We start from the raw sequence: 57,671 nt of genomic DNA, 5'->3' as shown, positions 1-57,671 counted from the left end.
AACTGTAGTTAAATACTATGCAGCAACCGTGTTGTTTTTTGTAACGAAACAGTAATTATACGTTGTATACAACTCGAGTAAAATGCAAAAAAGCTGCTCCTAAAATTTAGGAGCAGCTTTAATATCTTAAAAAATAAAGTAATTATTTTGCCTTATTTGCTTCTGCTATATATTTTTCTAAAGCCATTGTCATGCTCGGAGTTCCCGGAGCAGGAGCCATAATATCTACACGCAGGCCATGTTCAAGGGCTTCTTTTTGTGTAGTAGTTCCAAATACCGCAATACGGGTGTTGTTTTGCTGAAAATCAGGAAAATTTTTAAACAAGGATTTTATTCCCGTTGGGCTAAAAAATGCAAGTACATCATAGTACACATCTTTAAGGTCGCTAAGGTCGCTCATTACCGTGCGGTAAAAAGTACCCTGTGTCCATGCCACTTTAAGGTTATTAAGCACCTGCGGCACATCATCGTTCAATTGCTCAGACGATGGCAACAAAAACTTTTCATCTTTGTATTTTTTTATCAGCGGAGAAAGATCTGCAAAGTCTTTTTGACCAACATATATCTTCCTTTTTCTGTACACCACATACTTTTGAAGGTAAAAAGCAATAGCCTCACTCTGGCAAAAATACTTAAGGGTTTCCGGCACTTTGTAACGCATTTCTTCGGCTACGCGAAAAAAATGGTCAATAGAGTTCTTGCTGGTAAGTATAATGGCAGTAAAATTATTAAGGTCTATTTTTTGTGCCCTTACATCTTTAGCGCTTACACCCTCTACGTGAATAAATGGACGAAAATCTACTTTTACTTTTAGCTTGTGCTGAATCTCAAAGTATGGTGAATTTTCTACTTTGGGTTCCGGTTGCGAAACCAAAATCGTTTTCACTTTCATATTAAAAAAGTTGTTTAACTAACTGTTCGTAAACCAATAATACATGAAATAATAGGGTGCTATTTCAAGAGCGCAAAGATACAAAATAAAATAGAACAATTTACCGAGTATCAATTTTTGATAAATCCTCAACGAAACAAGGTATGAAATAAACGTTGCCGCCAAAATAACTCCTAAAATTAAATATAATAACAGCCTGCCGGGAGCTACATTATAAAAGAGAACCAAATTTACAGGCAGGAGCAACAACCCTATATAGGCACGATAGTTTACTTTATGCAAATTAAACTGCTCGTTAAACTCTTCTATATTAAAGGCCGTGGCAATTATCTTCTCGGTTAGAAATTTAGACAGTATAAAAAAGGTTACTACAGTAAAAATACGTACATAGCTAATGCCTCCTTCTTCTACAAGACCAAAGTCTTTGTATTTAAGAACGTACTGTAGTAAAAAACTATATGAAACAACCTGTATAAAAAAGAACGAAATAGTAAACCAGCTTTGCAGGTTAGAGCTGTCTTTATAAATTTTTGTGTATTTATCGCTAACACCCAGCTTTATAAACTCGGCAAAACGTGCCTCAAAGGCTGTGCGGTTTATTGCCACAAGAGCAAAACAAGCCACAAAAAGCCATGTAGCCCAGTCGTTTGCACCGGTAATACGTTCGTTCAGCAGCATTTCTTTCATTCTGCAAAATTAATATTTTTAAATATGTAATGGTTAATTATACATTAATTATGTTTTATGCGTTTAAAATACACTACTTTTGCACCAAAATTTGCCCCACCCATGAATGAAGGTATTGTAATAATTCCTACATATAACGAGATCGAAAATATAGAGACTATTATAAGGGCTGTTTTTTTACTTAAAACCCCATTAGACCTGCTTATTGTAGACGATAATTCGCCCGATGGCACTGCACAAAAAGTGCGCGAACTCCAGGTAGAATTTGGCGACAGGCTTAACCTTGAAGTAAGGGCAGGCAAAGCAGGACTTGGCACAGCTTACGTGCATGGGTTTAACTGGGCAATTAGCCGGAAATATGAATATATTTTTGAGATGGATGCCGATTTTTCGCATAACCCCAACGATCTTGAAAAACTGCTTGAGGCCTGCAAAAAAGGCGCCGATATGGCTATTGGATCAAGATATAGCAACGGAGTGAATGTAGTAAACTGGCCCCTGAGCAGGGTGCTGCTTTCTTATTTTGCATCGGTATATGTAACCATGATTACCGGAATGAAAATTAAAGATGCTACCGCAGGATTTGTATGCTACAAACGTAAAGTTCTTGAAAGCATCAATTTGGGGAGGATAAAATTTGTAGGCTATGCTTTTCAGATAGAAATGAAATACCGCACCTACTGCAATGGATTTAACATAGTAGAAGTGCCTATTATTTTTACAGACCGCACCAAAGGCGAATCTAAAATGAGCAATGCTATTATTAAAGAAGCTATTTTTGGGGTAATAAGCCTGAAGATAAAACGAATGCTAAACCGACTATAACAACATAATGAACAGGATACTGATAAAGAATGCCAAAATTGTTAACGAAGGTAAAATTTTTGAAGGCGATCTTTTTATTGAAGATAAATTTATTAAGGAAATAGGCGAAAAAATAAGCCCTAAGACCGGCGACTGCGTTATTATTGATGCCGAAGGCAGTTTCCTTATTCCCGGTGCTATTGACGACCAGGTGCATTTTCGTGAGCCGGGCCTTACACACAAAGGCACTATAGAGACTGAGAGCCGCGCTGCCGTGGCCGGGGGCATTACATCGTTTATTGAACAGCCCAACACTGTGCCAAACGCAATAACACAGGAACTGCTGGAAGACAAATACCAAAGAGCCGCTGAGACTTCGTATGCCAACTACTCATTCATGATGGGAGGCACTAACGACAACCTTGAAGAGGTACTTAAAACCAACCCTAAGAATGTTGCCGGTATAAAATTATTTCTTGGATCGTCTACGGGCAACATGTTGGTAGACAACCCCGAGGTTATAGAAAAAATATTCAGCAGTACAAAGATGCTCATAGCAGTGCATTGCGAGGATGAGGCTACCATAAAACACAACCTTGCAGAATACAAGGAGAAATATGGTGACGATATTCCTGTAAAATTCCACCCGCTCATCCGCAGTGCCGAAGCTTGCTATATATCGTCATCGCGCGCTATAGAGCTGGCCAAAAAAACCGGAGCAAGACTGCATGTTTTTCATGTGTCTACGGCTAAAGAAACCGATCTTTTTACCAATAAAATTCCACTCGAAGATAAACAGATAACCGCCGAGGTATGTGTACACCACCTTTGGTTTACTGATGCTGATTACGACAAAAAGGGGGCTCTCATTAAATGGAACCCGGCTGTAAAAACGGCTGCCGATAAAGATGCTTTATGGAAAGCCCTTCTTGACGACCGTATTGATGTTATAGCAACAGACCATGCCCCGCACACACTTGAGGAAAAGAAAAACCCTTACACCTCATCACCATCAGGTGGGCCATTGGTTCAGCATGCTGTTGTGGCTATGTTTGAAGCCTATCATCAAAAGAAAATATCGGTAGAAAAGATAGTAGAGAAAATGGCTCACAACCCGGCTAAGATCTTTAAAATAGAAAAACGTGGTTTTATACGCGAAGGATATTATGCCGATTTAGTGATTGTAAACCCTGGGTTGCCATGGAATGTTAAAAAAGAGAATATTCTTTATAAATGCGGATGGTCTCCGTTTGAAGGTGTTAACTTTAAATCGAGAATTAGCCATACCTTTGTAAACGGCCAGCTGGTATACAACAACTTTAAAGTTAAAAACATACGCTGTGGCGAACGCCTGTTGTTTGACAGGGAATAACTGTTTGCAGAAAGGAAGAAAATTGTATTTATAATATGAAAAAATTGGTATTTATATTGTTTGCAGTACTGGCCGTGGCCTGTAACGAAAACACTGCCCCTAAACCCGACAAACTACTGGACAAAAACGAAATGGTAGACATACTGTATGACATTACATTATTACAGTCCATAAAGTCATACCAGCCGGCAACTTTAGACAGCAATAATGTAAATACCCACAACTATATTTACAGAAAATACAATATAGACAGCCTAACCTTTGCGCAAAACCACCTGTATTATGCTTCTGATATAGAAGGCTATGAAAAAATACAGAAAAAGGTTACCGACAGGATAAACAAAAATAAAGAAGCGCTGGCTCCTCCTGCAAAAGATTCTCTTGCCAAAAAGGGAAATCCCACCACGCCTAAACCTTAGTTTTAAATGAACTGCAAAGCTGTTTAATAAAAGCAGTAGTATCACTAAAACTAAAGTTTATAGCTGTTTTAAGTTTACTGCTATCATACACCTCTGTGCTGTGCGCAGATTTTGCCATGCTGCGCGTAAGCATTCGCTTATGACGCAAAAACTTACTCAACAACCAGTCGGCACGCCACGCAAGCCGGGTTAAAAGAGGTGTGGCATAAATATAAGGCCTTGTTTTTCCTAAACCATTTGCAACAATATCAAGCAGGGTTTTATAAGTAATATTTTCAGCTACGACAGTATAGCGCTCTCCTGTATTGCTGCTTTGCATTAACTGTATCATTACAGCAACCACATCGGTTACTGCCACAACGGCACAATTGCCCAACGTGTAAAAATATTGGCCGCGTTGCACGGCACGCAAAATAGCACCACTGCCCTGCTGCCAAAAACCGTAGCCAAAAATCACTCCGGGGTTTACTACTACAACATTAAGCCCTTCCTGCCACGCACGCCACACTTCCATTTCTGCACCATACTTGCTGATAGCATAATCACTGTGGCTTTTTTCAGGGTTCCACTCAGTTTCCTCTGTAATAGTACCGCCGTGTGCTGTTGCATCTCCTAAAGCCGCTATTGAACTTACATGGCAAAACTTTTGTACCCCAAAAGCCAATGCACAGTTAACCATATTAGCAGTACCTTCAATATTGGTTTTTCTCAGTATCTCTTCGTCAGACGGATCAAAAGACACAACTGCCGCACAATGATACACATATTCTACACCTTCAAAAGCAATTTCGAGCGAGGGTATATCAAGCACATCGCCCTGCACCCATTCTATAGTATCATACAATGCTTCTTTGCCATAATGAGCAAACAGCTTCTTTGTTTTTTTTCGTGAATTATCAGTGCGGTAAATCGCGCGTAATGGTACTTTACTTTCTGCAAGAGACAGCAATAAATGTGCACCTACAAGTCCTGTTCCTCCGGTAACTAATATCATAAACACAAATGTAATAAAATAAAGCCAACCCTTCTAAGAGCACGCCCTATAGCATTGTAATGTGCCAAAATTTCACTTCCTGTACTACTAAAGTGACAAAATAACATTATGAGTACGCAACTAAAGATTGGCGTTCTTTTTGATATAAGGTTAGTATCAAATCAAAAAAATAAAAGAAGAAATGTTAGGATATTATATACTTATAGGAATTATTGCCTTGGTAAGTTTTGCCGTAAGTGCAAAGCTCAAGAGCAAATTTGAACATTACTCGCACGTGCACCTTCGCAATGGCTTGAGCGGTGCCGAAATTGCACAAAAAATGCTTCAGGACAATGGTATTTATGATGTTCGGGTTATATCTACCCCCGGCAGGCTGACTGACCACTACAACCCGTCAGACAAAACGGTAAACCTTAGCGAAGCAGTATACAACCAACGCAATGCCGCTGCGGCTGCGGTAGCCGCGCACGAAGTTGGCCACGCAGTACAGCACGCCACAGCATACAGCATGCTAAAAATGCGTTCGGCTTTGGTACCTGTGGTTAATGCTACATCCGGCCTGTCACAATGGCTTGTTATTGGCGGACTTATTTTAGGGGCTGCCTCCGGCTTAGGGTGGGGTTACTACATAGCCATAATAGGTTTAGTCTTTATGGCATTTGCCACACTGTTTAGCTTTATAACGCTCCCGGTAGAATATGATGCCAGCAATCGTGCCCTTGCATGGCTACGCAGCAAAAATATGGTTACACAACAGGAATATGCCGGTGCAGAGGATTCGCTTAAATGGGCGGCACGCACCTATGTAGTGGCAGCTATTGGTGCAGTAGCCAGTTTATTATACTGGGCGCTTCAGGTGTTTGGAGGCCGTTCCAGAGACTAAGGTCTCTGTCTATATATAGAAGGAAAAAACCGCTTTGGCAATGCCAGGCGGTTTTTTTGTTGTTTCTTAAATCCAAAATCGTAGCTCTTAAATCTCATAACTGTATCTGTCGTTCTATCTGCTGGTCTAAAGATATAAACGTTTCAGTACGGCTCACACCGCTAATGGGCTGTATTTTATTATTGAGCAATTGCATCAGATGCTCATTATCCCTGCAAATTATTTTTATAAGTATGCTCCAGTTACCCGTTGTATAATGACACTCCAGTACTTCTGGTATTTTTTTAAGTTCTTTTACAGCTTCCGGGTTACTTGATGCTTTATCAAGGTATATGCCCACAAAAGCCATGGTGCTATAGCCCAATACACGTGTATTTACAATAAACTTAGAGCCGGATATTACACCTGCAGTTTCCAGTTTTCGCAAACGTTGGTGTATGGCAGCCCCCGATATTCCAATTTTAGAAGCTATTTGCAAAATAGGTTTTCGGGCATCTTCCATGAGGTAGCGCAGTATTTCCTTGTCTATACCGTCTATTTCTATTTGAAGCGAATTTACTTTCATAGCTTACATATTGTAACTCAAATATACGTTTTTGATATCTTTAAGACACGAATTTCACTAATTTGTACAAATTTTATTTTCGCTATATATAATTCCTTAATTTGTGTTAGTTAGTGAAATTCGTGGCTAAACTATGTCTAACTCGCCACGTTTTGCGGATTATAGCCCATATAGGGAACATGCTTTTCATTAAACACTACATTAAACGCCTCGAGTTCTTTAAGTATAGGCAGGTACACCTCACGACTTACAGGCATTTGCACCCCAGGGGTGGTAATTTCTCCATTCAGTATTTTAAGCGCGGCAATAGCCACAGGCAGGCCAACGGTTTTAGCCATGGCAGTGTAGGTTTGGTCGTCGCCAATGCACACCATGGTGGCATCTATCTGCTTTTTTTCACCGTTAAGCTCATACCCCACCTTATGATACATTACTATCATATCCTTATCTTCGGGGCTAAGCGTCCATTTGTCCGACAGTATTTTTTCCAGTATCTGGGCAGGCGTGGCATTGCGCAGGCCAACAATTTTATTTGGGTTAAACAGGTCGAGTTCCAATAATTTATCCCATTGTATATCGTCCTGGTCTATCTTTAAAATATGCCTTAGCTTTAGCTCTACCGAATCTGTTGGATGATATGGAAGGAACGAGTTGGTAAATTCGCGATAGCTCATCTTTTCGCTGTTTTCCATTACATAGGTGTCATCGGTCATACCAAGAGTAACAAACATATTCCACGATTTGGAAAAGCCCACCCTGCGCAGCGTTCCCCTGTATAGCGTAAGCACATCATCAAGACCATAAACACTGCGATACTTTAAAGAATCACGATTGGCATAGCCTTCAAAACGGCCGTAGCCCTCAACGTGCATAAACTCAGTTCGCCTGAAAAGTTTGTTATACGGAATGTATTTATAGTTGCCCTCCTGTATAAATTTAGCGGTGCCGCCCTGTCCGGCAAGCACCACATTACGGGGGTTCCATGTAAACTTATAGTTCCACAGGTTGTTATCGCTCTCAGGAGCCACAAGGCCACCGCAAAACGATTCAAACAAAACCACCTTACCTCCTTTGTCCCTAATTTCGTCTATAATTTTCATAGCACTCATGTGGTCTATGCCTGGGTCGAGCCCTACCTCATTCATAAAAACAAGATTATTGCCCTTAACAACATCATCCAGTTCCTGTAGGGCAGGACTAATGTATGATGCCGTAACCATGTGCTTTTTAAACAAAATACAGTCTTTGGCCACTTCGTAGTGCAGGTGTGCAGGCAGCATAGATATTACAATATCGGCACGCTCAATTTCTTCATGGCGCTGGGCTTCGTTAAAAATATCAAAGGCTATGGCACGGGCATGTTGGTGGCCTTTTACTTTTTTTTCTGCAAGTTCTGCCGAAAGGTCGCCTATGGTAATGTGCAGGTTTTCCTGCTCCGACTTATTTAATAAATACTGAATTAATGACGAGGCTGAGCGGCCTGCGCCAATGATGAGTATATTTCTCATTTTAGTGCAAGAGTTGTTGTTTGTGTAACACGAAAGTAGTAAAATGTTATATTTATCAAAGCATTTTGGACGTTAATTGTTTATTACTCTTTAAATTTACATTCGTTAAATTTAAACTTCAATGGACAGAAAAATTATCGCAACAGCAGCAATACTTGGCGTTACAGCAATAGCACTTGGAGCATTTGGTGCTCACGGATTAAAGAAACTTATATCGCCTGAGGCAGTGCTAACTTTTGAGACCGGGGTAAAATATCAAATATATCATGCCCTGTTCCTGCTTTTTGTGGGAGGTACAAACCTTGTGGCTGAAAAAACTAAAAAAACAATTCTTGGACTTACAGTTGCAGGAGTCTTTTGTTTTTCTGTTTCTATTTATTTCCTGTCTTGCAATGCGCTTTTTTCTTTCGATTTCAAGAAATTCGGCATCATAACACCAATTGGAGGATTGCTATTAATGAGTGCTTGGACTGTTTTGTTTTTGAATATAATTAAACGAAAAGCGTAAAAAAATTGCAATGTGTTAGGTTTGGGTTGATATTTTGTATATTTGCACCAGAGTATTAACCCAACTTAACCCAAAATTTATGGATAATTACGCTCTTTTTACGAAATCGATTTCGTTGGAAATGCCCGATATTAAAGGCGCTTCCGTACATTACCAGTTGCCCCCCGATGAACTTCATCGCATTACAATTGCAAAGGGGCAGGGAGCAGAAACTTCTACCGGTGCGCTTGCCATAAACACCGGACAGTTTACAGGCAGGTGTCCTGAAGACCGTTTTATTGTAAAAGATGCCATTACTGCCGATAAAGTGTGGTGGGGAAAAGTAAATATTGCGTTTGACAGCGATAAGTTTGATGCTTTGTATAATAAAGTTACTCAATACCTGAGCGGGAAAGAAATATTTGTACGCGATGGCTATGTATGTGCCGATGCCAACTACAGGCTAAATGTAAGAGCAGTTACAGAATATGCATCGAGCAACCTGTTTTGCTACAACATGTTTTTGCGCCCCGATGAAAGCGAACTTGACGGCTTTATGCCCGACTGGCAGGTAGTTTGTGCACCGGGCTTTAAAGCAGACCCTCAAACAGACGGCACCCGTTGTGCCAACTTTGCCATACTGAATTTTACCCGTAAAATTGTACTGATTGGCGGCACTGGCTATACCGGAGAAATTAAAAAAGGCATATTCTCTGCTTTGAATTTCCTAATGCCAGTGTATAACAATACACTGCCCATGCATTGCAGTGCCAATGTGGGTAAAGATGGCGACACAGCAATTTTCTTTGGGCTTTCGGGTACGGGCAAGACAACGCTCTCTGCCGATCCTGACAGGAAACTGATTGGCGATGACGAACACGGCTGGACACACGAAAACACCGTGTTTAACTTTGAGGGCGGATGTTATGCTAAAGCCATTAACCTTACCGATGAAAATGAACCCGATATTTACAGAGCCATAAAAAAAGGCGCGCTGCTGGAAAATGTAGTGTTTAAATATGGTGGCTATGAGGTAGATTATACCAACGTGTCTATAACACCAAACACGCGTGTAAGCTATCCGCTGCATTACATAAACAATATACAGCCCGGCTCTATAGGCTATAACCCCAAAAATATATTTTTCCTGAGTGCCGATTCATTTGGCATATTGCCTCCAATTTCTAAACTTACACCTGGGCAGGCGGCTTATTATTTTATATCGGGGTACACAGCCAAAGTTGCCGGAACAGAAGAAGGTGTAAAAGAACCACAGCCTAATTTCTCGGCTTGTTTTGGGGCGCCATTCATGCCACTGCATCCTGCCGTTTATGCCGAGATGCTGATAAACAAAATGCAGGAAGCTGGTGTAAACGTGTGGCTTATAAACACCGGATGGACAGGTGGCGGTTATGGCACCGGACAGCGCATGAAATTAAAATATACACGCGCCATGATAACCGCTGCACTTAACGGCGATTTAGATGCTGTTGATTATAGTACCGATCCTGTTTTTGGACTTGCCGTTCCGCAAAGCTGCCCTAATGTGCCAAATGAGGTTTTAAACCCAAGGGATACATGGGAAAGTAAAAAGGCGTATGATAAAAAAGCTCTTGAACTGGCAGGCGAGTTTAAAAAGAATTTTACCAAATTTGAATCGTTTGCCAACAACGATATTATAGCCGGAGGCCCTCTGGCATAATGTGTTAATTTTTAGAATAGATGTTTTTTTGGATAGGCTGCCCTTTATAGGGCAGCTTTTTTTGTGGAATTGGGTAGAAATTTTTTAAAAATGTATTAATTTCCAACACAGTAAAAATATGTATATTTGAATATGCTTTCAGAAAACCAGATTCAGACAATTATTGAGGTTCTTAAACCGTATAATCCTATGCGTATAGGGTTATTTGGTTCTTATGCGCGTAATGAAGAAAGCAGCGACAGTGATATAGACATCTTATACACTTTCTATAATCCACTGACGCTTTTTAAAGTGGTTAAAATTCAGAATGAATTAGAGGAAAAACTTCAACGCAGTGTAGATTTTGTATCTGAAAAAGCTGTGCATCCAATGTTACGCGAGAGCATATATAACGATTTGAAGATAATTTATGGCAATTGATAGAAACCTTCTTTTTCTTACCCACATTATTGAGTGCATAGATAAACTTGAAATAATTACCAAAGACCTTTACTATGGGGATTACATTAAAGACTGGTTAAAACAGGATGCAATTATAAGAAATGTAGAAGTAATTGGCGAGGCGATAAGTAATATTGATGATGATCTAAAATCTAAATATCCGGAAGTTCCGTGGAAAGAAGCTAAAGGGATGAGAAATGTGCTGATTCATGAATATTTTAAAATTGACTATGATGAAGTGTGGGGTACATTACAGGAAGACATACCTGCATTAAAACGCATGATTGAAAAAATTATAAAAGATATAAAATAATAAACCCGGCTTAATTTGCCGGGTTTATTATTACTTAACAGTTATCACAAAATTTTTCTTTTTGCCAAACTGTACTAAAATGTACTTGCCCAACACGAGGTCTTTGTCAGACAAACGGTAAGCATCCGTAATCTTTTCTTTATTAACAGCAACCGCATTGGCTGTAAGTGCCTTTCTGGTTTCTCCCCTTGACGGGAATATCTTTGTAACATCCGAAAGCACTTCTACTATATCCTGACCACTGTTTAATTGCTCCGGCGTGATTTCGGCATAAAAGAACTCCCCAAAAATATCGGTAAAGAAATCATCACTAATAGCATTTAACTGCTCATAGTTGTAGTTAGAAAATACAAACTCACTGCGTTTAATAGCCTCTTCAAGGTCTTCGGCACTATGCACAAAAGTAGTAACCTCGGCAGCAAGCCTTTTTTGAAGTACCCTTAAGTGTGGGGCCGTTTTATGCTCTTCTATAATAGCCTCTACTTCTTCCTGTGTAAGGAATGTAAATATCTTAATATATTTTTCGGCATCAACATCGGTAGTGTTCACCCAAAACTGGTAAAATTTATATACCGATGTTTTATCGGCAGTAAGCCATACATTGCCACCTTCAGATTTCCCGAATTTAGAACCGTCTGCCTTAGTAATAAGCGGGCATGTCATAGCAAAAGCCTTGTTCTCGCCCTCATCGTTCATGCGGCGCACAAGCTCTGTACCTGTAGTAATGTTGCCCCACTGATCGCTGCCGCCAAGCTGTAGCAAACAGTTATATTGTTTGTGTAAATGATAGAAGTCGTAGCCCTGAATTAACTGGTAAGTAAACTCTGTAAACGACATACCATTGCCTGCCTCGCCGCTAAGACGCTTTTTAACCGAGTCTTTAGCCATCATGTAATTAACCGTAATACGCTTGCCCACATCGCGCACAAAACCTATAAATGAAAACTCTTTCATCCAATCGTAATTGTTTACAAGTATAGGGGCATTGGCCTCTGTCGAATTAAAATCAAGAAAACGCGAAAGCAGTGCTTTAATACCGTTCACATTTTTGTTTAGTGTAGCTTCGTCCAGCAGGTTGCGTTCATCGCTTTTGCCCGATGGGTCGCCTATCATACCTGTTGCGCCACCCACAAGGGCAATTGGCCTGTGACCGTGATTGTGCAGGTGCTTTAAAATTATAATGGGCACAAGGCTGCCAATGTGCAGAGAGTCGGATGTCGGGTCGAAGCCAATATAAGCCGTGGTCATTTCTTTAAGAAGTTGATCCTCGGTTCCGGGCATAATATCGTGTACCATGCCACGCCATTGCAATTCGGCTACAAAATTTTTCATGTTCTATTTTTAATACGATTGCAAAAATACAATTTGTATTGGCATTCTTTATCAAAAATATAATACAAAATGTTGATATGTTTTCTTACAGTAAAGACGAATTGCTTGCATACAAACACTCCCAATAAAAAATAAACCGGAGGTTTTTTAAAAAACCTCCGGTTCAAATTCATATAGTATCACCTTTATCCCACAAGATTAATGATCTTGCCCGGAACAATAACCACTTTTTTAGGTTGATTGCCATTTAGGTGTTGCAGCGTGCGTTCGTCGGCCATAACGGCAGCCTGAATTTGCTCTACGGTTAGATCCATAGGCAGCTCTATTTTAAAGCGCATCTTGCCATTGAATGATACCGGGTATTCTTTACTGCTTTCAACCAAGTATTCTGCATGGAATTTAGGGAATGGTATGGTAGAAATACTCGTTTGATGCCCTAATTGTTTCCACAACTCCTCTGCAATGTGTGGCGCATAAGGCGAAACAAGCACTGCAAGCGGCTCCAGTATGCTGCGCTCATGGCAGTTGGCAGCCGTAAGCTCATTAACCGCAATCATAAAACTGCTGACTGAGGTATTGAATGAGAAGTTCTCTATATCATCCTGCGTTTTCTTAATGGTGCGGTGCAGTATTTTAAGTGCCTCCGGTGTGGCAGGATTAGACGTTACAATAAGCCCGTTATCATCAAAATACAGCCTCCATAATTTTTTAAGGAAACCGCTAACACCAGTTATACCTGCAGTATTCCACGGCTTGGCCTGCTCTAATGGGCCTAAGAACATTTCGTAAAGCCTTAAGGTATCAGCCCCGTATTGCTCGCAAATATCATCGGGTGTTACCACGTTGTATTTAGACTTGGACATTTTTTCTACTTCACGGCCTACAATGTATTTGCCGTTTTCGTTTAGAATAAATTCTACATCTTTATAATCTTGATTTAAAGGATGATTTTTGAAGTCATCGATACTTAATTCGTCTGATCCATTTACTAAGTTCACATCTGCATGGATAGGAACAATTGTTTGCCAATATTTTTCGAATTCAATTTCTTTAATACTCTCGCCCTTATTTTTGTAATGATTTTGTATTACATTCTCTGAATAACTAATTAATTCTTTGTTAAGAAGATATCCTCCCGATTCAGATTTATTTATGTGCTCTTTTGAAACTAAAAAAACATTTTTAAACTCGTGTCTAATTTTCTCCCCTAACTCTGAAGTGACTACTAATGTCCCATTAATATTGTACCTATACACAAACGCACTCGTTCCCAATATCATCCCCTGGTTAATCAGCTTTTTAAAAGGCTCCTCCTGGTTTATAAAACCTTTATCTTTTAAAAACTTATTCCAAAAACGGCTGTACAACAAGTGCCCAGTGGCGTGTTCGCTACCGCCTATGTACAGGTCTACGTTTTGCCAGTAAGCTTCGGCTTCTTTGCTTACAAATGCATCGTTATTGTGCGGATCCATATAGCGCAACCAGTACCATGAGCTGCCTGCCCAACCCGGCATGGTGTTCAGCTCCAGTGGGAACACTGTTTCCTCATCTATAAGGTCGTTGGGTACCACCTTATTTTCAGTTATGCTCCACGCCCACTCGCGGCTGTTGCCTAATGGTGGCTGTCCGTCTTCGGTTGGCAGGTATTTTTCTACCTCAGGCAGGTGTATTGGCAAATGCTGCACGTCTATCAGTTGTGGCAGTCCGTTTACATAATATACCGGGAACGGTTCGCCCCAATACCTCTGGCGGCTGAAAACGGCATCGCGCAGGCGGTAATTGGTCTTGCCTTTGCCCTGCCCTATGCCCTCTAAAGCGCTGATTACTTTTTTAGTTGCCTCTTTATAATTATCTCCGTTAAGGAAATCAGAGTTGATAAGCTTTACGCCATCTTTACTGCCGTAAGCCTCTTCTGAAATATCCTGTCCGTCGAATATGTTCTTTATTTGGATGCCAAAGTGCCTTGCAAAATCAAAGTCCCTTTGGTCGCCCGCAGGCACTGCCATAACCGCTCCTGTACCGTAGCCGGCAAGCACATAGTCACCTATCCACACCGGGATTGGTTCCTTAGTAAACGGATGCTCTGCATATGCCCCTGTAAATACCCCTGAAATGGTTTTAACATCGGCCATACGCTCGCGCTCACTGCGTTTAGATGTTGCCTCTATATACGCATCCACCAAAGGCTTTTGTGTCGCTGTGGTTATTTTAGCCACCAACTCATGCTCCGGTGCCAATGTCATAAACGTTACCCCGAAAATGGTATCAGGGCGCGTGGTAAACACTTCTATATAATTATCTTGAGCGTGTTCTTCAAAGCCTTCGGTAATGTCGTCAAAAAACTGGGTAAGGCCAAGGCCTTCAAGGATTGAAGGGTTGCCGTTAGAATTAAGTGTGATACCTGCCTCTTCAGGCCTCACCCCCAGCCCCTCTCCAGAAGAGAGGGGGGCAGCTTCACTCGGAATCTGTCCACTCAAATCCTCCTCCTTATAGGATTTACGGTTAGAAAGGGCAATCCTTATATTGGTTAATACGCTTTCTAAATTATTTAAAACCTCATCATTGGTAAAGCGAAGTACTTTAAAAAGATATTTTTGTTCTAATTCTAAAGTACGTTCCTCATCAAGTTCTATCTGTTCTGCCTGATTATGGTAACCGCCATCCACTTCTACAATCAATCGCTTTTCAAGAGCTACGAAATCGGCAATATATTTACCAATAGCATGCTGCCTCCTGAATTTATAACCTAAGTTTTTGTTACGTAAAGCTTCCCACAATAGGATCTCGGCTTCTGTGGCTTCTTTCCTGTTTGCTTTACCATGCTCAACAAGCGTCCCCACAATAGTTTTATCGGCAGTTTGATATCCGGGAGTGAAGCTCGCCCCCCTCTCCAGAAGAGAGGGGCTGGGGGTGAGGCCTGAAGCTAAAACCCTAAACTTCACCGATGCCCCTACTGATTTACCTACCCAGTTCCTTTGGCTTTCTTTAAGCGATTCGGTCCAGTCTATGGTTTCAAGTCCCTGCAATAAACGCTCGGCATAGGCCGATATGCGCATGCTCCACTGGGTCATTTTTTTACGGACAACCGGGTAGCCGCCACGTTCAGATACTCCGTTTACAATTTCGTCGTTGGCAAGAACAGTACCCAATGCCGCACACCAGTTTACCTCAGTTTCGGCAAGGTATGTAAGCCTGTATTGAAGCAATATTCTTTCCTGTTGCTCTTTGCTGTACCCATTCCATTCGGTGGCAGTAAATACGGCAATATTATCATCGCTAACCGCATTAACCTCAGCGTTCCCTTTTAATGCAAAAATTGCGGTAAGGGTAGCAATATCCTCTGCTCTGTCGGTATCTTTATTGTACCACGATTTAAACAGTTCGGTAAATATCCACTGGGTCCATTTATAATATTCGGGGCTGCTGGTGCGCACTTCCCTGTCCCAATCAAACGAAAAGCCAATTTTATCCAGCTGCTCGCGGTAGCGGTTTATATTGGTTTGGGTAGTAATGGCAGGGTGCTGTCCTGTTTGTATAGCATACTGCTCTGCCGGAAGGCCAAAGCTGTCATATCCCTGCGGGTGCAGCACGTTAAAACCCTGATGGCGTTTGTATCGGGCATAGATATCGCTGGCAATATAGCCCAGTGGGTGGCCTACGTGCAGTCCTGCACCACTTGGGTACGGAAACATATCCAATACATAATACTTAGGTTTCTCTGATTTATTATCGGCCTGAAAAGTGCCGTTCTCAGCCCAGTATTTTTGCCATTCCTTTTCTATTCGTTTGTGGTCGTATCTCATTTTAAGTCGAAAGTTGTAACGTTGAAAGTTTTAAAGTCTTAACAAGAAACAAATTTACGCTTATTGTACGAATGTCAAAACTTTGCCCGTTATAAACTATGCAAACACGAATAGTTTATTTATTTTTACACCTAAATTAAAAACACGTATGGCATCATCTTTTGAGAAATTCCAGAAACGACGCGTAATATCTTCTTATTTTTCGGTCGTTCTGTGTATTTTTATAGTGCTTACCCTGCTTGGGGCACTGGGGCTGTTTGTTATTAATACCGATAAAATTTCGGGCTACGTTAAGGAGAACATCCCAATGACGGTGTATTTTAAACGCGATGCTTCCGACAGCATTACAAAAGCTTTCGGCACACGCCTTGCCAATTCCGGCTATGTTAAAGACCACAAGTTCGTATCTAAGGAAGATGCCGTAAAGAACAACCCCGACCTGATGGAGGACAGCGCACTGATGCTGGATGAAAACCCATTAATGGACTCTTATGACATTCACCTTAACAGCGAATATGTTCAGGCCGACAGTATTAAAAAGATAGAGGTAGAACTACGATCTGATCTTGCTGTTGGCGATATTAGCTATGATAATGTGCTGGTAGACCTTGCTAACGAAAATATTAAAAAAATAACCTTCTGGATATTAGTCATTAGCGGCGTACTGGCGTTTATTGCCATGCTGCTTATTAACAGCGCGTTGAGGCTATCAATATTTTCTCACCGATTTACCATAAAAACCATGCAGATGGTGGGGGCTACAAAATCGTTTATCCGCAGGCCGTTTGTATGGAAAGGCATTAAACTGGGGCTGTATGGCGCACTTCTTTCTATTGGTGCACTTATCTATCTTGTATATTGGCTTGACGGGGTTTTCCCTATGCTGGAAATATGGAAAGACTGGATTCCTACAGCCATAGTGTTGGGCGGTGTACTGGCTTTCGGGATCATAATTGCGCTCATAAGCACCTTTTTTGCTACACAACGCTTTTTGAATTTGAGAACAGACGATCTTTATTAGATTTGAGTATTGAGATATTAAATTTTAGACCGGAGACAATAGATAATAGAACAAAGAAATAAGATAAACCTAAAATTTAGATTTAAAACCTTCAGATAGCAGATAAGCCAACCTGAAACTTTAAACCTTAAACTTTAAACTAAACCGAAATGGAAAACAACTCTTTAAAAACACAGTTCCTTTTTGAAAAGGTAAACTACAAAATACTACTTATTGGCATTGCAGTTATAGCTCTTGGCTTTATACTTATGTCGGGCGGCGGAAGTGATGACCCGAATGTTTTTAGCGATGCTATTTTTAATTTCCAGAGAATACGCCTTGCCCCTACTGTGGTGCTTATTGGCTTTGGCGTTACCATCTATGCCATACTTAAAAATCCGGGAACTGTTGTAACAACAGAGACTTTCCCTGAAGATAAAGAAATTAAGAACTTTAAAAACAAAAAATAGTACATGGAGTTTTACCAGGCCATCATTATTGCCATTATAGAAGGATTAACAGAATACCTTCCTGTTTCGAGCACCGCCCACATGATCTTTACCAGCTCATACTACGGCATACAGGACGACCCGTTTGTAAAACTTTTTCAGGTATCTATACAGTTTGGAGCCATACTTGCAGTAGTAGCCCTTTACTGGAAAAAATTCTTCGATTTTACTAAGCTTAATTTTTTTCTTAAACTGGCCTGTGCCGTTGTTCCCGCACTTGTTTTAGGCAAACTTTTAGACGACCCTATAGATGAAATGCTGGGTAGCCCGATACCTATTGCCATTGTACTTATTATTGGCGGTGTACTTTTACTATTCATAGAAAATCTTTTTACAAAACCCGAAGTTTTTAAAGAAGAAGACATTACCATTAAAAAGGCCGTAACCATTGGCTTTTGGCAATGCCTTGCCATGATGCCGGGCACAAGCCGTTCGGCTGCATCTATAATAGGCGGTATGCAACAAAAACTTACAAGAGAGGCCGCTGCCGAATTCTCTTTTTTCCTGGCAGTGCCTACAATGCTTGCCGTTACCGTATATTCGGTGTTTCTTAAAGAATATGGCACAGCCGAAATTAAAGGTTATAAACTGCTTATGGAAGCCGACAACCTTAAATTGTTCCTTATTGGAAATGTAATTGCATTTGTTGTGGCTATTATTGCCATCAAAGGCTTTATAGGTATTATTAAAAAATACGGTTTTAAGCCTTGGGGCTGGTACCGAATTGTAGCCGGAACTATATTACTGGCTTATTTTTACAACAAACAATAGTATTTTGGCACACTCTCCCGAAGCTTTTACCGAAGGGCAAATTGTATTATTAGATAAACCGCTAACATGGAGTTCTTTCCAGGCGGTTAATAAGGTTAAATGGAGCCTTAAAAAGCACCTTGGCCTAAAAAAAATAAAAGTAGGCCACGCAGGTACACTCGATCCTTTGGCTACCGGACTGCTTATTGTATGTACTGGTAAATTTACCAAGCGTATAAGCGAGTTACAGGGAATGCCTAAAGAATACACAGGTACTTTTTATCTGGGTGCCACAACCCCTTCTTACGATTTAGAGACCGGGGTGAATGCTACATTCCCCACAGAACATATTACCGAAGAACTGATACAGGCTACACTGCCGCAGTTTTTAGGTGAGATAGACCAAAAACCTCCTGTGTTCAGTGCTATAAAAAAAGACGGAAAACGCCTGTATGAACACGCACGTAAAGGCGAAGAAGTAGAGATCGCAGCCCGTAAAACCACTATTTACGAATTTGAACTTACCCGAATTGCCCTTCCAGAAATAGACTTTAGAGTGATATGCAGTAAGGGAACTTACATCAGGTCATTGGCAAATGATTTTGGAGAGGCATTGCAAAGCGGTGCCCATTTAACGGCATTGCGACGCACCAAAATTGGAGAATTTACCGTTGATAATGCCATAACACCCGATGATTTTGAAAAGAGCATTACTCCGCAGTCTTTGCCTGATACTACTGCTTAGTGGTCTTAAGGCATCTTGCCAGGACACTACCGTTTTTATAACTAAAGACGAAGAACCTGAAAAACAAAAAGGATCCGGCTTTTTTGAGGAATTTGGTAAATTCTCTATGTTCACTCTATCATTACCATTAAGGGTTAACCCTGAACATGGTCAAAATGACAACAATTCCGGCAATTCTAATTGGTTTCTTCCCGACGGCCTTAGCGCCCACGGAGGTTTTGGCACCCATGTAGCCGAATCGTTTATATTTAGTACTAATACCGGAATAGACTGGCATATTGCAACAAAACTTGTTTCAGTTCCTGTTTACGGCAGTATTGTGCTTACCCCTTCACTTTCTGATAAAACAAGCCTGTTGCTACAGGCCGGTTTGGGCTATACTTTTGCCATAGGACGGGGTGATGTATCAGGTTTATACCAAAAATACCGCATAGGCCTAACAAGCGAAAATGCTGCCGGCATTTTTGCAGAAGTAAACTTTTATGGGTATGCCTGGAAAGATGCTCCGCAAATGGGCTCTATAAACCTTGGCATTTGCCTGCTAATTTTTGATTAAGTCATGAAGCATTTGTACCTTTTTATTCTCTGTATTACAACAATAGTCTTTGCACAAAACAAGATGCAGCTTCAGGACGGCGACCTTATTTTTCAGGATATGGATTGTGGGCCTTTGTGCGATGCCATTGAAGCCGTAACCGAAGGCTACAACGGCAATGATTTTAGCCATATGGGCATGGTATGCCACCGCAATGACACACTATACATAATAGAAGCAGCAGGAAAAGCAGTAAGGCTAAATACACTCGAAAAATTTTCTAAGAATACCTCAAAACCCATGTATGTGGGCAGGCTTAAAAAGCAGTACCAAAAACTTATTCCACAGGCTATAGCCTTTTCTTTACGGCAGCTTGGTGTGCCTTATGATACCGAATATGTGTACAACAACGGCAGCTACTATTGCAGCGAACTTATATATGACGCTTTTAAATCTGCCAATAAAAACAAACCCTTTTTTGAGTTGTTCCCCATGACGTATAAACGACCCGGCACGCAGGATTTTTTCCCGGCATGGGTGGAGTATTACAAAAAAATAGGCAAACCAATTCCCGAAGGATTGCCGGGTTGCAACCCTGGTGGTATTTCTACTTCCAATAAAATTGAGATCGTAGGGACTCTTTAGTATCCTTATTATAAGTTACATATTCCATTTCTAAAGAATCGCAGCGGATTAGGGCAATCTCTTAATTTAAAAAGCCATCAGAAAATTCATTCCAATGGCTTCCCAACATTATTATTTTAAAAAGTTATCCCCTGCTATTCATGGCCTGCAGGGCAGCAGCCGGATCGGCATGACTTAGTTTATAAATATCGGCAGTACTTCCGGTATGTATTTCAAAACTATCATTAGTAAATGCTTCAAATAAATCATCTGCCAATACCGATGGTGCAATGCCATTCTCCCCTCCTATCTCTTTAGAGAATTCGGTATTAACCAATGGCGGCATCAGTTCAAAAACTTTTACAGGAGTATTGGCAAGCGTTAACCTTAGCGACTGGGTGTACGAATGTAATGCTGCCTTGCTTGCAGAATATGTTGGTAAAAAACTGTTAGGTACGAACGACACTATAGAAGATACATTGACTACTGCACTTTCTGCCTGCTGTTTTAATACGGGCAGCAATTGTTCTGTAAGACGTATTATTGAAAGATAATTGGTTACAATTTCCTGTTCTGCATTAGCAAAGGCATCAGCTTCGCTCCCAAGATTGTAATAAAATGCCGCGCCTGCATTATTGATCAGTACATTAAGTTCCGGAAAATCTTTTTGTACCCTTTGCACCAATGCTGTTACATCTTCTGGCTTGGTTACATCAGCAGCAATTGCGGTAACATTTCCGCCAAGTTTTTGTACGGCTTCTTTAAGCCTCTCTTCACTACGTCCGGTTATAATTACGTTGTTGCCTTCTGCAATAAATCGTTGAGCTAAGGCTAAGCCTATACCGGCACTGCCCCCGGTTATTAAAATGGTATTTGCTGTTGTTTTCATTTTATATTGAAAAATTAAATGATTTAAAGATTGAAAAATTCTTATCGGTTTCCTGCAAGGTCTTGAAGACCTTGTAGGTTTAATCCTTGCTATTTTCAAACCTACAAGGTTAATTAAACATAGATGTTCGGAAGATAATTACATTGTCAATTTCTCTTGTTTCATAAACTAAGTCCCATAGGGACGAAATGTTTATAGCTAACAAATTGAACCATTTTTTAAGTCCCAGAGGGGCGACATAATAATTTTTACATGCCGCTTCTCCGAAGCTCACATAAATCACGTCCATTTTTCTATAAACATGTCGCTCCTACCGGAGCTAAAGCACATTCTATTGGCCTTCCGAACACTTATGTCTTAAAGATCTTGTAGGTTTAATTCTTGCTACTTCCAAACCTACAAGGTTAATTAAACCTTGCAGGTTGAACTATGCTCTCTTAAAAATAGTACTTGCAGTATGCCCGCCAAAACCAAAAGTATTGTTCAGCACATACCTAAGATTAGCCTGTCGGGCTTTACCCAATACAAGATTCAGGCCTGTAGGAACTGCCTCATCTACGTTCTCAGTATTAATGGTTGGCGGAATAATGCCATCACGAAGGGCCAATACACTTATAATGCTCTCTATAGCTCCGGCAGCACCCAGCAAATGTCCCGTCATACTTTTGGTTGCGCCAACCGCCACATTTGTATCTTTAAAAACCGAATCAATTGCCACAAGCTCGCTAATATCTCCCAATCCTGTAGAAGTAGCATGCGCGTTTATATAGTCTATATCTGTAGGAGTAAGCCCTGCATCGGCCAAAGCCTTTTTCATGCCCAATGCAGCCCCAAGGCCGTCAGGCGGTGTACCTGTTAAGTGATAGGCATCGGCTGCCATACCACCGCCCACGATCTCGGCATAAATAGTGGCGCCACGGGCAACGGCATGGTCATAATCTTCCAGCACCAATGCCCCTGCCCCCTCGCCTGCCACAAAACCGTCGCGGTCCTTATCGAACGGTCGCGACGCTGCCTGTGGATCATCGTTACGTTTAGACAGTGCATGCGATGCATTGAACCCGCCAATAGACGATGCCGTTAAAGCTGCCTCACTGCCGCCTGCTATCATAATGGTTGCCTTACCAAGACGAATGGTATCGAATGCCGCAATGATTGCCGTATTAGATGATGCACAGGCAGACACAGTGGCATAGTTTGGCCCATGCAGGCCGTTGCGAATGGATATTACCCCGGCAGCAATATCTACGATCATTTTAGGAATGAAGAATGGGTTAAAACGCGGCGTGCCGTCTCCGGAATGAAACTCTCTTAACTGTTCCTCAAAAGTTCCAATCCCCCCATTGCCCGATGCCCATATAACGCCAGCCTCAAAGCGTTCCTGCAATGGCAGGGTAGTAAAATCGAGCCTGGCATCTTTAATGGCTTCATCTGTAGCAGCTATGGCATATTGTGTAAAGAGGTCGTACTTGCGCACTTCCTTTTTATCCATATAATTTTCGGGATTAAAATCCTTAACCTCGCAGGCAAAATTGGTCTTGAATTTTGACGCATCAAATTTAGTAATAGGTCCTGCCCCACTTTTTCCGGCAATAATATTCGCCCAAAACTCTGAGACAGAATTGCCCAGTGGTGTAATGGCTCCTAGGCCGGTTATAACTACCCTTTTCATATTATTTAATTTCGGTTTTTATCAGGTTGGTGTAGCCTTTAGCTATAAGCCTCGATCGGTCGGCATTCCATATTTCACATTGTGCATTTACCAGTTGCCTGCCCTTTTTCAGTATGGCTGTTTGGGCAATAATAACATCACCTTCTTTTGCTGCACCAAAATAATCGGTCACTAAATTAATAGTGACATGAAAAACAGGTTCGCCATAGCAAATGAGTGTTGCACCAATAGCATCGTCTATCATGGCTGCGGTAATGCCGCCATGCAACGTACCGAACGGGTTAGTCATTTCATGGCGCACCTTGTACTGAAATTCCAGCCTGCCCTCTTCAACCACTAACATTATCGGCCTTAGCCAATTCATGAATGGCGATGGCGATGCTGTAACTTCTTTACCAATGTGTGCCTTTAAAAAGGCAGCTTCTTTTGTTTCCATATATTTTTCATTTTTATACCGATCGGTATATTTTAAAATAAAAAAATCCTTTTGATCTTATGATACCAAACGGTATTTTTTTTTAACTCAAAATTTCATTCTATAAAATATACCAATCGGTATATTTAAATTCAAAAAAAAGCGGTTGTAGTAATTACACTATTCGACCACTATATCTTTTATCATCTTTTTTGCCTGCTTTACAGCTGCATCAAGCCCCTGTCTTTTGCCTGTTACTTTAGCGATCATAATACCGCCTTCAATAAGTGCAATATAGGCACCTGCAAAATCATCTTTATTTACACCAAGCCTTACCTGTCTATTATCTTCAGCCTCCTGGAGCAGTTCCTTTATATTATTATACCAGCCGTTTAGTGCACCCACTGCTTTTTTTCGTAACGGTTCATGAGTATCGTCGGCCTCTATAGCCGTATTTAGAACAGGACATCCGTATTTAAGTACTTTTAAATAATTAAAATCGGCAAATACTTTAAGGTAGGCACTGAGTTTATCGAGCGGGTGCACGGCATGATCCATGTGCTGTTTGATGGCAGCTTTTATCAGTGCATGATTATAATCAAACGCAGCAAGGGCAACCTCATCTTTGCTTTCAAAATTGCCATATATGCTTCCTTTAGTAAGACCTGTCGCTCCTGTAAGGTCGCTTATAGAAGTACCTGCATATCCCTTTTGGTTAAAAATGGGTGCTGTAGTCTCTATTATAAATTGCCTGGTTTGCTCTGCCTTGCTCATAACTTCATTATCTCGCATCAAAATTATACCAATCGGTATAATTAAACAAATTATAATGATAGAATTTAACTATGACGATATTCACATTCATTTTATGGAACGCGGATGACACAGATTTAAGACGCGAATTTTCGCAGATTTTAATCTACTTCAAGTGAATCCGTGTTAATCCGTGATTGCGAAGCATCCGCGCAATCCGCGTTCCCTTTTACCACAAGAGTACCTAAAAACAAGTATTAATCTTATGCTAATTTGCATGCATACCGTTTAAAAAATGGGTAAATTTGAGTGTATATTTTAAACAATATTATTATGAACGTTACCATTAATACAGACAACCACATTACAGGAAGTGACAGGATGGAAAACTATTTCAGCGAAGTGCTGCACAACTCCTTAAAACGTTTTGAAGATAAAATTACAAGTATAGAAATACACCTGACCGATGAGAACGGCAGCGAAAAAAGCAGCCCCGACGATAAAAAATGTGTTATCGAAGCACGGGTAAACGGCATGCCACCACAGGTGGTGAGTAACCATGCCCCAAGTGTGGAACTGGCCATTAAAGGTGCTGCCGATAAAATGAAAAAACTTTTAGACCACGCTTTTGATAAAGTGCGCACACACTAAACATAAACATCCAACTACAATGAGAACCTTCAGTATTAACATATTGAAGGTTTTTTATTAGTACATAATAAAAAAGCACGGCTGTGTGGGCCGTGCTTAGGTGTGTAAAAAATACATTTAGTAAACTAACCAAAATTTACCAAAGTAAGGTATAGAGCGCAGCAATAAGCGCTATTACTATTAAGGAGCCCACCATAAATGCCGGCTGAACCCTAAACATAGTTGTATCTATTTCAAGCCCGTTTGGCGTAATGCCTTTTTGGGTCTCTTTTTTACTGATAAAGAACATTCCTACTATACAAATAATAAATACAAATGCCATCCTGTCTAAGAAAGGTATCTCATAAACACCTGCTGCATTTGGCACTGCAAAGCCCCAGTCGTAAAGGAAAGACAGGTCTACATAAGCCGGAAGGAATTTAAAGAATATAGAGAACAGGAATCCACCGATAGTGGCAAACAAAGCCGCATTAGATGTTGCTTTTTTCCAAAAGAAGCCCAGCAGGAACATGGCAAAGATGCCCGGGCTAACAAAACCTGTATATTCCTGTATAAACTGAAAACCTCCTTTTTTATCAATCCCTAAAAACGGTGCTATAATAATGGCAATTATCATGGCTGCCACTACGGTTATTTTACCTACCTGTACCTGTTTCTTTTCAGACGCTTCGGGGTTTAGCGTTTTCTTGTAAATGTCTAACGTAAATATGGTAGCAATACTGTTTGCCTTACCTGCAAGCGAGGCTACAATTGCTGCCGTTAGAGCCGCAAATGATAAGCCTTTTAAGCCCGATGGCAACAGGTTTAAAAGTACCGGATAAGCCCTATCGGGGTTTACGCTGCCGTCCTGAAGCATTTCTGCCTGGAAACCTCCGTTTTGATACAGCACGTATGCAGCAATGCCCGGTATAACCACGATTAATGGCATAAGCAGTTTAAGGAATGCTGCAAACAGCAGTCCGCCACGTGCAGTAGGCAAATCGGCACCAAGGGCACGCTGGGTAATATATTGATTACAGCCCCAGTAATTAAGGTTAACAATCATCATACCGCCAATAATGGTAGATATGCCCGGAAGTTCGCTGTAATTTTCGTTGTCTTTAGAAAACATCATATGAAAATGGGTCTGCGCCTTTTCGGTCATGATACCAAAACCGTCTATAATGCCGCTTCCGCCAAATTCGTCTGATACTAAATTCAATGCAAGATAGGTGGTGATTAATCCTCCCATAATAAGGAAGAATACCTGTATAACATCGGTAAAGCCAATAACCTTCATACCGCCAAGCGTTATCATGATAGAAAAAACAGCAAGGAAAGCTATACACAGGTTAAAATCCAATCCCGATATACTGGTAATGGCAAGGGCACCTAAATATAATATAGAGGTAAGGTTTACAATAACATACAGCAACAGCCAAAACACTGCCATGATCATGGCTACCGTGCCATTATACCGCTGGTTAAGGAACTGCGGCATGGTAAATATCTTGTTCTTTAGATATACCGGTATAAAAAATACAGCTACAATAATAAGGGTAAGCGCCGCCATCCATTCGTAACTGGCTATGGCAATGCCCAGCTTAAAGCCGCTGCCGCTCATGCCTATAAATTGCTCTGCGCTAATGTTACTGGCAATTAAAGATGCACCAATAGCCCACCAGGTAAGCGAGCCTTCGGCTAAAAAATAATCGTTACTGCTTTCGGTTTCTTTCTTCTTGCGGTTGTATATCCAGAGTCCGTAGCCTACTATCAATATAAAGTAGCCAAGGAAAACGATATAGTCCGCAGTCGATAATGATCTCATAAAAAAGGAATTCTGTTTGGGTCTTGGGAAATAAAATTGGGACGTGTACAAAAAACTGCACTAAAAAATAATATACAGATTGCATTAAGCAACCCTCACATATTGCCGTCAAAAACCAAACCCCTCCCGGGTGAGCAATGCAACCTGTATATTAAGTAAATTGTTATGCCGGTGTTTGCTGCTTGTAATGAACTTCGGGTAGTTCCCTAAGCACAGCGGCACTTTTTTCCGGTGAAATATCTCTTTGTGCCTCACCCATCATTTCGTAGCCAACCATAAATTTCTTTACAGTTGCCGACCTAAGCAATGGCGGATAAAAGTGCATGTGTAAATGCCACTCCGGATGATCCTCACCATCGGTAGGTGTTTGATGGATTCCACTTGAATAAGGGAAAGACGTTTCAAAAAGATTATCGTATTTTACGGTAATGCGTTGCAAAGCATCCGCATAGGCAACAGTTTCTTCGGCTGTAAGCTCTGTAAGATTGCCAATATGTCTTTTGCTAACCAAAAGGGTTTCATAAGGCCATATAGCCCAAAACGGCACCAACACTACAAAATGGTCATTCTCAACAACTACGCGCTCTTTGCGCTCAAGTTCTTCAGCAACATAATCTGCAAGCAGGCTACGGCCATTTTCGCTGTAGTACTTTTTAAGGTTTTGCTGTGTCTTTTCTACCTGTGTAGGCAAAGAAGACTGCGCCCATATTTGCCCGTGCGGGTGCGGATTGCTACAGCCCATAACGGCACCTTTATTTTCAAATATCTGTACGTGGTTTATAAAATCTTTTTTACCAAGATCTATATACTGCTCTTTCCAGGCCTCTACTACTTTTGTAATACCATCAATGTCCATTTCAGGAATGGTAAGGTCATGCCTTGGCGAAAAACAAATTACCCTGTTTATACCCCTTTCAGGCTTTAACTGAAATAAAGGACTGGTTTCAACAGGTTCAACTTCTTCCTGCAATAACGACGGGAAATCGTTCTCAAAAACATAAACATCCTTATAGTCAGGGTTGTGGTCGCCACTGGTGCGCGCATTGCCTGCACACAAGTAGCACGTAGGATCGTAAGCCGGAAGGTTTAAATTCCCTGCGCTTTCTTTTTGACCCTGCCATGGCCTTTTTGCCCTGTGCGGAGATACCAGTACCCATTCGCCTATAAGCGGATTGTATCGCCTGTGCGGATGTTCGTTATTATCAAATGCCTGCATGTTGTTCTTTATAAATGGTTGTGCCTTTGGCTACTTTTACTTTGTATGCCTTAAGCGTAATATTGTATTTTTCTTTGTACTCTTTGCTAACGCGCTCTATAAGTCCGTCTACAGCCTCTTTTTTAACCAAGTTGATAGAGCAACCGCCAAAACCACCACCCATCATACGGGAGCCAATCACATTTTCGTCGTTGCGCACAGCGTCTACTAAAAAGTCTATTTCCTCGCAGCTAACCTCATAGTTTTTACTAAGGCCATCATGCGTTTTATACATAAGCTCGCCTAACTTTACAAAATCCTGGTCTTCAAGGGCAGCAACAGCATCTAAAACACGCTGAATTTCCCTTACCACAAACAGGCAACGACGGTATATAACATCGCCAAGCTGTTCTTTTACGGCAGTAACCTGCTCTTCGTTAAGATCGCGGAATGTTTTAACTTCAGGATAGTGCTCTTTAAGAATAGCAAGACCTTTCTCTACCTCGTTCCTGCGATCGTTATAGCCCGATGTAAGGTGTGTATGCTTTACTTTGCTGTCTAAAAGCAACAGGGCATAATCCTTAAAATCAGCCTTATGATATTCGTACTCTAAAGTGTTACAGTCTAATTTTATAACATGGTTCTTTTTACCGAATACGCTGGCAAACTGATCCATAATACCGCAGTTTACACCCACAAAAGTATGCTCAGCTTTTTGCCCTATCAGGGCTATATCCTGTTTAGTCAACCCAAGGTTAAATATCTTATTTAGTGCATAGCCAAAACCACACTCTACTGCCGCAGATGAAGATAATCCCGCACCCATTGGCACTGTGCTGCTAAAGCTTATGTTAAAGCCTTTCATGGCAAAACCTCTTTCTTTTAGTTGGTATAAAACCCCTAAAAAGAAGTTTACCCACATTTGTTCAACAGGTTTTATATCGTCGTTAAGGTTAAAGCTGTAGCTTTCGTCAAGGTCTTTAGCATAAAGGTTGCATTCGCCGTTCTCTGTTTCAGACACTGCAAAGCAAACATATTTGTTAATGGCGGCAGGAAGGACAAAACCATCGTTATAATCTACGTGTTCGCCTATAATATTTATACGTCCCGGCGAAAGGAAAATATGAGCCGGTTCAGCATTGAACTTTTCTTTAAAGCTGGTAGTTACCAACTGTACTAATTTTTTTTTCATGGTTTTAGGTCAGCTATATATAAAAGGCGCGGGCGCGCCGTTGTGTTATCTTTTTTGTTTTTCAGAGCCGCCGCTCCCGGCCTGTAACGGTTTATTTGCTTACTAAGCTTTTTGTGTAAACCCAAACTTAACCCAACTAACCTAAACAGCAAGCAAAAGTTGTTTAACACATTACAAACCGGGCAACTGCTCCTTTAAACCAAACTTAAAATATGTAATAATTACTCTACATTCTATTTTTAAAGCACCTCAAAAGCAAACTTTGTGCTGCGCCTGTACACCTCTCCTTTTCTTAAAACCGCCGACGGAAAATGCGCATGGTTTGGCGCATCCGGGTAGTTTTGCGTTTCAAAGCAAATACCGCTGGTAGTATGGTAAGAAACTCCGTCTTTACCTCTAAGACTGTCAAAACAGTTACCCCCAACATATATATGTACCGATGGCTGGTTGGTGTAAACCGTCATCTTTAAGCCTGTTTTTTCACTGTATAGCGAAGCCGCAGGTTCTGTATCATTTTCTAAAACGAACGATCGGTCAATGCTCAATGGAGCATCGACTGCGCTGTTATAGTCAAACTCAGTATCTTTAACATCAATAAACTTACCGGTAGGAATACTATCCTGGTTTACTTCCAGCACTTTATCAGCATTTACAACCAGTTTTTGACCCGCAACCGTTTGCGAGTGCCCATCAAGATTAAAGTAGCTGTGCTGGGTTAAACTTAAAACAGTATCTTTAGTAGATTCTGCTTTATACTTTACCAACAGCTCATTGTTTTCTGTAAGCCTATAGGTAACGGTAATTTTAAGTTCACCCGGAAAATTCTCTTCGCCATCAGGACTTGTATAAGAGAACTTTATAGATGGGCTGCTGCCGCCCTGCAACTGCTTCATTTTCCAAAAAGCACGGCCAAAGCCCCTGTTACCTCCATGAAGCGTGTGGATGCCGTGATTTTTATTCAACTCATGCTGTTCTCCATCTATAGAAAAAGTACCATTGTTTATGCGTCCGGCATAACGGCCAATTACCGATCCAAAATATGGGGCACTTGGCAAATTGAAGGAGTCTATATAATCATCAATATCATTAAAGCCCAAAACCACATCTACAGGTTGCCCTTTAGCATCAACAATTTTTAATGACGTAATGGTAGCCCCATAGTTAATAAAAGTAGCTTCCATACCTTTACCATTGCTAAGCGTATAGCTTTCTACGACTTTACCATTAGGCAGGGTGCCAAATAATTTCGTAACGCAATTAGGTGTAAAATATGAAATATTGCTTTTTTCCATGGGATTTTTATGAATTACACAGCAAAAGTAAAAATTAAAACACATCAACCATACCAGTACCTACCAGTTTTTGTATCTTAGCCACCAGTTTAAACGTTGTAGCTATGAAACTAATTACTATAGATCCGCTCAAAAGCCTGCCTAAGTATAAGCAGATCATACTCTCTATAGAAACCGCCATTGCAGAAAAACGGCTAAAACGTGGCGACCACCTGCCCTCTGTAAACAAAATTGCATTAGAATTCTCACTATCCCGCGATACTGTGCTGCTGGCTTATGATGAACTTAAAAAACGGGGCATTATATACTCTCGGGCAGGTAAGGGATACTACATTAAAAGTGAAGAGTTTGCTTTTGAACAGCGTATTTTTTTATTATTCGACGAGTTCAATTCCTTTAAGGAAGACCTTTACAACGCGTTTAAGGAAACCATAGGCAACAATGGGCAAATAGATATTTTTTTCCACTACTTTAGTCTCGATGTGTTTAAAAAACTGGTAAATGAAAATAATGGCGATTACACCAAGTATGTAATTATGCCCACTATTCTTAAAGGGGTTGCCGGAATTATAAAAACATTGCCCCAAAACGATGTTTACATATTAGACCAAACCAACGATGAGTTGCAGGATTACCCTTCTATACACCAAAACCATAGCAACGATATTTATAAAGCACTGGCCGAAGGCAGGCCAAAACTGGGCAAATACAAAAAACTCATACTTATTTTCCCCGATTTTAAACAGCCTCCCGGAATGCAGCAGGGCTTTATAAAATTTTGTCAAACGTTTGGTTTTGAACACGAAATAATTCCCGATTTTGCAAACCACACCATAACCCCCGGCGATGTATATATTATTCCTAACGACCGTGATTTGGTGAATGTTATAGAGCAGGCACAGGCACAGCACCTAAAAATTGGCAGGGAAGTAGGCATAATATCTTATAACGACACCCCACTAAAAAAAGTAGTGGAAAAAGGTATAACTACCATATCTACCGATTTTATGGCTATGGGGAAAATACTGGCCGAAATGATCCTGAATCAAAGCCGCGAACAGGTTGAAAATAAAAGCAGGCTGATCGTAAGGCATTCACTTTAGGCAAAATATTTTATACCTGATAATTAACAAAATTTTACAATCTGTAAAATAATATTTGCGGATATAAAAATTAATGCCTACACTTGTAGTCTAATTAACCATAAGTTAAATTAAAGACTATGTTATTTTTAGGAATAGATTTAGGCAGCTCGTCTATAAAACTATCGGTGTTTGATGCAGAGAGTGGTACGACCATTGCATCGATAAGCGTGCCCGATTTTGAAATGGATATAATTGCCCCACAGTTTGGCTGGGCAGAGCAAAACCCCGACCAATGGTGGGCTTATATAAAAACAGGTATTCATGCGCTTGGCAACAAACATAAAGTAGACCTTAAAAAAATTGCCGCTATTGGCATTGCCTACCAAATGCATGGATTGGTGCTTACAGATGCTAATCTTAACCCTGTAAGGCCTTCTATTATTTGGTGCGACAGCCGTGCAGCCGAAATTGGTAATGGTGCCTACGACCTTATTGGACACTCTGCAAGCCAAAGACAAATATTAGGCTCGCCCGGAAACTTTACAGCCTCTAAACTTAAATGGGTAAAAAATAATGAGCCTGAAGTTTTTGCAAAGGCTGCCCATATGATGCTGCCCGGCGATTTTATTGCCGCAAAACTATCGGGGGTGGCACAAACAAGCACATCAGGACTGTCGGAGGCTGCTTTGTGGAACTTTTCCGAAGGTCGCCTTGCTATAGAAATATTAGATGCTATGGGCTTGCCTGCAACCTTAATTCCTGAAATTGTGCCAAGCTTTGGTAACCAGGCTACTGTAAATGCAGCTATTGCTACAGAACTTGGTCTTAGCCCCGACACAAAAATAACCTACCGTGCCGGAGACCAGCCTAACAATGCGCTTTCGTTAAACGTACTTAAACCGGGCGAAATTGCTACAACAGCAGGAACATCGGCCGTTATATATTCGGTTACCGAGAAAGATGCTTACGACCCTAACAACCGCGTAAACACATTTTTACATGTAAACGATGCTGATGGCAAAAAACGCAACGGTGTATTGCTGTGCATAAACGGTTCGGGCATTTTATACCAGTGGCTTCGCAAAATAACTTCTATTGGTAATGAGAACGGCCTTATATCTTATGATAAATTAAATACCGAAGCTGCAAAAGCAGAACCCGGCAGTAAAGGATTGCGTTTTTATCCGTTTGGTAATGGCGTAGAGCGCATATTTAACAACAAGCCTGCTTTCTCCGGTATACAAAACCTCAACTTTAATATACATCAATCGCCCGAATTGGTTCGTGCTGCCTGCGAGGGTATTGTGTTTGCCATGAACTATGGCTTTGATATAATGAAAGAAATTGGCGCCGGAGGAAATGTGGTGCGTGCCGGTAAGGCAAATCTTTTCCTGAGCCCGGTTTTCAGGGAGGTTTTTGCCAATACCACCCAAACTACAGTAGAGCTATACAACACTGCCGGAGCCGATGGTGCAGCCCGTGGTGCAGCCTACGGTTTTGGTTTTTACAGCTCTATAGACGAAACATTCAGCAGCCTGCAATGCCTGGAGCGTATAGAACCAAACCAACAGCTAACAAACCGTTATGGCGATATTTATAACGAATGGAAGTTAAATCTTAATATTGAAAATAAACAAAATGAGTACAACAAAACAAGCCTACTTTAAAACTGTAGACAAGATAAAATTTGAAGGCCGCGACAGCCAAAATCCACTTGCTTTTAAATGGTATGATGAGAACCGCGTTGTAGCAGGCAAAACCCTGAAAGAACATTTTAAATTTGCCATGGCATGGTGGCATACCCTATGCAATACCGGTAACGACCCTTTTGGACCGGGTACTGAAACACATGCATGGAACAGCAACGAAGATGCCGTTGCACGCGCTAAAGATAAACTGGATGCCGGTTTTGAATTTATGGAAAAACTGGGCATCCCGTACTACTGTTTTCATGATGTAGATTTGGTAGACGAAGCCCCAACCCTTGAAGAATTCGAGCAGCGTGTAAAAGCCGTTGTAGCCTATGCTAAAGAAAAACAGGACGAGACAGGCATTAAACTGCTTTGGGGTACTTCTAACCTGTTTAGCAATCCACGTTACATGAACGGCGCCTCTACAAACCCTAATTTTGATGTGGTTGCCTATGCAGGTGCTCAGGCAAAAATTGCCATTGATGCAACTATTGCATTAGGCGGCGAGAACTACGTTTTTTGGGGTGGACGCGAAGGCTACATGAGCTTGCTTAATACCGATATTCAGCGTGAGCAGGACCATTTAGCTCAGTTCCTTACCATTTGCAGGGATTATGCAAGAAGCCAGGGCTTTACAGGAAACTTCCTTATAGAGCCTAAACCAATGGAACCAATGAAACACCAGTATGATTTTGATGCTGCAACCTGTATTGGTTTCCTTAATAAATATAATCTTCAGGATGATTTTAAACTAAACCTTGAGGTTAACCACGCCACACTTGCAGGCCACACGTTTGAGCACGAAATGCAGATAGCTGCCAATGCAGGCATGCTGGGATCTTTGGATGCTAACCGTGGTGACTACCAAAACGGCTGGGATACGGACCAGTTTCCTATCGACATCTACGAGGCTACACAGGCCATGCTTGTTTTCCTTCAGGCTGGAGGATTACAGGGAGGCGGTATTAACTTTGATGCCAAAGTGCGCCGTAACTCTACCGACCTTGAAGATAAATTTATTGCACACATTAGTGGTATGGATATTTTTGCACGCGGTTTAATCAGTGCTGATTATATCCTTACAAAAACGAACTACACACAGCTTCGCACAGAGCGTTATGCATCGTTTGATGGCGGTAAAGGATCTGAGTTTGAAAACGGCAAACTAACCCTTGAAGACCTGAATGCTTATGCACGCCAAAACGGCGAGCCCAAACAAATCAGCGGCAGGCAGGAACTGTTTGAGCAAATTATTGCGAACGCTTATTAATTTTAAAAAGTTTGGTTACTTTATAAAAGACGTCTTTTCTGTGAATTCAGAAAGGGCGTTTTTGTTTTTAGCATATAAAGAAGACACTAATTTCACAAATTCCCACTAATTTATTCTACTATTACTTTTTATCAATTAAATGATCACTCAAAATCTATATACTCTCCCTAACCTTTTTGGTTAGGCTGTTATATACCAACTCATACGAGTGAGTAATAAGTTCCTGTAACAGTTTTGGCTGCACATCGCTGTTTATTGCTACCGTGTTCCAGTGCTTTTTGCTCATGTGGTACCCGGGTTTAATACCTTCATATTCTTCACGAAGTTCCTCCGCCCTATCGGGGTCGCACTTTAGGTTAACGGCAGGTATATTGTTCTCCCAATTACTCAGTGAGCTCAGGGCAAATACCTTGCCTCCCACTTTAAATACCAGCGTATCTTCATCAAACGGAAAATGCTCCGTTACACCCTTTTTAGCAAGGCAAAAATCGTAGAAATCCTGAATAGTCATATTGTTAATATAGTGCTTGTCATACAAATTTAACTACTTCACTTATGTAATTTACTTGACTTAGTCAAGTAAATTACATAAGTTTGTCTCATGAAAAAATCAACTATAAACAATATCCGGGAATTCAACAGGCTATATGTAAACCTTTTGGGGGTATTGAATAGAGATGCACTTCATTTAAATTATTCTTTAACAGAACTAAGGATTGTTTACGAAATTAATTCGGCAGGTTCAACATCTGCAAAGAGTATTACAGAAACACTATCATTAGATGAAGGATATACCAGCAGGATTATTACAAAACTTTTAAAGGACAAAATTGTATCCAAAAAAAAGGATATTACCGATAAAAGGATATTTATACTTGAGTTAACCCAGGAGGGTTTACAATTAGTACAACAAATTGAAAAGCGTTCAGATGACCAGATAATAACACTGCTGAGCAATTTAAATGAAGAGGAAAAAGAGCGGTTTAGCGAACTGACAGTTGAATTAAAAACACTACTAAGTAAAAAGAAATGACTATAGCGGATATAAAATTTATAAAGGCCACTACTCCCGAAGAATTTGAGACCATTAAAGAACTATTTAGGGAGTATGGAAACTCATTAAACTTTTCGTTAGACTTTCAGGATTTTGAAAAAGAACTTATGACTGTACCCCAAAAGTATGCTTCACCCGAAGGTGTTGCGCTATTATGTTATTATCAAAATATAGCTGTGGGTTGTGTGGGCGTTAGAAAATTAGAAGAGAATATTGGCGAAGTAAAGCGGCTTTATGTTAAACCTGAATACAGAAGCCTAAAACTTGGAAAAAAACTAATGGAACTTGCTATTGAAGCCGCAGCAGAATTGGGTTACCAATCCATTCGGTTGGACAGCGTTAAAGAAATGGCAGCAGCAATAAACCTATATAAAAAAATGGGATTTTATGAAATTGAGGCTTACTGCTACAACCCTTTAGACAATCCGGTTTACATGGAAAAGAAATTAAACACCACCCTAATACTCTAAAAATCCAACACACTATACAAAATCGGTTTACTCGGACTGGCATCATTCTCAAAACTCGCAATTTGCAGGTTGAGCAAATAGGTTCCGTCTAAAACTGTATCGGGTATAAAAACCATTTCGGTAATGGTAGCACTGTGACGGGCATCGGCATTAAGATTATTTACATCTTTAACATTCCAAAAAGCTTTATGAGCTAATAGCAGGCCGTCGTCTTTTTCTTTATCTACACTGGGCAGGTCTATCAGTAAATGTTCAATTCCTAACTCTCTGATATATGTTGCCGCAGCTTCTTCCAGATAAGGCGGATTGCTGTTACTGTAGTTTTTATGCTGCTTAGCGTTATTATTCGGCAGCGTGCGTATTACAATCGCCTCGGGAGACTTTCCATTAAGAGCACTCTCAATTTGAGATCGGGTAATTATAAGGTCGTTGTCAACAGATTCAGGCGTAACCGAAATGAGTTCAGCTACAAAAAAGAATCGCTTTAAGGCGCGGTTAACACTGTAAAATTCTTTGGTAATATGTCCCAAGCATTCGGTGTGTGTACCATGCGCATGGGGATTGAACTGTATGTTATTGAAATTGGTAGAAGATCCTTCCGATACTTTACCAACCCAACTACCCATAGTTACAGGCTCTATTTGTGGCTGGTCTAAATACCAGGCAATAGGATTGCTGCCGTTTGCAGTTAGGGGCAGCGAAATATCTATAGGATGTAAAAGATCAAAGTTATAGCCGTTTACAGTTGCAAGCATTGTAATAGTTTTTATACAAAATAAAGAAATCTATTTAGCATTTAGGGCAAAATAATGTATTATTGCTACAAAATAGCAACATGCAAAACAGCCTGAAAAGCACAAACTACCCTATAGAATTTATGCGCATTGCAGGGGTTATACTCATTACATTTACCCACATAAAGCATGATTTTACTACCGGGACCGTTTTTTTTGTATTAGAAGACCTGCCAAAATTTGGCACTATGGTTCTCTCTGTAATATCGGGCTATTTATATTACAATTACAGATATGACGCTAACCTGCTCTCTAAAAAAATAAAAAGCCTGCTCATTCCTTATCTCATTGCAAACATAGCCGTGTTGCTCCCTGTATTGCTTATAAAGGCTACAGGATATAACTTTCTCAATCGGCTTACTTATGACTCTTCGCTTATTACCGAAGGGCTTTTTGCACTCACTTCACCTCCTATAAATCCGCCAACATATTTTATACGCGACCTGTTCATAATATTCTGTTTCCTCAGCCTGATACATAAAGATTACAGGGCGTTACTGTTTATACTTCCTCTGTTGTTTTTCGGGAAAATTTTTATACGGCTGGATGTTGTGCTGCTATTTATAATAGGCTTTATATCGCATAAATTTTCGTGGGATACAGCTAACCCTGTTTTAAAAAACATTCTTTTAGCTGCCGTAATAGCGTTATCTTATTTCTTTCTGAAAGAATATGATTTTTATAAGTATGCTATCGCACTATGTATTTTCTTAAATGTAGTAAACCTTAAATTTAGTTTTATAAAAACCGGAGCCTATACTTATTTTTTGCATCTGTATCATAGCCCTGTAATCATATTTATCTTTCCTGCGCTAAATCTTATTTATCCTAACCCCTATTTTTTAGCGGCAAGTCAGATCATTCTGGCTATATCTATTTGCTATGCAATGTTTAGAGTAATAAAAAAACTCAACTGGTCTTTTGTTGTAGGGAATCGTTTCTAAGCAACAAAAAACAGGTCGCTTGCCAAACCATCGGCAAGAAATTTACCTTCACGTGTGGTTTTAAGAACACCATCAGTAAGCGACAGTAAGCCCTGAATAATATAATCATTAGCCTCGCCTAACAAATATTCTTTAAAAGAAGTTCCAAACTCTGCTTCCACCCGGTTTACATCTACACCCCAAATGGTGCGAAGCCCTGTCATTACATATTCGTTATATCGGTCGGCAATTGTGAGTTGTTCTTTTTCGCAAGGCGGTGTACCAAGCTGAATATCTTTAATATAGAGAGTATTGTTGGCTATATTCCAGCTTCGGTTAATGCCGTCATAGCTATGTGCAGAAGGCCCTATGCCAATATATTTTTTCCCGAGCCAGTAAGCGGTATTGTTTTTAGAGAAATAGCCGGGTCTACCAAAGTTAGACAATTCATAATGTACAAAACCGTGTGCCTGCAAAACATCAGCCAAGAGTAAAAACTGCTCATGGGCAACTTCATCGCTGGGCTGTGGCACCGTGCCGTTCTTTACAAATTTGTGCAGGGCTGTTTTGGGTTCTACCGTTAGTGCATAGCTGCTAATATGTGGCACACCAAAACCAAGCGCTTTATTTATATTTTGCAGCCATCGTGTATTGCCCATGCCCGGAGTGCCATAAATAAGGTCTATAGAAATATTATCAAAATATTTCACAGCTTCAGCAAGACAGGCTTCGGCTTCGGCAGCGTTGTGTGCACGGTTCATCAGTATAAGGTCTTCTTCAAAAAAAGACTGTATGCCTATGCTAAGCCTGTTTATTGGTGAATTTGACAGTTGGATTATGCGGTCTTTAGAAAGATCGTCTGGGTTGGCTTCGAGTGTAATTTCGGGGTTATCGACTACCGAATAATTTTGATATACGGTATTGATAAGTTCCTCAATTTCGGCATTGGTAAGCACCGATGGTGTGCCTCCACCAAAATAAATGGTCTCTACAGTTATGCCTTCAAACTCTTTTTTGCGAAGTACGATCTCAGCAGCCAGTGCCGCCACCATATCATCCTTTTTTTTCAGGGAGGTAGAAAAGTGGAAATCGCAATAGGTGCACGCCTGCCTGCAAAAAGGAATGTGGATGTAAATACCTGCCATGCGGCAAAGTTACAACCTTTTTATTTCAAAAAATCTTCGCGAATGGGGCTAAACGCATCTATAAGCATGCCCGCTTCAAGGCAAACCACACCATGCCATACATTGGGCACTGCAAAAAAAGTATCACCTGCCCGCAGGATTTTTGCAACACCATCTACCGTTACCTCAAACTGGCCCGATGCCACAAAACTGGCCTGCGAATGGAAATGCTGATGCACTGCGCCTATACTGCCTTTTTCAAAAGCTACTTTTACCATCATCAGGGTGGTGTTATAACCTGTAATCTGGCGTTTAACTCCCTCGCCCACGACTTCCCATTCGTTATCGCTTTCAATAAAAAATGCTCCCGATTCTATTTTCATACTCCTGTTTGTTTACAGCAAAGTTACAACATAGATATAAAAAAACAGACCTGATAATTGCCGTAACGATTATCAGATCTGCAAGTCAAAAACCGGATATTTCCAATTTAGTAATTTATATAAACACGTTTAAAAACACCATCGGTAACGCGTATGCTTGTTTGGGTAAACGGATTAAAGGCAGTAAAAGAAAACGTACCTTCAATAGTGGTCGTTAAGGCTCCCACGGTTTTGCCTGTTATTTTTAATGTGCCTGACGTTGTTGCAAACGAAATGTCATTTAATGTTTCTGTTTCGAAAACCGACAATTCAAGCTTATTAGAGGCAGACGAGTTGGTAAAATTATAAGTACCCACTTCTGTGTACTCGTGATTTATGATCGTACTTATTGTGTATGGGCTATCGTTAGAGGCATACAGCGTTATATTATCTTCTGAAAAGAAACCGCCTGAACTATCGCCTGTTTCGGTAGCGCGCCATTGTGTTCCGTTGATTTTTGCCGAAACCTGCATACCCGGTATTTGTGGGGTAACATCCATATAGCTTACTGTAAAAGTACCGTCTACAGTAGAAAAATCACTGGTAATATCATACTTATCATTATACAGTTTACCCGAAAAAGTAACACTTACAGTCTTAGCCGTCTCGTCTAAAGACACCAGTTCAAAATTGAAATAGTTCGATTTATAATAATGATAGCTTGTCCTGCCCGGAACGGTAAGATCGGAAACATCATAAGTCATTACCTCTCTTAAATTACCATATTTATTAAACTGAACTACAATGGTTTGCCCATCGCTGTTAAATGCCGTTACGGCAATTAGGTCTTCGCTTTTTTGTGCTACAATATTAGTTACAGGAATCAATTGTCCATCCTGCGTATAACTAAATGTATCTCCGGATACATCATCGCCCACTACATTCACATCTTCCGAAGAACATCCTGTAATAGCAATGGCAAAAAACAATAACAACAAAGTACTTTTGAGGCTTTTCATAAAAATAATATATTGATTGTGTTAATTTTAACACAAATATATCTTTATTTTTTCACCCTACCCTCATTTTGTTTAACAAATGCATCCCATCCGCTATAACTTTTTCCTGTTGGCGTAGGCTTGCCTGTATTAAAAAAATGACATACTGCCGCCGCAAGACCATCAGTACTGTCCAGGTTTTTTGGCAGCTCTTTTAGCCCCAAAAGCTGTTGCAGCATTTTTGCCACCTGTTCTTTACTCGCAGCTCCGTTGCCGGTAATAGCCATTTTAATTTTTTTAGGCTCATACTCGGTTATAGGAATCTGTCGCGAAAGCCCTGCCGCCATAGCAACACCCTGTGCCCTGCCTAACTTAAGCATACTCTGCACGTTCTTTCCAAAAAAAGGAGCCTCAATAGCGATCTCGTCCGGATGATGGGTTTCTATAAGCTCTATGGTACGCTCAAAAATAATGCGGAGTTTTTTATAATGGTCGTCATACTTGCTTAGTTGAAGCTCGTTAAGCTGTAAAAACTCCATTTTTTTATTTACCACCTTTATAAGCCCAAAGCCCATAATGGTTGTACCGGGGTCTATACCTAATATAATGCGTTCGTTTGCCAATTTTATTTACTTTTGCCGGGATGTTTACCCTACCCCACAAAGCTAAACAATTACTTGTTGTTACGGCCAAACTTTTAATAGTGGGCGGTGCTTTTTATTTTATATACGACCGCATTGCTCAAAACGACGGGCTTGACTGGAGCCAGCTTACTAAAGTATTAACCGGTCCACAATCTTACACAATTGCCGCTGTTATTTTACTACTTAGTTTTTTAAACCGCTTTATAGAAATAGTCAAGTGGCAAAATTTGGTATCTCCTTTCAAAAAGATAACCTTAGGACAATCTACAGAACAGGTACTGGCATCGTTAACTGCCGGAATGTTTACACCCAATGGCATTGGCGAATATGCTGCCAAGGCACTATATTATAAAAAAGACCAGGCAAAAAACATTATTTTTCTCAACCTTGTGTGCAATGGCGCACAGCTTGTTATTGCCGTGCTTGCCGGCCTGATAGGGCTATTAGCATTCAATAACACTTACAGAGTAGTACCCAAAACACTTCTTATCATTATTATTGCAGGAATAGCAGGGCTTATAGTGGTTGTTTTTGCTTCGCGAAAAATCGCCATACGCGGTTACTCCATCCAAAAATTCTTCGAGAATATAAACAACCTTCCTAAAAACGTAAACCGCAAAAACCTTGCGCTTGCACTGTGCCGATATCTTAGCATAATGCACCAGCATTATTTTATTTTCTTACTGTTTGGCATAACACTGCCCTACCCTACTATGCTTGCAGCCATTATGGGAGTTTATTTTTTAGGGTCGTCATTACCTACTTTTCAGTTTTTAGATTTTGCCGTACGCGGAAGCCTTGCCGTATTTTTCTTTGGACTGATGGGCGTAAACGAATGGATAGTGGTTTTTGCAGCCACACTACAATGGCTGCTCAATATAGTTATACCTGTAGCATTGGGAAGCTATTATGTATTTAAGTTTAAAACAAACAAAATTTAGCCGTTTATTATTTTACATCAAGTATAACAGGTAATATAAACTGGCTTTTTACAGGCACACCTTCTTTTTGTGCAGGCTCTATTTTAGGAAAATCTACAAGGCGGGCTTTTAAAATACTGTCTATTTTTACAACATCATATTTAACACTGTCCTGTGGCAGTTGTGGTTCAAACTGTAGTGTGGCATCGGCAAATACAGTTACTTTTACCTGTATGGTGTCGGCTTCCGGATAGAGCATTGCAATAGTATCAGTATCGAGTTTTTCCTGTATAAGGCGTGCCATGGCACTAAAAAAACATTCGTTCTTAAGTTGCTTGTCAGTTATAACATCACATTCTGCAAGCGATGGATAACTGCTTACCTTCTTCCAGTCAATTTCTTTTAGCCTTTGCTCAAGAAGCTCATTCTCATCGGGCACCTGCTTATCAAAATACTGACAGGAAGCCAGGAGCAATAGTAAAAACAAAAAGGCTATTTTTTTCATTAACAGTGACAGCGTTATAACACCCAAAAATAAGGAAAATTTATTTAATAGTCCTTAGAGCACTTTACATCATAAAAAAAGCCCTTCAAGTTAATGAAGAGCTTTCTTTCCTACTGGCGGTCTGGACGGGACTCGAACCCGCGACCCCGTGCGTGACAGGCACGTATTCTAACCAACTGAACTACCAAACCAGTGCCTTATTGCGAGTGCAAATATAGTACTACTTTTTACATTTTCAAGCTTTTTTTATAAAAAAACTCACTTTTTTTTCAGTGTTTACAAGGGTTTTCGTCAACTACCAAACTAACAGCCTATTACATATTTTTTAAACCCTTAAACCCATTAAAATCAAAAAAGCCCTCCAAACTAATGGAAAGCTTTTCATTGGTCTAACTACTAAACCTACCGCTCTCGCGGCATAAACAACACAACTACCTTAAAGTTTCTGTCTTAAGAAACTTTATTGGGGCAAAAAAGCCTTTCTCATCGAAAGGCTTCCCCAACTAAGCGGTCTGGACGGGACTCGAACCCGCGACCCCGTGCGTGACAGGCACGTATTCTAACCAACTGAACTACCAAACCTGTGCTTTATTGCGGTTGCAAATATACAACCGTTTTTGAATCCTGCAAACGTTTTTTACAAAAAATCAAAAATATTTTCAAAACAACTAACCAAACTTTTGTTTTTCAACAAGATAGATAGTCATTATTTTTTCAAAACTTTCATGTACAGATACCGGCACATACTTAATTTGATATTGCATACAGGTATCGGCTACTTTTTTAAAGTAAGCAGCCACTTGTTTTTCGTATTCCTGCTTTACGTTTTCGGCAAAAAGGTTTACTTCCTCACCGCTTTCAAGATCAATAAATTTGCGCGGGGCATTGTCAAACTCAAAGCCAAGTTCTGTTTTTTTATCAATTACATGAAATAACACCACTTTGTGCTTATCGTGCTTTAAGTGCTGAAGGGCACTAAACAGTTCTTCGTCATTACCGGGTTGAAACATATCTGTAAACAATATGATCATCGAGCGCCTGTGCATTTTTTGAGCTATCTGGTGCAAAAAAGCAGTAGTTTGTGTGGCTTTACTACTCTTTGGTGTTGCCAGCACACCTTCAAGCTTATCTATAAGCATGCGATGGTGGCGTCCACTACCCTTTTCGGGGGCATAGTACTCATAATTATCCGAATATATACTTAAGCCAACAGCATCGCGCTGGCGTTTTAGCAAATCCATAAGCACTGCCGATGCCAGTACAGAAAACCCAATTTTATTTTCATAAAAAGGCTGTCCTTCTTTTAAAGCAGGATAATGCATGGACGACGAATTGTCTATAATAAGGTGGCAACGCAGATTGGTTTCTTCTTCATATCGTTTAGAATACAACCTGTCGGTACGCGCATACAATTTCCAGTCTATGCTTTTGGTACTTTCGCCGGGGTTATACACTTTATGCTCGGCAAACTCAGCAGAGAAACCATGAAAGGGACTTTTGTGCATGCCCGATATAAACCCTTCTACTATTTGGTTAGCCAAAAGTTCAAGGCTTTTAAATGCCGATATTTTTTGTAATTGCGAATCGATCTTCATATTTTTCAAATGTATGCAATTTGCAGACAAAAAGCCAAGCCAAACAATACACAAATTGTACTATTGCTCTGTCTAACCCTATTAATACAACCAATAATCAGAATTACTTATTGCAATAGGTTTTACACATGGTTTCTGCCTCGGCCTGCCCCATAGAAGCTATTTCTTTCCATGTAAGGCAGGCATTTTCTACATCGCCGGATTTATACAGCATAGCGGCCTTATTATAGATCGCATCAATATTCATGGGGTCCAGTTGATAGGCATACTCAAAAAGCTCAATAGCCTCTTTGTAGTCTTTATTCAAAATAGCCTTTAACCCTTCGTCAAAAGCTACTTTAGCAAGCCCTTTGTCAAACATTGAACCTCCCTGTTTTAAACGCACCGCACTTATATCATTTGTAAAATAGTAAAACCGTATACTATGATAAAAATAGTTGTCTCTGCTCATTAAGACAAAAGGCAACTCTACAGCATCATATGCCGCAAACTGATCAAGATTCCAGTTTTTATAACTCTTATCCAAAACCCTCTTTATAGTAGCTGCGGTCTCAGCATCGTGCGACTTAGAAGATGTAACAACGGTTTCCATTGTTTTAAGTTTCGGATGAAAAACTATCTTCCCTATAACAGCAAATTCTTTAAGGTTCTTTTTTAACGCTCTGTAAAGTTCTTCTTCCAGCCATATAGAGCAGGCAGGAGAAAAATATTTACTGGCTGTTACAATTGTTTGCCCATTACTTTTTTGTTTTTCTTTTTCCACCAGGGCATCTCTCCTAATCATGGTAAAACGTCTAATTTTATCATTAGAAACCTTACCATTCTTATCTGTTAATACTAGGGTATCCTTAGTAGCTTTCTCTATGGTATAAAATTTCAGGGCCGATGTGCGGATCACATTATTTGGCAAAGCATTATAGCTCACGCACGAAGACTTGTCATTGGCATTACGGTGTATAGCATCATACACAATACAAATTTCCTTTTTAGTAATCCTGTACTCTTTATAATCGGAGTCTTCTATAGTGGGCTCCAAAATTTTACTGCCATCTTTGAGTTCGGTATTTACAACTACCCAGTCGCCCGGAGGAAGAGAAATCGGTTGCTGTTGGGCATAGGAAAAGGCAACAAAAAACAACAAAATTAAATTTTTGCACATGCTAAACACAATTGATTGGTGGTTAGCAAATTTACTTTATTTTATCAATAATTTCCTGCATTGTGCTAAGTCCTTTATCCTGCAAATACCATTTTTGTAATTCGGTTTTAGCTTCGGCGGTAATAGCACCGTGTTTTTCTTTAAACTCCTTAATAAGGTTTGCACCGCCCTCCGGCCTTGGCCCCCAGCTTGCCTGTGGCTGTAATGTTTCTTTATCGAGCAATACCAGTTTTGGTATAGAACGCGCACCATTGGTTAGGTACAGGTCCATCAGCTCGGCATGGTCATCCCGCAGCACGATCTGCAGATCCAGTTTATCGGTTACCTGAGCCATTTTATTAATAACAGGAAGTATCTGGGCTGCATCGCCACACCATCCTTCAGACAACACCAACAAAACATGATCCTTATCAAGGCTTTCCAGCTTTTGCTGAATTTCGGCAGGTATTTTAATGGTCTTATCCAAACGGTTCATGCGCACCTCATTAAGAGTGGTGTAGTGCGTAAGATCTTCGCTTTGCGTATTGCCTGTGCTAAGCCCCTGTAAGAGTAGCTGCGAAACATGGTTTCTATATTCTGCATAAGTAAAGCTGTCTTTAAGACCGCTTTCTATAATGGTTTGTGTAGTTTCCATAATGTGTACTAAAACATAAAAATTTATACGCTTTTTAATACTTCAAAAAAAAGGCCATTTATAAAAAAGCAGTAATTTAGTCAGGAAATTTTTTACAAATGAAATTTGAAGGCAGTACAATTGGCATCATCCTTTCGGGTGGTGGCACAAAAGGCATAGCACATGCCGGGGTTTTAAAGTTTTTTGACGAAATAGGCCTTCGCCCGTCGCACATTGCAGGCACAAGCAGCGGAGCCATTGTATCTTCGCTTTATGCATGGGGCAAACAGCCCGAAGAAATACTGGATTTTTTTAAATCCATTTACTTTTTTCACTGGAAACACTTTACTTTCCGTAAGCCGGGTTTTATAGACTCAAGTGCTTTTAAAGACTATTTTAACGACATTTTTGGCACCTCTACACTGGGCGACCTGCCCTATAAAATGCACCTCACCGCTACCGATCTTGTTTCGGGCAAGCTGCGTATTTTTGGGTCGGAAACCAAAATAGCCGATGCCGTACTCGCATCATCGGCCTTTCCGGGTATTATATCGCCCTATGAAATAGACGGCAAACTCTACAGCGATGGCGGTATTATAAACCACTTCCCTACCGATATTTTACAGGGACGATGCGATAAGCTTATTGGCATTTATGTAAGCCCCATTCAAAAAATTGAAGCTGCCGACCTAAAATCGATAAAGTCTATTACCACCCGTGCCTACGATTTACTTTCGGCCAACAGCAATATGCAAAAATTTACACTGTGCGACTGGGTTATAAGTCCTGAAGAGCTGGCGTTGTACAGCACCTTTGAAACCAACAAGCAAAAAATGGATGAGATCTTTAACATTGGCTACGAGGCTGCCAAAAAGTCGTATGGAGAGGTTATTGTTTAAGGAATAGCGGGCTGCAAAATTCTATTTACACGAAAACTTTTATTGCTATATTTGCACAACTAAAAACAAACCCTGATGAAATACAACCGAATCCTGCTGAAACTAAGTGGTGAAGCTCTTATGGGCGAAAGACAATATGGCATAGACCCTGCAAGGCTTGCCGAGTATGCGCACGAAATTAAGCAAATACATGACCAAGGTGTGCAAATTGCCATAGTTATAGGTGGCGGTAACATCTTTAGGGGAGTATCCGGAGCCAGTAATGGCATGGACAGGGTTCAGGGAGATTACATGGGTATGCTTGCTACTGTTATAAATGGTATGGCACTACAGGGCGCCCTGGAAGATGTCGGTATGCAAACACGCCTGCAGACTGCATTAGAGATCAAAGCTATTGCCGAACCTTATATTAAAAGAAAAGCGGTTCGCCATCTTGAAAAAGGCCGTATCGTAATTTTTGGTGCAGGTACCGGTAACCCATATTTTACTACAGATACTGCCGCAGTACTTAGAGGTGTTGAAATTGAGGCCGACGTTATTTTAAAAGGAACACGAGTAGACGGTATTTATACTGCCGATCCTGAAAAAGACCCGTCTGCTACAAAATATGACACATTAACTTTTGCCGATGTGCTTGCTAAAGGCCTTAATGTAATGGACACTACAGCCTTTACACTTAGCCAGGAAAACGAGCTGCCTATTATAGTGTTTGACATGAACAAACCGGGCAACCTTGTAAAAGTGTGCCATGGCGAACTGGTTGGCACAACCGTAAACGTTTAATTTTTAAACTATAAAATAAAGATTAGAGAAACCTATGGAAGAGATAGATTTTATTTTAGATAGTACTAAAGAATTGATGGAAGGCTCTTTGAGCCACCTTGAAAAAGAATTTTTAAACATCCGTGCAGGCAAAGCAAGCCCTGCAATGCTGGGTGGTGTAAAGGTAGACTATTATGGAAGTGCAACACCGCTGTCTCAGGTAGCTAACATCAACACCCCCGATGCACGTACTATATCGGTTACACCGTGGGAAAAAAACATGTTGCACCCAATAGAGAAAGCTATTATGATAGCCAATCTTGGTTTTAACCCCATGAATAATGGCGATAATATAATCATCAGCGTTCCTGCCCTTACAGAAGAACGCAGGAGAGACCTTGTAAAGCAGGCTAAAAGTGAAGCTGAAGATGCTAAAATTGGTATCCGTAACGCACGTAAGGAAGCCAACACCGACATTAAGAAACTTGAAAAAGACGGACTTAGCGAAGATGTTTGCAAAGGAGCGGAAGAAGAAGTACAGGATCTTACAAATGCTTACATTAAAAAAGTAGACGAACTGCTTGTTGCTAAAGAAGCAGAGATCATGAAAGTATAAATTTAAAATCCGCCGATTGGCGGATTTTTTTTGCATCATAATTTTAACAAAAACTCGTTATCTTTACATCTAAATATCAAATACTATGGATATAGCTGCAACGAATAGCAGGCTTTTTAGAAACATTAAACCCATGTAAATATAAATTTTACAACAAGCGTAATATCAACATTTACATAAGTTATTACTCTTATGTACAATTACAAATATTATATACCAACAACACAACAATTTATATAATTGCCGTTATTAATACGCACAGCACCCCGTCATCATTAACGCTCTAAAATTCTCTTCAGAAGAAGAAACATGAAAATCCTCCCGTTTTTGTTATTACTTTTTACGCTTGGTACTGTGGCACAAAATGCCATTACCATTACCGTAAAAGATGCCGGAGACAACAGCTCGCTTCCTTTTGCAACCATTGCGGTCAACAATAAAAACTTCATTGCCGATGGCGACGGAAAACTGGTACTGCAACAACAGACTGCCTTTTTCATGGTGGGCTATACAGGCTACAAGCCTCAAAAAATAAATGTACAGCCCGGCGTTAAATTTTATCGCGTGGCACTGGTGCCTAAACCTGAGGTTTTAAAAGAAATGGTTATTAATGCCAGCAACCCAGCCCACGATATTATAAGCAAGACCATAAAACGCAAACAAGGCAACGACCCACAAACCAGATTGGAAAGCTTTAAGTATAAAACTTATGACCGACTTGTGGTTACTGCAAACCCCGATTCTTTGAGCGGAAAGCTTGACTCAGTTTTTGCTTACGAAAAAGTGGGAAGACGTTTCATGAAACTCGACTCGACTGCTTTTAAATTCAAAAAAATACTTTCTAAACAGCACCTGTATCAAACCGAGAAGGTATCTGAATTTAAATATAATAAAGAACAGGGACTTAAAGAAGAGGTACTTGCCACACGCATGGCAGGATTTAAACAGCCGCTGTATGAATTTATAGGCTTAAAACTTCAGTCGTATTCGGTTTATACCGATAAGGTTGAACTTTTTGAAACCAGATATGCCGGCCCTTTGGCCGATGATGCCCTGCAAAGATATAACTACAAAATTCTCGATACTGTTAGCCTGGAGAACAGGCAGGCCTATGTTATTTATTTTAGTCCAAGGCGCAACAAAAAGAATAAACTCAGTGGTGTGCTTTATATAGACACAGCAAACTATGGTGTGGCACAGGCAGTTTTTAAAGTAAAGAATGTAATGAACATTACCTCTACACATTATTTTACATATCAAGACAGCCTTAACCTGTGGTTTCCTGACCGAAAAACACTAAACATTGTAAAAGGGACCAATAAAGCCGACATTAAGATTTTAGGCGAAATTATAAAATTTGATACCGCAGAAAACCCTGAAGTACAGCGCGAAAAAGAACCTACAGACTATGTATATGTATATTCTGAATCGAACAATTTTGATAAAGAATATAACATTCCGGTTAGCATACAGCGAACATCTGTAGCTATAGAAATTAAAGAAAATGCCATCAACCGCCCCGAAGAATACTGGAACCGTTTCAGGCGGGATTCACTCGATGTGAGAAGCATAAAAACCTATGCGACCCTTGACAGCCTTGTAGCCAAAGACAACTGGGAAAAAATAATACAACTGGGAAGACGCGTATTAAACGGCTATGTACCTGTTGGCCCTATAGACTTAGACCTGCGCAGTATAGTTAAATACAACAATTATGAAGGATTCAGGCTGGGTATTGGGGGCATTACCAACGACAGGCTTTCGGAAATTTTCAGGATAAGTGCCTATGGAGCCTACGGCACTAAAGACGGACAGTTTAAATACAGCCTTGGTGCTGCTGTAAGGGTAGGCAAATTTTCAAATTCGTGGATAGGCGGATCGTATACTGATGATGTGAAGGAGATAGGAAGCACCTCTTTCGCTACAGATAAAAGGGTTTTTAAAATATATGACCCCCGCCCCATTAACGTATCTACTTTTTACAACCATCAAAGCTGGCAGGGCTATATAGAGACCAAACTGTTTCCTAAAACCGAAAGCATGTGGCAACTAACCCGCAGCCGTATAGAACCCAAGTTTGATTATACTTATAACCATAGCGGACATTTGTATAATGTTTTTGATATTACAACGGCATCGGTAGCCATACAGTGGAATCCTTTCAGTAATTTTATGCAAACTCCAAACGGGCGCATAGAAATAGAAAAGCGTTTCCCTAAGTTTGCTTTTCAGTACACACAATCGGTAGCAGGCGTTTTGGGCAGCGACTTTAACTTTGCAAAAGTAGACTTCAGGACCGAATATGAGCAAAAATATCTTAACGGTCAAAAAACGGCATTCCTTTTTCAAACAGGGCTTGCCATGGGCAATGTTCCATTAACGCATTTATATAGCACCTCGCCCAACAACCTCGATAAGAACGGTGTTATTGCCCGTATTACCTTTGCAGGCAAAAACAGTTTTGAAACGATGTATTTTAATGAGTTTTTTAGCAGCCGCTACCTCATGGTGCAGGCCAAACATGGCTTTAAACGTTTTACCATTTTCAGGAGCATAAAGCTTTCCCCTGTTTTGGTTAGCCGTTTTGCCTGGGGTGCCATGGACAACCTTGACGACCACACCGGATTGCAATACAATACATTGGAAAAAGGATATTATGAGAGCGGTTTCGAATTTAACGAAATATTCAAAGGGCTTGGCCTAACAGCTTTTTATCGCTATGGCCCTTATCATCTTCCACAGTTTGACAGGAATATTTCAGTAAAGCTATCCTATGTACTTAAATTGTTTTAAGAAGGCGTAATATATATTAGAAAAAAGACACGAATTTCACAAATTTTCGGATATGCCAATTTATGAAATTCGTGTTCGTTTTCTTAAGTAATCCAATAGTTAATTTTAATGCGATACAAACTTTAACCCTATTATAGAAGCTATAAGGGTGGCAAGAAAAAACAGCCTCCAAAAATCTGAGGGTTCTTTAAAAACAAAAATACCTACTAAAACAGTACCCACTGCCCCTACCCCTGTCCACACCGCATAGGCCGTACCAATAGGCAGGGTTTGTGTTGCCTTATACAACAATACCATGCTAATGGTTAGGCATACAAAAAAGCCTCCCATCCAGTAGTTAGATGCCATTCCTGTGGTTTCTTTTGCTTTGCCCAGGCACGATGCAAAACCTACTTCAAACAAGCCTGCAATAACAAGTAGTATCCAGTTCATTTTAAATATTTTTCTGTAAAAGCAAAGATAGCACATCTGTAAACCTTAGTTTACAAACATGCTATCTTTAAGAAAACTATTATTAATAACCTATGTACAACTATTGCTTAACGATCTTTTTAGTAACCGATTGGCCATTATTTGATATTTTCAGTAAATAAACACCTGCCTGAAGCTGTGCCATATCTAACTGCTGGTTCTTTAAAATGCCGCTACTAATCAGTTTGCCATCTATGGCATACAGCTCATAGTTTACAACATTATAGGCATGTGCAATGTTCAGCACATCACTTACAGGGTTAGGATACATTTTTACAAGTAACTGTTCATGCCTGTCTATGTTTGTAGTAAGCGAAACCCCATGAACACTAATGTTGTTAAAAGTAACACGATCGCCATTGTCTACTATCATGTCATTCCCTGTAAACCTAAGCCTTACCTTAAGGTTGGTGTTGTTATTAGCCTCTGCAATGCTGCTTAGATCTACTTCAAACAACTGATAATCTGAAGTTAAAGACATTGATGGATTTACCAATCCTACATTTTGCCAAACAGGATTAGAGGTGCTTACCGAATATTCAGCAACTACTGCACTTGCAGCACCTTCATCTTTAAGGGCAAATGCAAATTTAATATCCCTGTAACCTGTAGAAGGTATATTAAATATCATGGTGTTTTGCAATCCATCGCGCTGAAAAGGCTGCTTTATCTGCAATCCTTTCATATCGCTGTTGGCAAAAGCAAGATCATCATTAGCCTCCGGAATGTAGTTAATCTCGGTAGGGCTGTTCCTGCGCTCCATAGAAGCTTTGCGCCAGTTGGCATTGGCACTTGTAAACGGATATCCTGTTAAACACGATTGGTACTGCATGATAGCCCTACCCAAAGCAGAGAAAGTTGCATCGAGGTTTACAAGTGGGGTATCGTTAGCAACGTTACCGTCAAACATCCAAAAGTAAATAGGCTCCGATACATTTGTAACATCGGTAGGAACGAAATGTGCTGTAATATTAAAATCGGCGGCAGGCGTGTAAGTAACCTGAACATCTGTGCTGTTAATATCGCCTGTCCAGTGACTAAAAACATAGCCCGGTTGTGCAACGGCCTTTAGCGTTACAGGGATATTGCTAAAATATATACCTGTCCACGGATAAGGATGGGCATCTACCCCGGGGGTATTACCATTAATATTTATAGTATTTATAGAAATATACCCCTGGGAGTCGTCTTCAATATTTAGACTTGCATTAATATTTTGCTGAATATCGAATTTCTCTCTTATATGATCGCGCTGCACCGGCGGACGGTTATCAGCAAAACCCCTTATAGCCCCGGAATAATTATCCCAGGTTTGCATAGAACCCATAGCCCTCCAACGATCTATGTGGGCAGGCATTTCGGGAGCAAGATTATTCTTGTAGCCATCAAAAATAGCCTGCATTCTTGAAGGAAGAAAAGTGGTATTTAAAAGATCGGCAAACCTGTTAATAAAATAGTTTTTAAATTCTTCGTTCTCCAGCATTTTCCTCAATAAAATGGTAGACCACTCCGGATTAGGATATGCCGGCCCATCTACAGCCGTTGCATGGGCTAAATTATTGTGCGTGTAAGATGTAGCCAGTCCAAAACCAACATCGGTATCTTTCAGTGCCCATCTCCATCGGCCGTCATTTCCCGTAGCTGCATTAGGCACATAGGCGGCTGTTCTTTTCCTGTAAAGTTCTACGTTATTACTTGGCCAGTCGGTATTGTCTACAAAAATTTCTGTAATAAAATAATCGGCAAAATTTTCGGGGTCAAGCTGGGTTTTAATATAATCATAGTTTGCCTGATCTGCCAGTGAATTGTTCGTCACAAAACTAATCATATTGTCATAATGATCTGTTGTACCCTCTTTGGCCTCGATCATGCCTCCAATTTCCAAATGGTCTAACTCATCATCGTTAATATTGTAAACTCTCTTAAAATAGTGCTTATCATAGCGCTCTCTAAGATTGATTATTCCCCAATATTCTCCGTTAACGAATCCTATAACAGGTTTATAGTCCTGAGTGTCAAAATTTAAATGCTCTACACTTTTGTGTATAAAGGCATCAAGAAAATAAGTTACCTCTGTATCATTACCGGAATTCCTTAATATCAGTGTTTCAAAACCATTACTGTTTGTATCGCCAAAAAAAGGAAAAGCTAAATTTTGATTACCAAATTTATTACCATAAACTCTTAATGATTTATTAGGTAACGATCGTGTAAATCCTCCATGTATACGCAAGCCTACTTCCTGGCTAATAACTTCTTCACCGTTATTAAAATAGCTGAAATTTGCTTTTACTTCAGCAGCATCTCCTCTTCTAAGATAATTTGCAAGGCTCAAACCTATATCTGTTTCATCAGGATTGTTATTACGCCATTCATCAAAATCCTGTCCGGCTACATAAATTCCGTCCGAATAATCAAAAAGTTTATCTTCCCCTATGTTAACGGCAAGAACAGGAAAAGAAAACCTGCTGGCACCTTCAGGAGATACAAAGTAATTTTTTGTTATTACAGGGCTTGGCATAGCACCTTCTTTAATAACTTTTGCCCTTACAACCGTACTCTTAGGTATTTCATAACCGGGAATATAATAGGGTGCTGAGTGAAAAGTAGAGGAGATTGCCGATATTTTATTAGCAACGCCGTTTCTGTCCGTTATATTGATCCTTCCTGTATAGGCGTGAGTAATATAACTTTGCTCCAACAGCGGTCCGAAAGCATCACCCGGATTTTCGGGATATTGGTTTTTATAGTGATAAGTAGTACCCAACAGGTTATTTTCATCAGGTTCAGAACCATCAATCGTATACAATATTGTAGCTCCTGCACTGCCTGTTATCTCTAAAGTAAATTCGTCCTGGTAAAAGCCTGAAGGAACAGAGAAAACAGGTGCCTCTAAAATTTCTTCGTAGCCTGTTGTTGTATTGGCTGCACCCGGCGTAGGCTCGATGAATATTCTAAACGTGCTGGAACCATCGGGCTGCCTGCCATAGCTGTAGTTTTGCGGAATTATGATTGGGGCATACGTATCGGCCGTAGTGCCATTGGCAGCAGTTAGCGTTATGGTTTCTCCGCTGGCGCTTATTTTAAAGTTGGCGTGCAATGGCAAATCAGGGTTAGTGCGGTTTTTTTCAGAACACCAAACCAGCAAAAATTCGCCCGGTTGAATGGTCTTTGCAGGAAAAACCCATTTAAACGGATTGGTATTATCAGACAATCCGTATCCCTGTAAATTAATGCTCTGGGAACTGCCGTTATACAGCTCTACCCAGTCTTCATAGCTGCCGTCATCATCTGTATTTACAGCAGAATTTGAAGTGATTATCTCATTAATCACCAATGACTGAGCATAAAAGGGCGCAGTGATCAGCATCAATAAGATTAAAAAAATGTAGTTTTTTTTCATAGCGTTGTTTTAAAAAATGGTTAATGTGGTGCATGGCAAATTAACTATTATTTAATAAACAAATACTTATAAAACTTCATTTTTAGCAGTCTTTAAAGCGGTATCACTATTTTTTATGCATCTGTTATAATTAGTATGTTTAATTTTAAAAAATCGCATTTATGAGACTCAAAATGATTGATATACTCACATCTATATGCTCTTGTTTTTTTCAATAAGTCGTACCATATTCTTATTGAAAGTAGAAATTTGATCATTTAATGACGAAAAAAAGTCAAGATCGGCATTTTCTATTTCAACAATAGCTTTTTGCAAAACGATCCCTCCATTTTCCGTCAGGCTAATGGTTTTGGCCCGGGTATCTGTTTCATGTTCTTTGCGTGTTATAAATCCTTTATCCTGTAAAGTACGCAATACTTTAGATACCATCATCCTGTCGGCATTGCTTTGCCTGGCTATATCTGTTTGGGTTACTGCATTGCTTTTTTTTGAAAGCCATCCCAAAGCTGCTAACAATACAAACTGGGTTTGTGTAAGGTTTAAAGGGTCTAACACTTTTTTTTGCTTACGCTCCCAAAGCATGGTTACCTGCCCAAGCAAATAACCCGGACTATCGTTCGGGCTTTGAAAATGAAAATCTATTTCTTTAGACATAACGGCACTAAATTAAACTGTTGTAAGTATACACGCAATATTATTAAAAAGCCAACATCTAACGATAATTGGCTTTAGTATAAAATGAACTGATTTAGGCTGTCTCTAAAAAAGTAAGTTTATAGCCATCAATATCCTTTACATGAAAAGCCCGGCCAAAAGGTGTTTCTATAATAGGTCCGGCGGTAGTAACCCCGTTAGCAATAAACTTTTCTTTTAGCTCTTCTGCTTTTTCATTAATGGCAAACCAAATAGCCACGCCAACACCTAACTCCCTATCTTCAAGAGGTTCAAGCGGCGTACGGATAGCAAAACTTGCTTCTCCCTGATTGTATTTAAAAACACATGCCTGCGGGTTAGCGTTCCCTACTTCAAACCCCAACTTATTTTCATAAAAATCTTTTGATGCCTGCAAATCTTTTACCTGTAGCGATGCAAATGTTAATTGTCTCATGCTGAATAAAATTAAATTGTTGTCGCAAATATAATATTCGCGACAACAAAAAACAAATGATTTTATTTTTATCGGTGGTAGCATAAATAAACCATTAGTAACTGTTAGCTGAATCTTGCAAACAAAATAATATAGCTATTTAATGCTTTTTACTACATTTGCAGGCATTTGCAATTATTAAAAGCAAACAAGTACAAAACAAAGAGATATAATTCTTTAAAAATGAAGCACACTAAAATTAAAGACCTGCTTAACAGCACGAAGCCGATTGATGATGTAATTGTAAAAGGATGGGTAAGAACGTTTAGAAATAATCAGTTCCTGGCCATAAACGACGGGTCTGTAATACATAATATACAGGCGGTGGTTGATTTTGAGAACACCCCTGCCGAAACCCTTAAACGCCTTACAACAGGTGCCGCCGTTATGGTAAAAGGCAATCTTGCCGAAAGCCAGGGTGCAGGCCAGAAATTTGAGATTCAGGTAAAACAACTTGAAATATTGGGCGACAGCGACCCGGAAAAATTCCCGATGCAGCCTAAAAAACACTCACTGGAGTTTTTACGTGAAAATGCCCACCTGCGTGTGCGCACTAACGTGTTTGGTGCCATAATGAGGGTGCGCTCAGTATTGTCATTTGCCATACACCAGTACTTTCAGGAAAAAGGTTTTGTTTATGTAAACACCCCTATTATTACCGGTAGCGATGCCGAGGGTGCAGGCGAAATGTTCCAGGTAACGTCGTTGCCAATTGGTAACCCTCCTTTAAACGAAGAAGGTAAAATAGATTACAAACAGGACTTTTTTGGCAAGGAAACCAACCTTACTGTGAGTGGACAGCTTGAAGGCGAGACTTTTGCGATGGCTCTTGGACAGATATATACTTTTGGACCAACATTCAGGGCAGAGAATAGCAATACCAGCCGCCACCTTGCCGAGTTTTGGATGGTAGAGCCTGAGGTTGCCTTTAACAACCTGGACGACAACATGGACCTTGCCGAAGATTTTATACAGTATGTTATTAAATATGCACTGGATAAATGCCCGGACGACCTTGCTTTTTTAAACCAGCGTCTTGCCGACGAAGAGAAAACCAAACCTACTGCCGAGCGCAGCGAACTTGGGCTTCTTGAAAAACTTAACTTTGTATTAGAGAACAACTTTAAGCGTGTTAGCTATACTGAGGCTATAGACATCCTTAAAAACAGTAAGCCCAACAAAAACAAAAAGTTCAACTATATTATTGAAGAATGGGGTGCTGACCTGCAAAGTGAACACGAGCGCTACCTTGTAGAAAAGCACTTTAAATGCCCTGTAATTTTGTTTGACTATCCTGCAAAAATTAAAGCATTTTACATGAGGCTTAACGACGACAAAAAAACCGTTCGCGCCATGGACATTCTTTTCCCTGGTATTGGTGAGATCGTGGGTGGTTCTGAGCGTGAAGAGCGTCTTGACGTACTGCTTGAAAAAATTGCCGAACTTGGCATAGACGAAAAAGAACTGTGGTGGTATCTTGATACCCGCCGTTTTGGATCGGCTACACATGCCGGTTTCGGACTTGGTTTTGAGCGTTTGGTACTGTTCGTTACCGGTATGACAAACATCCGCGACGTGATTCCTTTCCCAAGAACACCGCAAAGCGCAGAGTTTTAATATACTCACTTAATAGTCATACAAAGACACTCGCAAAGAAGGTACAGAGTTACACAAAGAAAATAGGGTAATATCCTTTACATAAGAGAGCACATAGTTGTACAATTTCCGTATAACTATGTGCTTTCGCTTTTTATATCTATTAACAATTTACAAAGCTTTGTGCATCTTTGTGCCTTCTTTGCGAGTCTATGTGTAAAAACACTTTAAATATTGTGGTTATAGACTATTCATAGCGATTTACCATACCTTTAAATTCCTAAATTTACCGTATGGAACAACTCATAGCCCATATACAAAAGCACGTTACACTAAATGATGCCGATAAGGCCTTGCTCACCTGTTCCCTATCCATACAAAAAATAAATAAAAAAGAGTTCTTGCTTAAAGCAGGCCATGTATGCAAAAGCTATTATTTTGTTACTAAAGGGTGCCTTCGTATGTATATAGTAAATGCTAAAGGCGTAGAGCAAATGATACAGTTTGGTATAGACAATTGGTGGCTTACCGACTATATGAGCCTTA

Annotated in this window: 57 protein-coding genes and 2 tRNA genes (1 of these 59 cut by a window edge); 28 read left to right on the top strand and 31 right to left on the bottom strand. The window is 40.2% G+C overall.

What is annotated here, in order from left to right; all coding sequences use genetic code 11:
- Nucleotides 1-142 precede the first annotated feature (142 nt).
- Nucleotides 143-892: a uroporphyrinogen-III synthase gene (locus GR160_RS12930; protein ID WP_160750294.1), complete on the bottom strand. Its 750-nt coding sequence runs from the start codon at nt 890-892 to the stop codon at nt 143-145.
- 18 nt (nt 893-910) lie between these two features.
- Nucleotides 911-1,579, bottom strand: coding sequence for a DUF4271 domain-containing protein (locus GR160_RS12925; RefSeq protein ID WP_202390782.1), 669 nt, complete (start codon nt 1,577-1,579; stop codon nt 911-913).
- A 102-nt stretch (nt 1,580-1,681) separates the two neighbouring features.
- On the opposite strand from GR160_RS12925, the gene GR160_RS12920 reads away from it, so the two are divergent.
- From GR160_RS12920 to GR160_RS12910, 3 genes are read left to right on the top strand one after another with little or no spacing between them, the layout of a single operon-like run.
- Complete coding sequence (locus GR160_RS12920) at nt 1,682-2,404, top strand: polyprenol monophosphomannose synthase (protein WP_160750464.1); 723 nt, start codon at nt 1,682-1,684, stop codon at nt 2,402-2,404.
- A 7-nt stretch (nt 2,405-2,411) separates the two neighbouring features.
- Nucleotides 2,412-3,755: a dihydroorotase gene (locus GR160_RS12915; protein ID WP_160750293.1), complete on the top strand. Its 1,344-nt coding sequence runs from the start codon at nt 2,412-2,414 to the stop codon at nt 3,753-3,755.
- Nucleotides 3,756-3,790: 35 nt separating this feature from the next.
- Complete coding sequence (locus GR160_RS12910; RefSeq protein ID WP_160750292.1) at nt 3,791-4,174, top strand: DUF4296 domain-containing protein; 384 nt, start codon at nt 3,791-3,793, stop codon at nt 4,172-4,174.
- On the opposite strand, the gene GR160_RS12905 is transcribed toward GR160_RS12910, so the two are convergent.
- A complete protein-coding gene (locus GR160_RS12905) occupies nt 4,164-5,168 on the bottom strand; it encodes an NAD-dependent epimerase/dehydratase family protein (protein ID WP_160750291.1) in 1,005 nt (334 codons plus the stop codon). The two genes, GR160_RS12910 and GR160_RS12905, sit on opposite strands and share 11 nt — an antisense overlap.
- Before the next feature lie 181 nt (nt 5,169-5,349).
- Here GR160_RS12905 and GR160_RS12900 point away from each other — a divergent pair, with 181 nt between their 5' ends.
- Nucleotides 5,350-6,051, top strand: a complete 702-nt coding sequence (locus GR160_RS12900) for a zinc metallopeptidase (protein WP_160750290.1) — start codon at nt 5,350-5,352, stop codon at nt 6,049-6,051.
- Nucleotides 6,052-6,145: 94 nt separating this feature from the next.
- Here the strand turns inward: GR160_RS12900 and GR160_RS12895 are convergent, their stop codons facing one another.
- Nucleotides 6,146-6,616 carry an Lrp/AsnC family transcriptional regulator gene (locus GR160_RS12895; RefSeq protein WP_160750289.1) on the bottom strand — a complete coding sequence of 157 codons (471 nt, stop codon included), beginning with the start codon at nt 6,614-6,616 and terminating at the stop codon, nt 6,146-6,148.
- 137 nt (nt 6,617-6,753) lie between these two features.
- Complete coding sequence (locus GR160_RS12890) at nt 6,754-8,124, bottom strand: saccharopine dehydrogenase family protein (RefSeq protein ID WP_160750288.1); 1,371 nt, start codon at nt 8,122-8,124, stop codon at nt 6,754-6,756.
- A gap of 121 nt (nt 8,125-8,245) precedes the next feature.
- On the opposite strand from GR160_RS12890, the gene GR160_RS12885 reads away from it, so the two are divergent.
- From GR160_RS12885 to GR160_RS12870, 4 genes are all read left to right on the top strand, one after another.
- The gene (locus GR160_RS12885; RefSeq protein ID WP_160750287.1) at nt 8,246-8,632 is read left to right on the top strand and encodes a DUF423 domain-containing protein; all 387 of its coding nucleotides are present in this window, start codon (nt 8,246-8,248) and stop codon (nt 8,630-8,632) included.
- A gap of 79 nt (nt 8,633-8,711) precedes the next feature.
- Nucleotides 8,712-10,313: a phosphoenolpyruvate carboxykinase (ATP) gene (pckA, locus tag GR160_RS12880; protein WP_160750286.1), complete on the top strand. Its 1,602-nt coding sequence runs from the start codon at nt 8,712-8,714 to the stop codon at nt 10,311-10,313.
- A gap of 132 nt (nt 10,314-10,445) precedes the next feature.
- Nucleotides 10,446-10,733, top strand: a complete 288-nt coding sequence (locus GR160_RS12875; protein ID WP_160750285.1) for a nucleotidyltransferase family protein — start codon at nt 10,446-10,448, stop codon at nt 10,731-10,733.
- The gene (locus GR160_RS12870; RefSeq protein WP_160750284.1) at nt 10,723-11,067 is read left to right on the top strand and encodes a DUF86 domain-containing protein; all 345 of its coding nucleotides are present in this window, start codon (nt 10,723-10,725) and stop codon (nt 11,065-11,067) included. Before GR160_RS12875 ends, GR160_RS12870 begins: the two co-directional genes overlap by 11 nt.
- A gap of 30 nt (nt 11,068-11,097) precedes the next feature.
- Here the strand turns inward: GR160_RS12870 and tyrS are convergent, their stop codons facing one another.
- Nucleotides 11,098-12,399, bottom strand: a complete 1,302-nt coding sequence (gene tyrS / locus GR160_RS12865; RefSeq protein WP_160750283.1) for a tyrosine--tRNA ligase — start codon at nt 12,397-12,399, stop codon at nt 11,098-11,100.
- A gap of 185 nt (nt 12,400-12,584) precedes the next feature.
- Nucleotides 12,585-16,202: a leucine--tRNA ligase gene (locus GR160_RS12860; RefSeq protein ID WP_160750282.1), complete on the bottom strand. Its 3,618-nt coding sequence runs from the start codon at nt 16,200-16,202 to the stop codon at nt 12,585-12,587.
- Nucleotides 16,203-16,350: 148 nt separating this feature from the next.
- Between GR160_RS12860 and GR160_RS12855 the strand changes: the two genes are divergently transcribed.
- The 6 genes from GR160_RS12855 to GR160_RS12830 all read left to right on the top strand — a co-directional run bounded on the left by GR160_RS12855 (nt 16,351) and on the right by GR160_RS12830 (nt 20,386).
- Complete coding sequence (locus GR160_RS12855; RefSeq protein WP_160750281.1) at nt 16,351-17,223, top strand: ABC transporter permease; 873 nt, start codon at nt 16,351-16,353, stop codon at nt 17,221-17,223.
- 149 nt (nt 17,224-17,372) lie between these two features.
- A complete protein-coding gene (locus GR160_RS12850) occupies nt 17,373-17,672 on the top strand; it encodes a DUF3098 domain-containing protein (protein ID WP_160750280.1) in 300 nt (99 codons plus the stop codon).
- 3 nt (nt 17,673-17,675) lie between these two features.
- On the top strand, nt 17,676-18,482 hold the full coding sequence (locus tag GR160_RS12845; protein WP_160750279.1) for an undecaprenyl-diphosphate phosphatase: 807 nt from the start codon (nt 17,676-17,678) through the stop codon (nt 18,480-18,482).
- Between the two features lie 4 nt (nt 18,483-18,486).
- Nucleotides 18,487-19,206 (top strand): tRNA pseudouridine(55) synthase TruB, encoded by a 720-nt coding sequence (gene truB / locus GR160_RS12840; RefSeq protein WP_160750278.1) that lies wholly within the window; start codon nt 18,487-18,489, stop codon nt 19,204-19,206.
- Nucleotides 19,160-19,762 carry a hypothetical protein gene (locus GR160_RS12835; RefSeq protein ID WP_160750277.1) on the top strand — a complete coding sequence of 201 codons (603 nt, stop codon included), beginning with the start codon at nt 19,160-19,162 and terminating at the stop codon, nt 19,760-19,762. Before truB ends, GR160_RS12835 begins: the two co-directional genes overlap by 47 nt.
- Nucleotides 19,763-19,825: 63 nt before the next feature.
- Nucleotides 19,826-20,386 carry a YiiX/YebB-like N1pC/P60 family cysteine hydrolase gene (locus GR160_RS12830; protein WP_370519220.1) on the top strand — a complete coding sequence of 187 codons (561 nt, stop codon included), beginning with the start codon at nt 19,826-19,828 and terminating at the stop codon, nt 20,384-20,386.
- 124 nt (nt 20,387-20,510) lie between these two features.
- On the opposite strand, the gene GR160_RS12825 is transcribed toward GR160_RS12830, so the two are convergent.
- The 4 genes from GR160_RS12825 to GR160_RS12810 all read right to left on the bottom strand — a co-directional run bounded on the left by GR160_RS12825 (nt 20,511) and on the right by GR160_RS12810 (nt 24,133).
- Nucleotides 20,511-21,254, bottom strand: coding sequence for an SDR family oxidoreductase (locus GR160_RS12825; RefSeq protein WP_160750275.1), 744 nt, complete (start codon nt 21,252-21,254; stop codon nt 20,511-20,513).
- Nucleotides 21,255-21,681: 427 nt separating this feature from the next.
- Nucleotides 21,682-22,926: a beta-ketoacyl-ACP synthase II gene (gene fabF / locus GR160_RS12820; RefSeq protein WP_160750274.1), complete on the bottom strand. Its 1,245-nt coding sequence runs from the start codon at nt 22,924-22,926 to the stop codon at nt 21,682-21,684.
- A gap of 1 nt (nt 22,927) precedes the next feature.
- The gene (locus GR160_RS12815; protein ID WP_160750273.1) at nt 22,928-23,362 is read right to left on the bottom strand and encodes a PaaI family thioesterase; all 435 of its coding nucleotides are present in this window, start codon (nt 23,360-23,362) and stop codon (nt 22,928-22,930) included.
- Between the two features lie 159 nt (nt 23,363-23,521).
- The gene (locus tag GR160_RS12810; RefSeq protein WP_237421224.1) at nt 23,522-24,133 is read right to left on the bottom strand and encodes a TetR/AcrR family transcriptional regulator; all 612 of its coding nucleotides are present in this window, start codon (nt 24,131-24,133) and stop codon (nt 23,522-23,524) included.
- A 294-nt stretch (nt 24,134-24,427) separates the two neighbouring features.
- On the opposite strand from GR160_RS12810, the gene GR160_RS12805 reads away from it, so the two are divergent.
- On the top strand, nt 24,428-24,745 hold the full coding sequence (locus GR160_RS12805) for an HPF/RaiA family ribosome-associated protein (protein WP_160750271.1): 318 nt from the start codon (nt 24,428-24,430) through the stop codon (nt 24,743-24,745).
- Nucleotides 24,746-24,881: 136 nt separating this feature from the next.
- Here the strand turns inward: GR160_RS12805 and GR160_RS12800 are convergent, their stop codons facing one another.
- The 4 genes from GR160_RS12800 to GR160_RS12785 all read right to left on the bottom strand — a co-directional run bounded on the left by GR160_RS12800 (nt 24,882) and on the right by GR160_RS12785 (nt 30,231).
- Entirely contained in the window at nt 24,882-26,552 is a 1,671-nt protein-coding gene (locus tag GR160_RS12800; RefSeq protein WP_160750270.1) for a sodium/solute symporter, read from the bottom strand.
- A 163-nt stretch (nt 26,553-26,715) separates the two neighbouring features.
- Nucleotides 26,716-27,768 (bottom strand): UDP-glucose--hexose-1-phosphate uridylyltransferase, encoded by a 1,053-nt coding sequence (locus tag GR160_RS12795; RefSeq protein WP_160750269.1) that lies wholly within the window; start codon nt 27,766-27,768, stop codon nt 26,716-26,718.
- On the bottom strand, nt 27,755-28,939 hold the full coding sequence (gene galK / locus GR160_RS12790; protein ID WP_160750268.1) for a galactokinase: 1,185 nt from the start codon (nt 28,937-28,939) through the stop codon (nt 27,755-27,757). The genes GR160_RS12795 and galK overlap by 14 nt, the downstream gene beginning before the upstream one ends.
- Nucleotides 28,940-29,178: 239 nt before the next feature.
- Nucleotides 29,179-30,231: an aldose epimerase family protein gene (locus GR160_RS12785; RefSeq protein WP_160750267.1), complete on the bottom strand. Its 1,053-nt coding sequence runs from the start codon at nt 30,229-30,231 to the stop codon at nt 29,179-29,181.
- 104 nt (nt 30,232-30,335) lie between these two features.
- On the opposite strand from GR160_RS12785, the gene GR160_RS12780 reads away from it, so the two are divergent.
- The 3 genes from GR160_RS12780 (at nt 30,336) to xylA (ending at nt 34,277) form a co-directional block, all read left to right on the top strand.
- Nucleotides 30,336-31,334, top strand: a complete 999-nt coding sequence (locus GR160_RS12780; RefSeq protein ID WP_160750266.1) for a GntR family transcriptional regulator — start codon at nt 30,336-30,338, stop codon at nt 31,332-31,334.
- A 119-nt stretch (nt 31,335-31,453) separates the two neighbouring features.
- On the top strand, nt 31,454-32,983 hold the full coding sequence (locus tag GR160_RS12775; RefSeq protein ID WP_160750265.1) for a xylulokinase: 1,530 nt from the start codon (nt 31,454-31,456) through the stop codon (nt 32,981-32,983).
- Nucleotides 32,955-34,277 carry a xylose isomerase gene (gene xylA, locus GR160_RS12770; protein WP_160750264.1) on the top strand — a complete coding sequence of 441 codons (1,323 nt, stop codon included), beginning with the start codon at nt 32,955-32,957 and terminating at the stop codon, nt 34,275-34,277. The genes GR160_RS12775 and xylA overlap by 29 nt, the downstream gene beginning before the upstream one ends.
- 154 nt (nt 34,278-34,431) lie before the next feature.
- Here the strand turns inward: xylA and GR160_RS12765 are convergent, their stop codons facing one another.
- Entirely contained in the window at nt 34,432-34,788 is a 357-nt protein-coding gene (locus GR160_RS12765; RefSeq protein ID WP_160750263.1) for an MmcQ/YjbR family DNA-binding protein, read from the bottom strand.
- Nucleotides 34,789-34,878: 90 nt separating this feature from the next.
- Between GR160_RS12765 and GR160_RS12760 the strand changes: the two genes are divergently transcribed.
- Nucleotides 34,879-35,310: a MarR family winged helix-turn-helix transcriptional regulator gene (locus GR160_RS12760; RefSeq protein ID WP_160750262.1), complete on the top strand. Its 432-nt coding sequence runs from the start codon at nt 34,879-34,881 to the stop codon at nt 35,308-35,310.
- On the top strand, nt 35,307-35,801 hold the full coding sequence (locus GR160_RS12755) for a GNAT family N-acetyltransferase (protein ID WP_160750261.1): 495 nt from the start codon (nt 35,307-35,309) through the stop codon (nt 35,799-35,801). The genes GR160_RS12760 and GR160_RS12755 overlap by 4 nt, the downstream gene beginning before the upstream one ends.
- On the opposite strand, the gene GR160_RS12750 is transcribed toward GR160_RS12755, so the two are convergent.
- A complete protein-coding gene (locus tag GR160_RS12750) occupies nt 35,798-36,556 on the bottom strand; it encodes a cyclase family protein (protein WP_160750260.1) in 759 nt (252 codons plus the stop codon). The two genes, GR160_RS12755 and GR160_RS12750, sit on opposite strands and share 4 nt — an antisense overlap.
- 80 nt (nt 36,557-36,636) lie before the next feature.
- On the opposite strand from GR160_RS12750, the gene GR160_RS12745 reads away from it, so the two are divergent.
- A complete protein-coding gene (locus tag GR160_RS12745) occupies nt 36,637-37,539 on the top strand; it encodes a hypothetical protein (RefSeq protein ID WP_160750259.1) in 903 nt (300 codons plus the stop codon).
- Here GR160_RS12745 and hemW read toward each other — a convergent pair.
- From hemW to ruvC, 4 genes are all read right to left on the bottom strand, one after another.
- Complete coding sequence (gene hemW / locus GR160_RS12740) at nt 37,536-38,663, bottom strand: radical SAM family heme chaperone HemW (RefSeq protein WP_160750258.1); 1,128 nt, start codon at nt 38,661-38,663, stop codon at nt 37,536-37,538. The two genes, GR160_RS12745 and hemW, sit on opposite strands and share 4 nt — an antisense overlap.
- Nucleotides 38,664-38,683: 20 nt before the next feature.
- Complete coding sequence (locus tag GR160_RS12735; RefSeq protein WP_160750257.1) at nt 38,684-39,025, bottom strand: cupin domain-containing protein; 342 nt, start codon at nt 39,023-39,025, stop codon at nt 38,684-38,686.
- A gap of 107 nt (nt 39,026-39,132) precedes the next feature.
- Nucleotides 39,133-40,023 (bottom strand): DUF6252 family protein, encoded by an 891-nt coding sequence (locus GR160_RS12730; protein WP_160750256.1) that lies wholly within the window; start codon nt 40,021-40,023, stop codon nt 39,133-39,135.
- Nucleotides 40,024-40,067: 44 nt separating this feature from the next.
- Nucleotides 40,068-40,625 (bottom strand): crossover junction endodeoxyribonuclease RuvC, encoded by a 558-nt coding sequence (ruvC, locus tag GR160_RS12725; RefSeq protein WP_160750255.1) that lies wholly within the window; start codon nt 40,623-40,625, stop codon nt 40,068-40,070.
- Between the two features lie 20 nt (nt 40,626-40,645).
- On the opposite strand from ruvC, the gene GR160_RS12720 reads away from it, so the two are divergent.
- Nucleotides 40,646-41,587, top strand: coding sequence for a lysylphosphatidylglycerol synthase domain-containing protein (locus tag GR160_RS12720; RefSeq protein WP_160750254.1), 942 nt, complete (start codon nt 40,646-40,648; stop codon nt 41,585-41,587).
- Nucleotides 41,588-41,594: 7 nt separating this feature from the next.
- Here the strand turns inward: GR160_RS12720 and GR160_RS12715 are convergent, their stop codons facing one another.
- The 6 genes from GR160_RS12715 to GR160_RS12690 all read right to left on the bottom strand — a co-directional run bounded on the left by GR160_RS12715 (nt 41,595) and on the right by GR160_RS12690 (nt 45,459).
- Nucleotides 41,595-42,071, bottom strand: coding sequence for a hypothetical protein (locus GR160_RS12715; protein ID WP_160750253.1), 477 nt, complete (start codon nt 42,069-42,071; stop codon nt 41,595-41,597).
- Between the two features lie 114 nt (nt 42,072-42,185).
- Nucleotides 42,186-42,262, bottom strand: a tRNA-Asp gene (locus GR160_RS12710).
- Nucleotides 42,263-42,579: 317 nt separating this feature from the next.
- Nucleotides 42,580-42,653: transfer RNA gene (locus GR160_RS12705), tRNA-Asp, on the bottom strand.
- 86 nt (nt 42,654-42,739) lie between these two features.
- Complete coding sequence (locus GR160_RS12700) at nt 42,740-43,666, bottom strand: DUF58 domain-containing protein (RefSeq protein ID WP_160750252.1); 927 nt, start codon at nt 43,664-43,666, stop codon at nt 42,740-42,742.
- 103 nt (nt 43,667-43,769) lie between these two features.
- On the bottom strand, nt 43,770-44,807 hold the full coding sequence (locus GR160_RS12695) for a tetratricopeptide repeat protein (protein ID WP_237421223.1): 1,038 nt from the start codon (nt 44,805-44,807) through the stop codon (nt 43,770-43,772).
- 49 nt (nt 44,808-44,856) lie between these two features.
- Nucleotides 44,857-45,459: a thioredoxin family protein gene (locus GR160_RS12690; RefSeq protein ID WP_160750250.1), complete on the bottom strand. Its 603-nt coding sequence runs from the start codon at nt 45,457-45,459 to the stop codon at nt 44,857-44,859.
- 98 nt (nt 45,460-45,557) lie between these two features.
- Between GR160_RS12690 and GR160_RS12685 the strand changes: the two genes are divergently transcribed.
- The 4 genes from GR160_RS12685 (at nt 45,558) to GR160_RS12670 (ending at nt 50,508) form a co-directional block, all read left to right on the top strand.
- Nucleotides 45,558-46,337, top strand: coding sequence for a patatin-like phospholipase family protein (locus GR160_RS12685; protein ID WP_160750249.1), 780 nt, complete (start codon nt 45,558-45,560; stop codon nt 46,335-46,337).
- A 75-nt stretch (nt 46,338-46,412) separates the two neighbouring features.
- Nucleotides 46,413-47,120: a UMP kinase gene (gene pyrH / locus GR160_RS12680; protein WP_160750248.1), complete on the top strand. Its 708-nt coding sequence runs from the start codon at nt 46,413-46,415 to the stop codon at nt 47,118-47,120.
- Nucleotides 47,121-47,154: 34 nt separating this feature from the next.
- Nucleotides 47,155-47,715 (top strand): ribosome recycling factor, encoded by a 561-nt coding sequence (gene frr / locus GR160_RS12675; RefSeq protein ID WP_160750247.1) that lies wholly within the window; start codon nt 47,155-47,157, stop codon nt 47,713-47,715.
- 309 nt (nt 47,716-48,024) lie between these two features.
- Nucleotides 48,025-50,508: a DUF5686 family protein gene (locus tag GR160_RS12670; protein WP_160750246.1), complete on the top strand. Its 2,484-nt coding sequence runs from the start codon at nt 48,025-48,027 to the stop codon at nt 50,506-50,508.
- 105 nt (nt 50,509-50,613) lie between these two features.
- Here the strand turns inward: GR160_RS12670 and GR160_RS12665 are convergent, their stop codons facing one another.
- The 4 genes from GR160_RS12665 to GR160_RS12650 all read right to left on the bottom strand — a co-directional run bounded on the left by GR160_RS12665 (nt 50,614) and on the right by GR160_RS12650 (nt 55,490).
- Entirely contained in the window at nt 50,614-50,940 is a 327-nt protein-coding gene (locus GR160_RS12665; protein WP_160750245.1) for a multidrug efflux SMR transporter, read from the bottom strand.
- 100 nt (nt 50,941-51,040) lie between these two features.
- Nucleotides 51,041-54,382 (bottom strand): CotH kinase family protein, encoded by a 3,342-nt coding sequence (locus tag GR160_RS12660; RefSeq protein ID WP_160750244.1) that lies wholly within the window; start codon nt 54,380-54,382, stop codon nt 51,041-51,043.
- 192 nt (nt 54,383-54,574) lie between these two features.
- Entirely contained in the window at nt 54,575-55,036 is a 462-nt protein-coding gene (locus GR160_RS12655; protein WP_160750243.1) for a MarR family winged helix-turn-helix transcriptional regulator, read from the bottom strand.
- A gap of 94 nt (nt 55,037-55,130) precedes the next feature.
- Entirely contained in the window at nt 55,131-55,490 is a 360-nt protein-coding gene (locus GR160_RS12650) for a VOC family protein (RefSeq protein WP_160750242.1), read from the bottom strand.
- A gap of 222 nt (nt 55,491-55,712) precedes the next feature.
- Between GR160_RS12650 and asnS the strand changes: the two genes are divergently transcribed.
- Together asnS and GR160_RS12640 are read left to right on the top strand one after the other, a co-directional pair.
- A complete protein-coding gene (gene asnS / locus GR160_RS12645) occupies nt 55,713-57,146 on the top strand; it encodes an asparagine--tRNA ligase (protein ID WP_160750241.1) in 1,434 nt (477 codons plus the stop codon).
- A 272-nt stretch (nt 57,147-57,418) separates the two neighbouring features.
- Nucleotides 57,419-57,671, top strand: partial view of a Crp/Fnr family transcriptional regulator gene (locus GR160_RS12640; protein WP_160750240.1) — the beginning only. It continues 314 nt past the right edge of the window; only the first 253 of its 567 coding nucleotides appear in the window; it begins with the start codon at nt 57,419-57,421; the stop codon falls past the right edge of the window.

The sequence above is a fragment of the Flavobacterium sp. Sd200 genome, from assembly GCF_009826935.1.
In the GTDB taxonomy this organism is placed as follows: Bacteria; Bacteroidota; Bacteroidia; order Flavobacteriales; family Flavobacteriaceae; genus Flavobacterium.
This window is presented reverse-complemented; position numbering and strand designations above follow the sequence as displayed.

Bases quoted from the DNA above. Each gene is read 5' to 3' on its own strand.
- GR160_RS12930 (WP_160750294.1), bottom strand. From the start codon at position 892: ATGAAAGTGAAAACGATTTTGGTTTCGCAACCGGAACCCAAAGTAGAA.
- GR160_RS12925 (WP_202390782.1), bottom strand. From the start codon at position 1,579: ATGAAAGAAATGCTGCTGAACGAACGTATTACCGGTGCAAACGACTGG.
- GR160_RS12920 (WP_160750464.1), top strand. From the start codon at position 1,682: ATGAATGAAGGTATTGTAATAATTCCTACATATAACGAGATCGAAAAT.
- GR160_RS12915 (WP_160750293.1), top strand. From the start codon at position 2,412: ATGAACAGGATACTGATAAAGAATGCCAAAATTGTTAACGAAGGTAAA.
- GR160_RS12910 (WP_160750292.1), top strand. From the start codon at position 3,791: ATGAAAAAATTGGTATTTATATTGTTTGCAGTACTGGCCGTGGCCTGT.
- GR160_RS12905 (WP_160750291.1), bottom strand. From the start codon at position 5,168: ATGATATTAGTTACCGGAGGAACAGGACTTGTAGGTGCACATTTATTG.
- GR160_RS12900 (WP_160750290.1), top strand. From the start codon at position 5,350: ATGTTAGGATATTATATACTTATAGGAATTATTGCCTTGGTAAGTTTT.
- GR160_RS12895 (WP_160750289.1), bottom strand. From the start codon at position 6,616: ATGAAAGTAAATTCGCTTCAAATAGAAATAGACGGTATAGACAAGGAA.
- GR160_RS12890 (WP_160750288.1), bottom strand. From the start codon at position 8,124: ATGAGAAATATACTCATCATTGGCGCAGGCCGCTCAGCCTCGTCATTA.
- GR160_RS12885 (WP_160750287.1), top strand. From the start codon at position 8,246: ATGGACAGAAAAATTATCGCAACAGCAGCAATACTTGGCGTTACAGCA.
- pckA (WP_160750286.1), top strand. From the start codon at position 8,712: ATGGATAATTACGCTCTTTTTACGAAATCGATTTCGTTGGAAATGCCC.
- GR160_RS12875 (WP_160750285.1), top strand. From the start codon at position 10,446: ATGCTTTCAGAAAACCAGATTCAGACAATTATTGAGGTTCTTAAACCG.
- GR160_RS12870 (WP_160750284.1), top strand. From the start codon at position 10,723: ATGGCAATTGATAGAAACCTTCTTTTTCTTACCCACATTATTGAGTGC.
- tyrS (WP_160750283.1), bottom strand. From the start codon at position 12,399: ATGAAAAATTTTGTAGCCGAATTGCAATGGCGTGGCATGGTACACGAT.
- GR160_RS12860 (WP_160750282.1), bottom strand. From the start codon at position 16,202: ATGAGATACGACCACAAACGAATAGAAAAGGAATGGCAAAAATACTGG.
- GR160_RS12855 (WP_160750281.1), top strand. From the start codon at position 16,351: ATGGCATCATCTTTTGAGAAATTCCAGAAACGACGCGTAATATCTTCT.
- GR160_RS12850 (WP_160750280.1), top strand. From the start codon at position 17,373: ATGGAAAACAACTCTTTAAAAACACAGTTCCTTTTTGAAAAGGTAAAC.
- GR160_RS12845 (WP_160750279.1), top strand. From the start codon at position 17,676: ATGGAGTTTTACCAGGCCATCATTATTGCCATTATAGAAGGATTAACA.
- GR160_RS12830 (WP_370519220.1), top strand. From the start codon at position 19,826: ATGCAGCTTCAGGACGGCGACCTTATTTTTCAGGATATGGATTGTGGG.
- GR160_RS12825 (WP_160750275.1), bottom strand. From the start codon at position 21,254: ATGAAAACAACAGCAAATACCATTTTAATAACCGGGGGCAGTGCCGGT.
- fabF (WP_160750274.1), bottom strand. From the start codon at position 22,926: ATGAAAAGGGTAGTTATAACCGGCCTAGGAGCCATTACACCACTGGGC.
- GR160_RS12815 (WP_160750273.1), bottom strand. From the start codon at position 23,362: ATGGAAACAAAAGAAGCTGCCTTTTTAAAGGCACACATTGGTAAAGAA.
- GR160_RS12810 (WP_237421224.1), bottom strand. From the start codon at position 24,133: ATGCGAGATAATGAAGTTATGAGCAAGGCAGAGCAAACCAGGCAATTT.
- GR160_RS12805 (WP_160750271.1), top strand. From the start codon at position 24,428: ATGAACGTTACCATTAATACAGACAACCACATTACAGGAAGTGACAGG.
- GR160_RS12800 (WP_160750270.1), bottom strand. From the start codon at position 26,552: ATGAGATCATTATCGACTGCGGACTATATCGTTTTCCTTGGCTACTTT.
- GR160_RS12795 (WP_160750269.1), bottom strand. From the start codon at position 27,768: ATGCAGGCATTTGATAATAACGAACATCCGCACAGGCGATACAATCCG.
- galK (WP_160750268.1), bottom strand. From the start codon at position 28,939: ATGAAAAAAAAATTAGTACAGTTGGTAACTACCAGCTTTAAAGAAAAG.
- GR160_RS12785 (WP_160750267.1), bottom strand. From the start codon at position 30,231: ATGGAAAAAAGCAATATTTCATATTTTACACCTAATTGCGTTACGAAA.
- GR160_RS12780 (WP_160750266.1), top strand. From the start codon at position 30,336: ATGAAACTAATTACTATAGATCCGCTCAAAAGCCTGCCTAAGTATAAG.
- GR160_RS12775 (WP_160750265.1), top strand. From the start codon at position 31,454: ATGTTATTTTTAGGAATAGATTTAGGCAGCTCGTCTATAAAACTATCG.
- xylA (WP_160750264.1), top strand. From the start codon at position 32,955: ATGAGTACAACAAAACAAGCCTACTTTAAAACTGTAGACAAGATAAAA.
- GR160_RS12765 (WP_160750263.1), bottom strand. From the start codon at position 34,788: ATGACTATTCAGGATTTCTACGATTTTTGCCTTGCTAAAAAGGGTGTA.
- GR160_RS12760 (WP_160750262.1), top strand. From the start codon at position 34,879: ATGAAAAAATCAACTATAAACAATATCCGGGAATTCAACAGGCTATAT.
- GR160_RS12755 (WP_160750261.1), top strand. From the start codon at position 35,307: ATGACTATAGCGGATATAAAATTTATAAAGGCCACTACTCCCGAAGAA.
- GR160_RS12750 (WP_160750260.1), bottom strand. From the start codon at position 36,556: ATGCTTGCAACTGTAAACGGCTATAACTTTGATCTTTTACATCCTATA.
- GR160_RS12745 (WP_160750259.1), top strand. From the start codon at position 36,637: ATGCAAAACAGCCTGAAAAGCACAAACTACCCTATAGAATTTATGCGC.
- hemW (WP_160750258.1), bottom strand. From the start codon at position 38,663: ATGGCAGGTATTTACATCCACATTCCTTTTTGCAGGCAGGCGTGCACC.
- GR160_RS12735 (WP_160750257.1), bottom strand. From the start codon at position 39,025: ATGAAAATAGAATCGGGAGCATTTTTTATTGAAAGCGATAACGAATGG.
- GR160_RS12730 (WP_160750256.1), bottom strand. From the start codon at position 40,023: ATGAAAAGCCTCAAAAGTACTTTGTTGTTATTGTTTTTTGCCATTGCT.
- GR160_RS12720 (WP_160750254.1), top strand. From the start codon at position 40,646: ATGTTTACCCTACCCCACAAAGCTAAACAATTACTTGTTGTTACGGCC.
- GR160_RS12715 (WP_160750253.1), bottom strand. From the start codon at position 42,071: ATGAAAAAAATAGCCTTTTTGTTTTTACTATTGCTCCTGGCTTCCTGT.
- GR160_RS12700 (WP_160750252.1), bottom strand. From the start codon at position 43,666: ATGAAGATCGATTCGCAATTACAAAAAATATCGGCATTTAAAAGCCTT.
- GR160_RS12690 (WP_160750250.1), bottom strand. From the start codon at position 45,459: ATGGAAACTACACAAACCATTATAGAAAGCGGTCTTAAAGACAGCTTT.
- GR160_RS12685 (WP_160750249.1), top strand. From the start codon at position 45,558: ATGAAATTTGAAGGCAGTACAATTGGCATCATCCTTTCGGGTGGTGGC.
- pyrH (WP_160750248.1), top strand. From the start codon at position 46,413: ATGAAATACAACCGAATCCTGCTGAAACTAAGTGGTGAAGCTCTTATG.
- frr (WP_160750247.1), top strand. From the start codon at position 47,155: ATGGAAGAGATAGATTTTATTTTAGATAGTACTAAAGAATTGATGGAA.
- GR160_RS12670 (WP_160750246.1), top strand. From the start codon at position 48,025: ATGAAAATCCTCCCGTTTTTGTTATTACTTTTTACGCTTGGTACTGTG.
- GR160_RS12665 (WP_160750245.1), bottom strand. From the start codon at position 50,940: ATGAACTGGATACTACTTGTTATTGCAGGCTTGTTTGAAGTAGGTTTT.
- GR160_RS12660 (WP_160750244.1), bottom strand. From the start codon at position 54,382: ATGAAAAAAAACTACATTTTTTTAATCTTATTGATGCTGATCACTGCG.
- GR160_RS12655 (WP_160750243.1), bottom strand. From the start codon at position 55,036: ATGTCTAAAGAAATAGATTTTCATTTTCAAAGCCCGAACGATAGTCCG.
- GR160_RS12650 (WP_160750242.1), bottom strand. From the start codon at position 55,490: ATGAGACAATTAACATTTGCATCGCTACAGGTAAAAGATTTGCAGGCA.
- asnS (WP_160750241.1), top strand. From the start codon at position 55,713: ATGAAGCACACTAAAATTAAAGACCTGCTTAACAGCACGAAGCCGATT.